The organism is Solibacillus sp. FSL R7-0682, from assembly GCF_038005985.1.
Taxonomy (GTDB): Bacteria; Bacillota; Bacilli; order Bacillales_A; family Planococcaceae; genus Solibacillus.
The window spans coordinates 2,563,875-2,621,545 of sequence record NZ_JBBOUI010000001.1 but is presented as its reverse complement, the minus strand read 5'-3'; the positions used below and the strand labels follow the sequence as shown (position 1 = coordinate 2,621,545).

60 protein-coding genes and 1 pseudogene (2 of these 61 cut by a window edge) are annotated in these 57,671 nt (G+C 35.3%); 40 read left to right on the top strand and 21 right to left on the bottom strand.

Annotated features, from left to right (window positions below; translation table 11 throughout):
• The 3 genes and pseudogenes from MKZ17_RS13360 to MKZ17_RS13350 all read left to right on the top strand — a co-directional run.
• Positions 1 to 5: pseudogene (locus MKZ17_RS13360) on the top strand (transposase) (its annotated part extends 172 nt beyond the left edge of the window); the annotation flags it as partial.
• Positions 6 to 324: 319 nt separating this feature from the next.
• The gene (locus MKZ17_RS13355) at positions 325 to 723 is read left to right on the top strand and encodes a MarR family winged helix-turn-helix transcriptional regulator (protein ID WP_340724225.1); all 399 of its coding nucleotides are present in this window, start codon (positions 325 to 327) and stop codon (positions 721 to 723) included.
• A gap of 4 nt (positions 724 to 727) precedes the next feature.
• Positions 728 to 1,909, top strand: a complete 1,182-nt coding sequence (locus MKZ17_RS13350; protein WP_340724224.1) for an MFS transporter — start codon at positions 728 to 730, stop codon at positions 1,907 to 1,909.
• Between the two features lie 224 nt (positions 1,910 to 2,133).
• On the opposite strand, the gene MKZ17_RS13345 is transcribed toward MKZ17_RS13350, so the two are convergent.
• On the bottom strand, positions 2,134 to 2,520 hold the full coding sequence (locus MKZ17_RS13345) for a ribonuclease HI family protein (protein WP_340724223.1): 387 nt from the start codon (positions 2,518 to 2,520) through the stop codon (positions 2,134 to 2,136).
• Between the two features lie 109 nt (positions 2,521 to 2,629).
• Between MKZ17_RS13345 and MKZ17_RS13340 the strand changes: the two genes are divergently transcribed.
• Positions 2,630 to 2,821: a zinc-finger domain-containing protein gene (locus MKZ17_RS13340; RefSeq protein ID WP_340724222.1), complete on the top strand. Its 192-nt coding sequence runs from the start codon at positions 2,630 to 2,632 to the stop codon at positions 2,819 to 2,821.
• A 160-nt stretch (positions 2,822 to 2,981) separates the two neighbouring features.
• On the opposite strand, the gene MKZ17_RS13335 is transcribed toward MKZ17_RS13340, so the two are convergent.
• Together MKZ17_RS13335 and MKZ17_RS13330 are read right to left on the bottom strand one after the other, a co-directional pair.
• Positions 2,982 to 3,965, bottom strand: coding sequence for an SEC-C metal-binding domain-containing protein (locus MKZ17_RS13335; protein WP_340724221.1), 984 nt, complete (start codon positions 3,963 to 3,965; stop codon positions 2,982 to 2,984).
• Between the two features lie 225 nt (positions 3,966 to 4,190).
• Positions 4,191 to 5,090, bottom strand: a complete 900-nt coding sequence (locus MKZ17_RS13330) for a DMT family transporter (RefSeq protein ID WP_340724220.1) — start codon at positions 5,088 to 5,090, stop codon at positions 4,191 to 4,193.
• 151 nt (positions 5,091 to 5,241) lie between these two features.
• Here MKZ17_RS13330 and MKZ17_RS13325 point away from each other — a divergent pair, with 151 nt between their 5' ends.
• The 5 genes from MKZ17_RS13325 (at position 5,242) to MKZ17_RS13305 (ending at position 8,433) form a co-directional block, all read left to right on the top strand.
• On the top strand, positions 5,242 to 6,105 hold the full coding sequence (locus MKZ17_RS13325) for a LysR family transcriptional regulator (protein WP_340725558.1): 864 nt from the start codon (positions 5,242 to 5,244) through the stop codon (positions 6,103 to 6,105).
• A gap of 20 nt (positions 6,106 to 6,125) precedes the next feature.
• Positions 6,126 to 6,788: a phosphopantothenoylcysteine decarboxylase domain-containing protein gene (locus MKZ17_RS13320; protein ID WP_340724219.1), complete on the top strand. Its 663-nt coding sequence runs from the start codon at positions 6,126 to 6,128 to the stop codon at positions 6,786 to 6,788.
• Positions 6,789 to 6,870: 82 nt separating this feature from the next.
• The gene (locus MKZ17_RS13315; protein WP_340724218.1) at positions 6,871 to 7,353 is read left to right on the top strand and encodes a YbaK/EbsC family protein; all 483 of its coding nucleotides are present in this window, start codon (positions 6,871 to 6,873) and stop codon (positions 7,351 to 7,353) included.
• Position 7,354: 1 nt separating this feature from the next.
• Positions 7,355 to 8,158, top strand: a complete 804-nt coding sequence (locus tag MKZ17_RS13310; protein WP_340724217.1) for a VOC family protein — start codon at positions 7,355 to 7,357, stop codon at positions 8,156 to 8,158.
• Positions 8,159 to 8,199: 41 nt separating this feature from the next.
• A complete protein-coding gene (locus MKZ17_RS13305) occupies positions 8,200 to 8,433 on the top strand; it encodes a hypothetical protein (protein ID WP_340724216.1) in 234 nt (77 codons plus the stop codon).
• 46 nt (positions 8,434 to 8,479) lie between these two features.
• Here MKZ17_RS13305 and MKZ17_RS13300 read toward each other — a convergent pair whose 3' ends face one another.
• Complete coding sequence (locus tag MKZ17_RS13300; protein ID WP_340724215.1) at positions 8,480 to 8,680, bottom strand: cold-shock protein; 201 nt, start codon at positions 8,678 to 8,680, stop codon at positions 8,480 to 8,482.
• Between the two features lie 191 nt (positions 8,681 to 8,871).
• Here MKZ17_RS13300 and MKZ17_RS13295 point away from each other — a divergent pair, with 191 nt between their 5' ends.
• Complete coding sequence (locus MKZ17_RS13295) at positions 8,872 to 10,551, top strand: formate--tetrahydrofolate ligase (RefSeq protein ID WP_340724214.1); 1,680 nt, start codon at positions 8,872 to 8,874, stop codon at positions 10,549 to 10,551.
• Positions 10,552 to 10,644: 93 nt separating this feature from the next.
• Here MKZ17_RS13295 and MKZ17_RS13290 read toward each other — a convergent pair whose 3' ends face one another.
• Positions 10,645 to 10,797, bottom strand: coding sequence for a hypothetical protein (locus MKZ17_RS13290; protein WP_340724213.1), 153 nt, complete (start codon positions 10,795 to 10,797; stop codon positions 10,645 to 10,647).
• 347 nt (positions 10,798 to 11,144) lie between these two features.
• On the opposite strand from MKZ17_RS13290, the gene MKZ17_RS13285 reads away from it, so the two are divergent.
• The 6 genes from MKZ17_RS13285 to rbsB are packed head-to-tail and all read left to right on the top strand — an operon-like array spanning position 11,145 to position 16,768.
• On the top strand, positions 11,145 to 12,119 hold the full coding sequence (locus tag MKZ17_RS13285; RefSeq protein WP_340724212.1) for a LacI family DNA-binding transcriptional regulator: 975 nt from the start codon (positions 11,145 to 11,147) through the stop codon (positions 12,117 to 12,119).
• Between the two features lie 5 nt (positions 12,120 to 12,124).
• On the top strand, positions 12,125 to 13,000 hold the full coding sequence (gene rbsK, locus MKZ17_RS13280) for a ribokinase (RefSeq protein WP_340724211.1): 876 nt from the start codon (positions 12,125 to 12,127) through the stop codon (positions 12,998 to 13,000).
• Between the two features lie 4 nt (positions 13,001 to 13,004).
• Positions 13,005 to 13,391: a D-ribose pyranase gene (gene rbsD, locus MKZ17_RS13275; RefSeq protein ID WP_340724210.1), complete on the top strand. Its 387-nt coding sequence runs from the start codon at positions 13,005 to 13,007 to the stop codon at positions 13,389 to 13,391.
• A gap of 19 nt (positions 13,392 to 13,410) precedes the next feature.
• Complete coding sequence (locus MKZ17_RS13270) at positions 13,411 to 14,892, top strand: sugar ABC transporter ATP-binding protein (RefSeq protein ID WP_340724209.1); 1,482 nt, start codon at positions 13,411 to 13,413, stop codon at positions 14,890 to 14,892.
• Positions 14,893 to 14,894: 2 nt separating this feature from the next.
• The gene (gene rbsC, locus MKZ17_RS13265) at positions 14,895 to 15,830 is read left to right on the top strand and encodes a ribose ABC transporter permease (RefSeq protein ID WP_340724208.1); all 936 of its coding nucleotides are present in this window, start codon (positions 14,895 to 14,897) and stop codon (positions 15,828 to 15,830) included.
• A gap of 11 nt (positions 15,831 to 15,841) precedes the next feature.
• Positions 15,842 to 16,768: a ribose ABC transporter substrate-binding protein RbsB gene (gene rbsB, locus MKZ17_RS13260; RefSeq protein WP_340724207.1), complete on the top strand. Its 927-nt coding sequence runs from the start codon at positions 15,842 to 15,844 to the stop codon at positions 16,766 to 16,768.
• Positions 16,769 to 16,896: 128 nt separating this feature from the next.
• Here the strand turns inward: rbsB and MKZ17_RS13255 are convergent, their stop codons facing one another.
• Positions 16,897 to 17,433, bottom strand: a complete 537-nt coding sequence (locus MKZ17_RS13255; RefSeq protein WP_340724206.1) for a GNAT family N-acetyltransferase — start codon at positions 17,431 to 17,433, stop codon at positions 16,897 to 16,899.
• Between the two features lie 137 nt (positions 17,434 to 17,570).
• Between MKZ17_RS13255 and MKZ17_RS13250 the strand changes: the two genes are divergently transcribed.
• The 8 genes from MKZ17_RS13250 (at position 17,571) to tnpC (ending at position 26,091) form a co-directional block, all read left to right on the top strand.
• A complete protein-coding gene (locus tag MKZ17_RS13250) occupies positions 17,571 to 18,536 on the top strand; it encodes an SMP-30/gluconolactonase/LRE family protein (protein ID WP_340724205.1) in 966 nt (321 codons plus the stop codon).
• Positions 18,537 to 18,762: 226 nt separating this feature from the next.
• A complete protein-coding gene (locus MKZ17_RS13245) occupies positions 18,763 to 19,395 on the top strand; it encodes an HD domain-containing protein (protein ID WP_340724204.1) in 633 nt (210 codons plus the stop codon).
• Positions 19,392 to 21,278, top strand: a complete 1,887-nt coding sequence (locus tag MKZ17_RS13240; protein ID WP_340724203.1) for an ABC-F family ATP-binding cassette domain-containing protein — start codon at positions 19,392 to 19,394, stop codon at positions 21,276 to 21,278. Before MKZ17_RS13245 ends, MKZ17_RS13240 begins: the two co-directional genes overlap by 4 nt.
• A 12-nt stretch (positions 21,279 to 21,290) precedes the next feature.
• A complete protein-coding gene (locus MKZ17_RS13235; protein WP_340724202.1) occupies positions 21,291 to 22,412 on the top strand; it encodes a virulence factor in 1,122 nt (373 codons plus the stop codon).
• A gap of 197 nt (positions 22,413 to 22,609) precedes the next feature.
• Positions 22,610 to 23,746 (top strand): hypothetical protein, encoded by a 1,137-nt coding sequence (locus MKZ17_RS13230; protein ID WP_340724201.1) that lies wholly within the window; start codon positions 22,610 to 22,612, stop codon positions 23,744 to 23,746.
• A 187-nt stretch (positions 23,747 to 23,933) separates the two neighbouring features.
• Entirely contained in the window at positions 23,934 to 24,128 is a 195-nt protein-coding gene (locus MKZ17_RS13225) for a hypothetical protein (RefSeq protein WP_340722996.1), read from the top strand.
• Positions 24,125 to 24,478 carry an IS66 family insertion sequence element accessory protein TnpB gene (gene tnpB / locus MKZ17_RS13220; protein ID WP_340722997.1) on the top strand — a complete coding sequence of 118 codons (354 nt, stop codon included), beginning with the start codon at positions 24,125 to 24,127 and terminating at the stop codon, positions 24,476 to 24,478. The genes MKZ17_RS13225 and tnpB overlap by 4 nt, the downstream gene beginning before the upstream one ends.
• Before the next feature lie 65 nt (positions 24,479 to 24,543).
• Positions 24,544 to 26,091 (top strand): IS66 family transposase, encoded by a 1,548-nt coding sequence (tnpC, locus tag MKZ17_RS13215; RefSeq protein WP_445326942.1) that lies wholly within the window; start codon positions 24,544 to 24,546, stop codon positions 26,089 to 26,091.
• 82 nt (positions 26,092 to 26,173) lie between these two features.
• Here the strand turns inward: tnpC and MKZ17_RS13210 are convergent, their stop codons facing one another.
• From MKZ17_RS13210 to proB, 3 genes are read right to left on the bottom strand one after another with little or no spacing between them, the layout of a single operon-like run.
• Positions 26,174 to 27,046, bottom strand: a complete 873-nt coding sequence (locus MKZ17_RS13210) for a DMT family transporter (RefSeq protein WP_340724200.1) — start codon at positions 27,044 to 27,046, stop codon at positions 26,174 to 26,176.
• A gap of 36 nt (positions 27,047 to 27,082) precedes the next feature.
• Positions 27,083 to 28,336: a glutamate-5-semialdehyde dehydrogenase gene (locus tag MKZ17_RS13205; protein ID WP_340725557.1), complete on the bottom strand. Its 1,254-nt coding sequence runs from the start codon at positions 28,334 to 28,336 to the stop codon at positions 27,083 to 27,085.
• A gap of 18 nt (positions 28,337 to 28,354) precedes the next feature.
• On the bottom strand, positions 28,355 to 29,437 hold the full coding sequence (gene proB, locus MKZ17_RS13200) for a glutamate 5-kinase (protein WP_340724199.1): 1,083 nt from the start codon (positions 29,435 to 29,437) through the stop codon (positions 28,355 to 28,357).
• 527 nt (positions 29,438 to 29,964) lie between these two features.
• Between proB and MKZ17_RS13195 the strand changes: the two genes are divergently transcribed.
• Positions 29,965 to 30,450, top strand: coding sequence for a sigma-70 family RNA polymerase sigma factor (locus tag MKZ17_RS13195; RefSeq protein WP_340724198.1), 486 nt, complete (start codon positions 29,965 to 29,967; stop codon positions 30,448 to 30,450).
• A gap of 61 nt (positions 30,451 to 30,511) precedes the next feature.
• On the opposite strand, the gene MKZ17_RS13190 is transcribed toward MKZ17_RS13195, so the two are convergent.
• The gene (locus MKZ17_RS13190; protein ID WP_340724197.1) at positions 30,512 to 30,907 is read right to left on the bottom strand and encodes a glucosamine 6-phosphate synthetase; all 396 of its coding nucleotides are present in this window, start codon (positions 30,905 to 30,907) and stop codon (positions 30,512 to 30,514) included.
• Between the two features lie 180 nt (positions 30,908 to 31,087).
• Here MKZ17_RS13190 and MKZ17_RS13185 point away from each other — a divergent pair, with 180 nt between their 5' ends.
• Positions 31,088 to 31,801 (top strand): ZIP family metal transporter, encoded by a 714-nt coding sequence (locus MKZ17_RS13185; RefSeq protein WP_340724196.1) that lies wholly within the window; start codon positions 31,088 to 31,090, stop codon positions 31,799 to 31,801.
• Positions 31,802 to 31,908: 107 nt separating this feature from the next.
• On the opposite strand, the gene MKZ17_RS13180 is transcribed toward MKZ17_RS13185, so the two are convergent.
• A complete protein-coding gene (locus MKZ17_RS13180) occupies positions 31,909 to 34,086 on the bottom strand; it encodes a DNA topoisomerase III (RefSeq protein WP_340724195.1) in 2,178 nt (725 codons plus the stop codon).
• A 157-nt stretch (positions 34,087 to 34,243) separates the two neighbouring features.
• On the opposite strand from MKZ17_RS13180, the gene MKZ17_RS13175 reads away from it, so the two are divergent.
• Complete coding sequence (locus tag MKZ17_RS13175; protein WP_340724194.1) at positions 34,244 to 35,104, top strand: GNAT family N-acetyltransferase; 861 nt, start codon at positions 34,244 to 34,246, stop codon at positions 35,102 to 35,104.
• Positions 35,105 to 35,300: 196 nt separating this feature from the next.
• Here the strand turns inward: MKZ17_RS13175 and MKZ17_RS13170 are convergent, their stop codons facing one another.
• Positions 35,301 to 35,591 carry a hypothetical protein gene (locus MKZ17_RS13170; RefSeq protein ID WP_340724193.1) on the bottom strand — a complete coding sequence of 97 codons (291 nt, stop codon included), beginning with the start codon at positions 35,589 to 35,591 and terminating at the stop codon, positions 35,301 to 35,303.
• 22 nt (positions 35,592 to 35,613) lie between these two features.
• Positions 35,614 to 36,831: a helix-turn-helix domain-containing protein gene (locus MKZ17_RS13165; RefSeq protein WP_340724192.1), complete on the bottom strand. Its 1,218-nt coding sequence runs from the start codon at positions 36,829 to 36,831 to the stop codon at positions 35,614 to 35,616.
• A gap of 135 nt (positions 36,832 to 36,966) precedes the next feature.
• Here MKZ17_RS13165 and MKZ17_RS13160 point away from each other — a divergent pair, with 135 nt between their 5' ends.
• From MKZ17_RS13160 to MKZ17_RS13135, 6 genes are all read left to right on the top strand, one after another.
• Positions 36,967 to 38,265, top strand: coding sequence for a S8 family peptidase (locus MKZ17_RS13160; protein ID WP_340724191.1), 1,299 nt, complete (start codon positions 36,967 to 36,969; stop codon positions 38,263 to 38,265).
• Between the two features lie 495 nt (positions 38,266 to 38,760).
• The gene (locus MKZ17_RS13155) at positions 38,761 to 40,122 is read left to right on the top strand and encodes an aspartate kinase (protein WP_340724190.1); all 1,362 of its coding nucleotides are present in this window, start codon (positions 38,761 to 38,763) and stop codon (positions 40,120 to 40,122) included.
• Positions 40,123 to 40,403: 281 nt separating this feature from the next.
• Positions 40,404 to 42,182: a glycerophosphodiester phosphodiesterase gene (locus MKZ17_RS13150; RefSeq protein ID WP_340724189.1), complete on the top strand. Its 1,779-nt coding sequence runs from the start codon at positions 40,404 to 40,406 to the stop codon at positions 42,180 to 42,182.
• Positions 42,183 to 42,192: 10 nt separating this feature from the next.
• Positions 42,193 to 42,723 carry a tubby C-terminal domain-like protein gene (locus MKZ17_RS13145; protein ID WP_340724188.1) on the top strand — a complete coding sequence of 177 codons (531 nt, stop codon included), beginning with the start codon at positions 42,193 to 42,195 and terminating at the stop codon, positions 42,721 to 42,723.
• 10 nt (positions 42,724 to 42,733) lie between these two features.
• Positions 42,734 to 42,979 (top strand): thymidylate synthase, encoded by a 246-nt coding sequence (locus MKZ17_RS13140; protein ID WP_340724187.1) that lies wholly within the window; start codon positions 42,734 to 42,736, stop codon positions 42,977 to 42,979.
• A 73-nt stretch (positions 42,980 to 43,052) separates the two neighbouring features.
• Positions 43,053 to 43,319 (top strand): hypothetical protein, encoded by a 267-nt coding sequence (locus tag MKZ17_RS13135; protein WP_340724186.1) that lies wholly within the window; start codon positions 43,053 to 43,055, stop codon positions 43,317 to 43,319.
• A gap of 214 nt (positions 43,320 to 43,533) precedes the next feature.
• Here the strand turns inward: MKZ17_RS13135 and MKZ17_RS13130 are convergent, their stop codons facing one another.
• Positions 43,534 to 43,728, bottom strand: a complete 195-nt coding sequence (locus tag MKZ17_RS13130) for a hypothetical protein (RefSeq protein WP_340724185.1) — start codon at positions 43,726 to 43,728, stop codon at positions 43,534 to 43,536.
• 291 nt (positions 43,729 to 44,019) lie between these two features.
• Between MKZ17_RS13130 and MKZ17_RS13125 the strand changes: the two genes are divergently transcribed.
• On the top strand, positions 44,020 to 44,436 hold the full coding sequence (locus MKZ17_RS13125; protein WP_340724184.1) for a homoserine dehydrogenase: 417 nt from the start codon (positions 44,020 to 44,022) through the stop codon (positions 44,434 to 44,436).
• A gap of 86 nt (positions 44,437 to 44,522) precedes the next feature.
• On the opposite strand, the gene MKZ17_RS13120 is transcribed toward MKZ17_RS13125, so the two are convergent.
• Positions 44,523 to 45,899 (bottom strand): MATE family efflux transporter, encoded by a 1,377-nt coding sequence (locus MKZ17_RS13120; protein WP_340724183.1) that lies wholly within the window; start codon positions 45,897 to 45,899, stop codon positions 44,523 to 44,525.
• Positions 45,900 to 46,165: 266 nt separating this feature from the next.
• On the opposite strand from MKZ17_RS13120, the gene MKZ17_RS13115 reads away from it, so the two are divergent.
• Positions 46,166 to 47,134 (top strand): LysM peptidoglycan-binding domain-containing protein, encoded by a 969-nt coding sequence (locus MKZ17_RS13115; RefSeq protein ID WP_340724182.1) that lies wholly within the window; start codon positions 46,166 to 46,168, stop codon positions 47,132 to 47,134.
• Positions 47,135 to 47,408: 274 nt separating this feature from the next.
• Here the strand turns inward: MKZ17_RS13115 and MKZ17_RS13110 are convergent, their stop codons facing one another.
• Positions 47,409 to 47,675, bottom strand: a complete 267-nt coding sequence (locus MKZ17_RS13110) for a hypothetical protein (protein ID WP_340724181.1) — start codon at positions 47,673 to 47,675, stop codon at positions 47,409 to 47,411.
• A gap of 103 nt (positions 47,676 to 47,778) precedes the next feature.
• Between MKZ17_RS13110 and MKZ17_RS13105 the strand changes: the two genes are divergently transcribed.
• Both MKZ17_RS13105 and MKZ17_RS13100 read left to right on the top strand, forming a co-directional pair.
• A complete protein-coding gene (locus MKZ17_RS13105; protein ID WP_340724180.1) occupies positions 47,779 to 48,111 on the top strand; it encodes a redox protein in 333 nt (110 codons plus the stop codon).
• 65 nt (positions 48,112 to 48,176) lie between these two features.
• Entirely contained in the window at positions 48,177 to 48,386 is a 210-nt protein-coding gene (locus MKZ17_RS13100; protein WP_340724179.1) for a hypothetical protein, read from the top strand.
• 122 nt (positions 48,387 to 48,508) lie between these two features.
• On the opposite strand, the gene MKZ17_RS13095 is transcribed toward MKZ17_RS13100, so the two are convergent.
• From MKZ17_RS13095 to MKZ17_RS13085, 3 genes are all read right to left on the bottom strand, one after another.
• Positions 48,509 to 49,933 (bottom strand): phospholipase D-like domain-containing protein, encoded by a 1,425-nt coding sequence (locus MKZ17_RS13095; RefSeq protein WP_340724178.1) that lies wholly within the window; start codon positions 49,931 to 49,933, stop codon positions 48,509 to 48,511.
• Between the two features lie 30 nt (positions 49,934 to 49,963).
• Positions 49,964 to 50,752, bottom strand: a complete 789-nt coding sequence (locus MKZ17_RS13090) for an alpha/beta fold hydrolase (protein ID WP_340724177.1) — start codon at positions 50,750 to 50,752, stop codon at positions 49,964 to 49,966.
• A 153-nt stretch (positions 50,753 to 50,905) separates the two neighbouring features.
• Complete coding sequence (locus MKZ17_RS13085; protein ID WP_340724176.1) at positions 50,906 to 52,204, bottom strand: MFS transporter; 1,299 nt, start codon at positions 52,202 to 52,204, stop codon at positions 50,906 to 50,908.
• 196 nt (positions 52,205 to 52,400) lie between these two features.
• Between MKZ17_RS13085 and MKZ17_RS13080 the strand changes: the two genes are divergently transcribed.
• Both MKZ17_RS13080 and MKZ17_RS13075 read left to right on the top strand, forming a co-directional pair.
• Complete coding sequence (locus tag MKZ17_RS13080; protein WP_340724175.1) at positions 52,401 to 53,648, top strand: helix-turn-helix domain-containing protein; 1,248 nt, start codon at positions 52,401 to 52,403, stop codon at positions 53,646 to 53,648.
• Between the two features lie 68 nt (positions 53,649 to 53,716).
• Positions 53,717 to 54,889, top strand: a complete 1,173-nt coding sequence (locus tag MKZ17_RS13075) for an MDR family MFS transporter (RefSeq protein WP_340724174.1) — start codon at positions 53,717 to 53,719, stop codon at positions 54,887 to 54,889.
• 58 nt (positions 54,890 to 54,947) lie between these two features.
• On the opposite strand, the gene MKZ17_RS13070 is transcribed toward MKZ17_RS13075, so the two are convergent.
• Together MKZ17_RS13070 and exaC are read right to left on the bottom strand one after the other, a co-directional pair.
• Entirely contained in the window at positions 54,948 to 55,280 is a 333-nt protein-coding gene (locus MKZ17_RS13070) for a DUF779 domain-containing protein (protein ID WP_340724173.1), read from the bottom strand.
• Positions 55,281 to 55,360: 80 nt separating this feature from the next.
• The gene (gene exaC / locus MKZ17_RS13065) at positions 55,361 to 56,881 is read right to left on the bottom strand and encodes an acetaldehyde dehydrogenase ExaC (protein WP_340724172.1); all 1,521 of its coding nucleotides are present in this window, start codon (positions 56,879 to 56,881) and stop codon (positions 55,361 to 55,363) included.
• A 440-nt stretch (positions 56,882 to 57,321) separates the two neighbouring features.
• Between exaC and MKZ17_RS13060 the strand changes: the two genes are divergently transcribed.
• Positions 57,322 to 57,671, top strand: the 5' portion of a protein-coding gene (locus MKZ17_RS13060) for a LytTR family DNA-binding domain-containing protein (RefSeq protein WP_340724171.1). Its footprint extends 94 nt past the window's final position; the window shows 350 of its 444 coding nt (coding positions 1–350); it begins with the start codon at positions 57,322 to 57,324; its stop codon lies beyond the right edge, outside the window.

Below are 57,671 nucleotides of genomic sequence, written 5' to 3'. Positions count from 1 at the left end.
GTTAACAGAGAGTTGATTGGAATGGAGGGCGGCAGACTCCTGCGGGAACAGCACGTGCGGAAAATCCACTACCAACGGGACGCATCCCGTTGGTAGTTAGTTGGAGCCGTGCCCGCGGAAAGCGTCCGCCCGTAATGGAAATCAAGTGCTTTTTTAGAAAAAAAGGTAGTTCTGATTGATGAATCATTATGACATTACCCCAACATTTTACATAAACCTTTTTATAAGATTTTGTCCATTGTGTCTCTTTACAGATGAAACAAAACGACGTATGATAAATAAGTAATTTATTTAACTAGGTAAATAAATGATAGGAGCGATTTTATGAATCCATTATTTCATATGTTTTTTCAGCAAAATCGATATTTAGTCAATGAATTAAATCATGTATTAAAAGAGCATGGATTATTTAACTCACAATGGACTATTCTATTTTTACTTCATCAAAATGGACCGATGTCTTTAACATCTATTTGGAAATATTTAAAGGTTGAAGCACCGACAGTTACGCGTACAGTTACGCGATTAGAAACTTTAGGGTGGATTAAACGCATGCAAGGAAATGACAAACGAGAAAAAATTATTGCGTTAACCCCATTCGCTATTGAAAAGTTCCCTGAGATTGAAGCATCTATATTATCGTTTGAGCATGAAATGACAAAAAATTTAAATGAAGACGAACAAAAGCTCCTCGTTCATTTATTGGGTAAAATGAAAGGTTGAGGACATGGAGCAAGATAATCGAATTTTTACAAAGCGTTTTATAAGTTTATTTTTAACGAACATGGCTGTGTTTTTTGTTTTTTATGGTTTAGTAACGACTTTGCCGCTATATGCAATTGGTGTCTTAGGGCGATCGGATGATGAATCGGGATTACTCGTAACGGTATTTTTATTATCCGCTATTTTTATGCGCCCGTTTAGTGGGAAGCTACTCGATTTATTCGGAAAGAAACGTTTATTAGTTATTAGTTTGTTTTTTTATTTAGTTTGTACAGTGCTCTATTTATTCTTTAAACCGTTTGCTTTATTATTAGCATTACGCTTTTTCCAAGGGATTTGGTTTAGTATTGCAACGACTGCAGCAGGATCATTAGCTGCAGACATTGTACCTGAAAATCGGAAAGGTACTGGATTAGGTTATTTTACAATGTCGACAAATTTAGCTGTCGTACTTGGCCCATTTATTGGATTACTCGTTATTCAATATGCAAACTTTAATGTATTATTTATTATTTTAGCCATCATTGTATCAGTAGGGGCTCTCTTAGCTTTATTTCTTCAAACGGGGGATTTAGCACAGCCTATAAATGAAAAGAAAAGTTTAAAGTTTACTTTTGATGACTTATTTGAACGAAAGGCATTGCCTTTAGCGATATTGGCAAGCTTAATTGCCTTTGCCTATGCGAGTGTTTTATCATTTTTATCACTCTATGCAGAACAACAAGATTTACTGAGCGTAGCAAGTTATTTTTATGCGGTATTTGCCGCATCAATGATAAGCATTCGACCTTTTACAGGGAAAATTTATGACACATTTGGCGCGAAATTTATTATTATTCCGTCATTTGTTTTATTTGCAGTAGGCTTATCAATGTTAGCAAATGCAGAAGGGACGTTACTGTTTTTATTATCGGCTATATTCATAGGCGCAGGTTACGGAACGTTAACGACAAGCTTTCAATCCTTGTGCATTCAAGCTACATCACCAAAGAGAAGTGGCTATGCTACGGCAACATATTTCACGTTATTTGATATCGGTATTGCATTAGGTTCGTATATTTTAGGGATGGTGGCAGTTAGTATGAGCTATCAATCTGTTTATTATCTTTCAGCTGTATTAATTATTTTTGTTCTGATCGTTTATTTAATACTATTAGTCCGAAAAAATCCGAATGTAAATAATTAAAAATTGGCTGGGACAAAACAAAAACATCATTTTTCTCGAGTGAGAAAAATGATGTTTTTTATAATTGGTTTTCGTTGCGGGGACGCTTTCCGGGGGCGTCACGCTATTCCCCCAGGAGTCTCCCCTCAACACTACAACCAATTTATTAAGTATCCAATTTTTAATACTGTACTTTATCGTAAATAGAGAAATTTCCACTTCTGTCCTAGCATCTTATATATTCTTTAGTTTTTCTTAATCGCTTCACGTGCAAGTGCATCCGCTGCTTTATTATCTTTATCAGCAATCCATTTGATGAAATATAAATCAAATTCATCTATGAGGGCAAGTGCTTGCTCTAAATAAGGCTTGAATTCCTCATTTTTGACGTAGCGCTTTTCAATTGAGCTGACTACGATTTTTGAATCGGAACGCATTGATACAAAGCTTGTCCCAGTTTTTTTAGCTTCCTCTAAACCACGAACAAGTGCGATGAATTCAGCTTGGTGATTGTTACATACGCCGATTGGTTCACTAATTTTAATTTGGTGTCCTTCACCTTTTAAAAATACACCGATACCGCTAGGTCCAGGGTTACCGGCACTTGCACCATCTATATACACTTCTAACATAAAGTAGCTCCTTTACAACAACTTACGAATAGTATAGCAAAAGGTCAATAGTTGGAGAAATGAAAAAAACATAGTACAATAATGGAACGCAAGAAAGGGGACACAAATGATGAATAAAGTAGACGTGATGAAAGATATTGATCAATTAACGGATACGTACTGCACTGACTGTCTTGTCATTCGTGACCTACGGAAAACACGAGGAAAACAGGGTGCACATCGTTTTTGCATAGAATCATGTACTGTTGGAGAGCAGTTGCAGTTTTTAGGCAATGAAATGTTGAAAGTAACTGAAAAATAGCCCATATTCCTATAAGTTAGGATAAAATAATGAATTCCTACTTGCCTATTAAAAATTCAATAATCGGTAAGTATTTTTATTTCAAAAATAATTAAAGTTAGGGTGGAAACAAAAATATACAAAAAGCTGTTTTCCAATGTCTCGGAAAACAGCTTTTTTATTATTGCTTCTCTTGATAGAAGGCAATTAACTCTTGATGGTATTTGTTTAATGAAGATGCAGAAATGCCGAAGCTTTCAGCAATTTCTTTTACTGTGAACTTTTGTCCGAGTAAATCATTGTCTTGACCGAAACGAACAGCACCTGCTGCGATTGCTCCTGCTTTACGTGCAGAAGGTTGTTTTTCGATTAAATAATCTTCAACAATTGCGACGAAGGATTCATTGTTAATATTTTTCTCTTGCATGAATGCTTTTAATTGCTCGACAACGTCTTGCTCAAATGGTGTAAACTCTTCACCCTCGTAGCCATTTTCAACTAAGCCTTCCCATAATAACAGGTGGTTCTCTTTAGTAAATTGATCAACAGATTGACCACTTGCTTTATAAGCTGCTGTAAACTCTTCAAATGAAATCGCATGCTCTTTATGGAAGAAGATTAAAGTAGATGCTGCTAATACATGATTTTCTTTTTTCGTTCCATCTGGCAATAAGAAAGCAAATACACGCATACCTACTGGAATAGGCTTCGGACTTTCTTTTTGGATGTGATAAATTTGCTGATCTAATGCAGATACAGCAGTAAAGTAATCATTATTAACGGCTTCAACAGTTCCGATGAAGAATGTTGGGTTAGCCCAAGATTGTAAAAGTTCAATCATAGAAGGACGAAGCGTTTTCTTTTCCATTTTTGCTAAGAAATTTGTCCAAATTTCAGGGCGTTTGTGGAAGAAGAACTCATCTAACGCAACAGCTTCTACTAATTCCTTTTGTAGTTTTGATTCTAGTTTCGGTGCCCAAGCTTGTACTAATTCAATAAATTCACGAATATCTTTTCTCTCCGGATAAGTACTATAGAAGGTTTGTAGTACGTTTTCAATCTCATCATGGAATACCGTTAACGTTGTTGCTTGATTTTTACCTTCACAACATTTCTTATATTTCTTTCCGCTACCACATGGGCATTGGTCATTACGTCCAACCATTGTTACACTTCCTTTAATGCGTCTTGATAAATACTTGTCGCACAAGTATTGCTACTACTAATAATAACGTCAGATTGTTATTATGGAAACTAATTATCTATTGTGAACTATCAGAAAAATAGTCGCTTTTTAAATTATATTAAAAACTACTGAAAAATAGAATCAAAATCTTAAAATAATAGAAATAAATAAGACATAGCATATTTTTATGCTATGTCCAATCATTTAAGCTCTATATTCTGATGCAGCAGTGGAAGGTATTTTCTTAGCATTAACAAATTGCTCATATTGAGCAACTAAATTACCAACTAAAATAAAGCTACCACCTATTAATAGTTGTAATGTTATAAACTCGTTAAGGAAAATAACCGCAAAAAGTGCTGCAAAAATTGGTTCAAGTGAAAAAATTAAGCCAGTATGGGTTGGTGATGTGTACTGTTGTACTACAGCTTGTGCAACGAAACAAAAAGCCGTACAAATTATCCCTAATCCTAAAATTGCAATCCATCCGATTGAAGTTGTAGGAATCTGTGGTGTTTCAAAAGTTAAAGTAAATATTGCACCTAGCACACCGGCAACCCCAAGTTGGTATACCCCATAAGAAATAGACTCAACATTTTTTGTGAATTTACTATTTAAAATAAGGTAAATCGAATAGCAAATAGCTGCAATTGCAACTAAAATATCTCCAATTTGGAATGCTAATGATTCTTTCATTGTTAATACGATGATCCCAATCATCGTTGATACGATGGCAAAACTTACTGCACGTGATGGCAGTCGCTTTTCAAGAAAACTTGTAAAGATAGGCACTAACACAACGGTTAAGCTTAAAATAAAGCCGGCATTTCCAGCAGAAGTTGTTTTTAAGCCGAAAAGCGATAAGGCGAAAACTATGAATAACAATGTTCCTTGAATTGCGGCATAACCAATTGTTTTTTTATTAACGCGTAACATCTTTGGGAAAAAGATTAGTCCTGCAATAATAAATGCTATTAAGCATCGAAGTGCAACAACATTATAGGCCTCTAAAATTTCTAATCCCATTACCATGAATGTATAAGAAAGACCCCAAAACATTGTTACAACGACCATTAATAAATTTGCTTTTCCTTGTAAACTCAAAGATGTCACCACATTCCTAAAAAAATTGTTTGCACTGTTATAAAACAGTATAAACTGGACATTGTGATTAGTAAAACGAATGTTTATAATGGTTAATATGAAAAATATTCATGTCTATCTTTGGAAAAAGAGGTAAATTACATTGAGTTTAGTGAAGTATGAAATTTTGAATAAAGTTGCAGAGGTTCAAAGTTTTACAAAGGCAGCAGAATTCCTTGGATTAACACAATCAGCTGTAAGTCATGCAATCTCAAGCATGGAAAAAGAATTTGGATTTAATTTAATCCATCGAAATCGAACAGGGGTAACATTAACGGAAGATGGAAGTACAATGCTTCTTCAAATGCGGAAAGTTTTATCTGCCGAGGAACATTTACGTCAAGAGGCTGCCAATATTTTAGGGGTGGCGAAAGGTACTGTGCGTATTGGGTTAATCTCCACAATTTCGACCCATTGGATGCCTGATATTATTCATTTAATGGATTCGGAATATCCTGGTATTCACATTGAGTTACGTGAAGGGGATTATTATGAAATTGAACAGTGGCTTTTAAACGGTGAGGTCGACTGTGGATTTTTAAATCGTACAAGCTCGAAGCAATTTGATTTTATGCCATTAAAACGTGATCCATTATTATGTATTGTGTCTTCAGAAAGTCCAATATATGATAAAGATGAAGTTGATTTATATGAGATAGAACATATTCCATTTATAATGCCTTCATATAAAGGAACAAACGATGTAATGACGACTTTCGAAACACATGGGCTAAAGCCAAATGTACGGTTCCATTTATATGACGAGAAAGGAATCGTCTCAATGGTAGCACACGGCATTGGTATTAGTATATTGCCTCAGTTAGCAATTGCAGGATTGCCGAACAACATGAAAGCGTTACCATTAAAACAAGAAAGTTTCCGAACGATTGGACTTTCTACAAAACAAAAATTATCACCCGCAGCGAATAAATTTGTAGAAGTATTAAAGCAATGGCTCGCATCAGTGAACGAATAAGGAATCAAAGGGGTAATCTTATGCTACAAGGAAAAACGGTTTTAATTACAAGTGGAGGCACATTTGAAAAGTGGGATAATGTGCGCGGTCATACGAATTTATCAAAAGGCACGATGGGCTGTTATTTAGCTGAAGAGGCAATGGAGCGAGGAGCAAAGGTTATTTATATGCACGGTTATTTCGCTCAACTACCAAAGCAGCATGAAAATATCCGCTTCGTACGATTTGAAGGGATTGAAGATTTAGGGAAGCAATTAAAACAAATTGTCCAATCAGAAGAAGTCGATTATTGCATCATGGCAGTTGCAGGCTCGGATTGGCTAGTTGATAAAGTTTTCGATCAATCGGGAAATGAGTTGACAGAAAAAGGGAAGATGCCATCGGACGAGCCACCAATTATTCACTTTAAAAAAGCACCAAAGATTTTAGCACAAATTAAAAATTGGGCACCAAATATGAAGTTAATCGGCTTTAAATTAGAAGCAACAGAAGATGAAGAGTTTTTAATTAAGCGTGCGAAGTTACGAATGGAATCAGCAAAGGCAGATTGGATGGTGGCAAATAGCTCAAAATCATTGTACGGAGCGATGGAACCTCATTATATTCTTCATCATTCAGGGGAAATTTTAAAAGTAGAAGGAAAGAAAACTGCAGCAAAAACGTTAATTAGTTTATTCCTTTAATAGAATAAATACACTCACCTATAATAAATAATAGAAAAATGATATAATTCGAATATTCAATTAATTTAAAGGTGGTTTATTTATGTCATTTCAATCAGTGAAGCAGTATTTTGATCAACACGGAAAAGGGCAGGACATATTACAATTTGACAGTAGTAGCGCAACCGTTGCAGAGGCAGCTGCTGTTTTAAATGTTATTCCAGCGCGAATTGCAAAAACATTATCGTTTCAAGGGGATGCTGAGCAACCCATTTTAGTTGTAGCAGCTGGAGATGCAAAAATTGATAACGCTAAATTTAAAAAGCAATTTAAAGTGAAAGCAAAAATGTTAAATCCAGTGTCTGTTGTAGAGCAAACAGGCCATCCTGTAGGTGGGGTTTGTCCATTTGCACTTACAAATAATTTACCTGTGTATTTAGATATTTCTTTACAGCGATTCGATACTATTTTTCCGGCCTGTGGAAGTGCAAATTCAGCGATTCAATTATCGTGCCAAGAGCTGGAAAACTATTCAAATGCCATCGCTTGGGTCGATGTATGTAAAGCTTGGAATGAGGATGTGTAGCATGTATCAACTAGATCATATTGTACATTTTGTAGAACGACCAGAAGACGCTATGCAATATTTTCAGAACGCTGGCTTCCATGTAGTGGTAGGGGGCAAGCATGATGCGTGGGGAACTTATAACGCGCTAACGTATTTTGATCTATCTTACATAGAATTCATTGGGATTTATAATGAAGAAATCTTTCAAAAAGCAGCAAAACAAAAGTATACACTGCATGAAAGCTATGAAAAGAGAAACCGTAGAAATGGCTTGATACGCATGGCAATATCTACGACTAGTATTGATAAAGATGCGCAAAGCTTTCAAGAGGCGGGTTTTGATGTTTTTGGTCCGGAAACATTTTCACGAACACGACTGGATGGCTCTGTTGTAAGTTGGAAACTACTTCATATTGGTTTTCCAAATGCGAATATTGAGTTTCCTTTTTTTATTCAGTGGGACCAGGATGAGCAATTGAGGCGTAATGAATATAAAAGTAGGGGCATTATTGCAGATCATCCCTTAGGGAAATTACAGCTGCAAACTGTAAACATAATTGTGCCTAATTTTTATTTCATCGAGCAATTTGCTAAACTTTGTGATGCACCTGTCGAAATGAAAGAAGATAACGAAATGAATTCTGAGATTGCCACCGTTTCACTTCAAAATGCGAGTATGATTTTTGCTCGCCCTTTAGGAGAGGGACCGATTTGGGATGAAATACTAGAAACAGGCTATGGCATTCAAAAAGTGATTTTTACAGGTGCTAATGTACAACAAGAAATCATGTATGACGGAGCCTTGTTTGAAGTAAAGGTCTAGAATTTTTATGGCATCATAATTAGAGAATGAAGGAGTAAGGTATGACATTAACAAAGCAACAAGCGATCCAAGCGCTAAATAATAATCAATTTATCGGTTTTACAACTTTAACAGGTAATGTCCTTATTAAAAAAGCAAATCGCACAGATTATAACATTTATGTATATGAAGAAGGCGTTGAGGACCCTGCCCACTATATTGGTTCTATTACAAATGTAATTGCAACATTAAGTGATAAAAATAGTCGTAAAGATTTTATGATTGTAGAACAATAAAAAAATTGCCGCTCGAGAAATGAATACTTGAACCCGAGCGGCACATTTATTTTTTGTAAACATTCGCTGCTTGTGGTCCACGAATGCCGTCAACAATCTCAAATTGTACGGTTTGTCCTTCATCAAGTGAACGAAATCCTTCTTCTTGTATGCCAGTAAAGTGTACAAAAACATCTTCACCATTTTCACATTCTATAAATCCATACCCTTTTTCATTATCAAACCATTTTACAGTGCCTTGGTGCATTTGCTTTCTCCTCCGATACTGTCAAATTCAATTGATGAATAGCTAAAAAATACAGAATATTACGAATAAAATATATAATACTTTAACGCTAGATGTCAATAATTTGTCGATTTACGTATCCCTTTTTATTAATGAATTCAAATAAAAGCGATTATAATAAAGACGACTATATGAGAAAGCAGGATTAAATGATGACAACTACAACAAAAAAAACATTAACTGATATTGAAATTGCAAACAATGCAACGATGAAGCCAATTGTAGAAATTGCAGAAAAAGCTGGGATTCCATTAGAAGCAGTTGAACAATACGGTCGATATAAGGCTAAAATCGATGTAAATAAAGTAACAGGCGTTGCCAATGCGAAAGTAGTTCTTGTAACAGCGATTAATCCAACACCAGCCGGAGAAGGGAAGTCTACGGTTACTGTAGGATTAGCAGATGCCATGAACCAGTTAAAGCAACGTGTGATGGTAGCGTTACGAGAGCCTTCATTAGGTCCGGTAATGGGTGTAAAAGGTGGCGCAACAGGTGGCGGTTATGCACAGGTTTTACCAATGGAACAAATAAACTTACATTTTAATGGCGATTTCCATGCTATAACAACTGCTAATAATGCATTATCTGCTTTAATTGACAATCATATTCATCAAGGGAATACATTAAATATTGATCCGCGTCGTATTACTTGGAAGCGGGTAGTTGATTTAAATGACCGTGCACTTCGTCATGTAACAGTTGGTTTAGGAGGCCCATTACAAGGAGTGCCAAGAGAAGATGGCTTTGATATTACAGTAGCATCCGAAATTATGGCCATCTTCTGTTTAGCGACAAGCATCCAAGATTTGAAAGAGCGATTAGCCCGTATTGTAATTGGTTATACGTATGATCGAAAGCCTGTGACAGTAAGAGATCTACAAGCAGAAGGTGCACTCACGCTCCTTTTAAAAGAGGCGTTAAATCCAAACTTAGTTCAAACAATTGAAGGTACGCCTGCGCTTATCCACGGAGGTCCCTTTGCCAATATAGCCCATGGCTGTAACTCAATTATTGCAACTCAAACAGCTCGTCAATTAGCAGATATCGTTATTACAGAGGCGGGATTCGGATCAGATTTAGGGGCGGAGAAGTTTTTAAACATTAAAGCACGAGAAGCTGGTTTTAAGCCAAGTGCGGTAGTCGTTGTCGCAACGATTCGTGCACTTAAAATGCACGGTGGTGTTGCGAAAGCTGATTTAGTAAAAGAAAATGTGGAAGCATTAAACGTTGGTATTACCAATTTAGCGCAACATGTGGCAAATGTAAAAAACTTTGGATTAGAGCCAGTGGTAGCATTAAATCGATTTATAACAGATACTGAAGCTGAGCTCGAGTTCGTATTAGATTGGGCAAAAGAGAATAATGTTCGCATCGCTCGTACGAATGTATGGGAAGAAGGTGGAAAAGGTGGTATTGAGCTGGCGCAAGAAGTATTAGAAGTCATTGAGCAGCCAAACAATTTCCACCATTTATATGAATTAAATGAAACAGTAGAACAAAAATTAACGAAAATTGTTCAACAAGTATATGGTGGAGACGGAGTCCAATTAACGGAAGTTGCCAAAAAGCAATTAGCAACAATTGAGAATAATGGATGGGAAAACTTACCGATTTGTATGGCGAAAACGCAGTATTCATTATCAGACCAACCACGCTTACTTGGGCGTCCTACACATTTTACAATCACCATTAGAGAAATTATTCCTAAGCTTGGAGCAGGCTTCTTAGTTTGCTTAACTGGAGATATTATGACTATGCCTGGCTTACCGAAACAACCTGCAGCGTTGCGTATGGACGTAGCCGAAGATGGAAGCGCAATAGGGCTATTTTAAACAACATATAAAAAGAAAACGTATTCGATTTTATCCAATCGAATACGTTTCTTTATTATGCGTCAAACTAAATCAAGTATTAATTAAATCTTTTTAGAACATGATTTGGAGTAAATTGTTAATTACGATTACTGCAACACTTGTCCCATATACAACTGAACCAAGTACAATTGGTGAAATTACCAATAGTCCCCTTTTCTCACTATCCTTCATAACGTGAGTTGCTGCATACACTAATTTTTCCATAATTATCACTCCTTATTTTTTCTTTATTTTGTACTGCTAATGCTATTATATGACGTGAATTTGTAAATATCAACTGATAAGTTCACAAAATGGACAAAAACATGGAAATCATATACTAGTAAATTTTTAAAAGGGTCTTTAAAATTTGTTCTCTATCATTTCATTAACAGATACAAATGTGACATACTAATTAATCAAAATAAGTTGTACTATTTGTCAAAAAAGTGTTGACTTATATTAAATATGTGACTTATATTATGTGTAATCGGTTACACAATATTGATCGATATTTTTTTGTGTACATATGTAATCGGTTACACATGGCGTTAGAAAGTGAGGGATAGTTTGTGGCTACGATTAAGGATGTTGCTAAGTTGGCGGAAGTTTCTGTTGCAACAGTTTCCCGCTATTTAAATAACAGTGGTTATGTAGGTGCAAAAGCAAAACAGTCAATAGAGGGTGCCATTGAGGAACTAAATTATAAACCAAATCAAATTGCCCGATCTTTATCTACAAAGCAAATGCATACGATTGGGTTAATAGTTCCAGACATTACAAACCCATTTTTCCCAGAACTTGCCCGTGCAATCGAGGATACAGCATTAAAAGAAGGCTATACAGTTATTTTGTGTAACTCAGACGAACAGGCAAAAAAAGAGCTGCACTATATCGAAATGTTGCAGCAAAAATATATTGCAGGTTTTATTATTGCAACGAATCAATTACCAAAAGAAAAATATGTTCAACTAAATGCACCTATCGTGTTATTAGACCGCGTTCTTGATAGTGATATTCCTTCGGTTACATCACAAAATCAATATGGTGCCGAACTTGCGATGAATTATTTGATTACAAAACAAGCGAAAGAAATTGCATTTTTTAGTGGACCAAAAAATTTAGAGCCTGTTCAACAACGTTTAAAAGGTTTCAAACAGGCAATTGAGGATAAAAATATAACAACACATATTTTTGAGAGCCCATTTGATTTTGTGGAAGCTGAAAAAATTGCTTATGTAGCATTAAAAAAGTATCGAACAATTGATGCCGTATTTGCGAGCAGTGACATGATTGCGATCGGAATTTTGAAAGCAGCACATAAATTAGGAATCCGTATTCCAGAAGAATTACAAGTAGTTGGCTTTGATGGCATTGCAATTGGTGAGATTGTGACACCAGGGCTAACAACTGTCGCACAAAATATTTATGCACTAGGTGAAACAGCAACTAAAATGCTTATTCAGCAAATTAAAGGTGATGTGCTAGCGCAAGAACATGTCGTAATCGAGCCAAAATTAATTGTGCGTGAAACGACTAAGGAGTAGATAAAATGATTACGGTAGTAGGTAGTATTAACATGGATATCGTGTGTCAAACAGTAGTGTTTCCCAAACAAGGAGAAACAGTACTGGGAGAGCGTTTTGAAACGATTCCAGGTGGAAAGGGCGCCAATCAGGCAGTGGCGGCTTCTCGTTTAGGAAGTACCGTAACGATGATAGGTGCAGTTGGTCAGGATAGTTTCGGTCCCGAATTAATTCAAACACTACAAAAAGAGAAAATAAATACAAAAGCAGTTAGTAAAGTAGAGACAAATACAGGTATTGCCAACATCATTTTATTCGAAAATGACAACCGTATTATTGTCGTACCAGGGGCAAACTTTGATGTGACACCTAACATGGTTGAAGCACACCGAGCTGTTATAGAAAAATCGGAACTTGTCATGATGCAATTGGAAATTCCGGTAGATACGGTGGAGTACACAATAAACCTTTGTGACAAGCTTGGAGTACCAGTTTTACTAAATCCAGCACCAGCTCGTAATTTTAAACGAGAATGGATGGAAAAAATCGCCTACATTACACCGAACGAAACAGAGTGTGAGCTTATTTTCAATGAAAAGGTTGAAAAATCATTAGAAAAATACCCGAATAAACTTATCGTAACGCTTGGAGATGAAGGAGCGATGTACCATAACGGCAAACACATCGTAAAAGTTGCTGGTTTTAAAACAACTGCTGTTGATACAACTGGTGCTGGTGATACGTTTAATGGGGCATTTGCTCATCAAATTTGCACAGGTGCTTCGATTGAAGAAGCTGTACAATTTGCAAATATCGCGGGTTCGTTATCGGTTGAGCAATTTGGTGCTCAAGGTGGAATGCCAACAATACAAGCAGTTGAGGCAAGATTAAAAGGAGAATAGCAACATGAAGAAGCAAGGAATTTTAAATCGTGAGCTTGCTGGAATATTTGCCAAGCTTGGTCATACGGACCAAATAGTGATTGCCGATTGTGGGCTCCCTATTCCTGCTGGTGTGACTTGCATTGATTTAGCATTTAAATTGGGAGAACCTTCGTTCATGGCCGTTTTAGATGTTGTTTTAGATGATGTAGTCGTTGAAAAGGCATTTATTGCCGAGGAAATTACAGCAAGCAATTCAACTGTTGAGCAAGCAATTAAAGAGAGGTTAGCAGTGGAATTTATGACCCATGAGGCATTCAAAAAACAAACAAAGCAGGCAAAAGTGATTATTCGTACGGGTGAAACAACACCTTATGCCAATATCATTTTACAAAGCGGCGTTATTTTTTAAGCGAAGGTAGGTGAAAAACATGATTGAAATGTCTAGTATTTCAAAGGCTTTTAGTGGCAACGTCGTTTTAAAGGACGTGCAGTTTGAATTAAAGCCAGGGGAAATCCATGCACTAATGGGGGAAAATGGGGCCGGAAAATCAACGATGATGAAGATTTTAACAGGTATTTATGAGCGGGATGCTGGGGTTATTAAAGTAGACGGTAAAGAAGTGCACTTTAAATCACCTAAAGAAGCAGAAGCTCTGGGAATAGCAGTTATTCATCAAGAACTAAACATTTTGCCGGACTTATCGGTAACAGAAAACTTATTTTTAGGGAAAGAAAAAACATATCCTGTATTCGGCATTTTAAAGAAAAAAGAAATGCATAACGAGGCAAAGCAGCTTCTTGCAAAGCTTGGGCTGAACATGGATCCTTCTACACGCGCTGGAGATTTATCGGTTGGTAAGCAGCAAATTATTGAAATTGCAAAGGCGATTGCTTCAGATGCGAAGTACATCATTATGGATGAGCCGACTGCCGCTTTGACTGATCGCGAAATCGAAACGTTATTTGTAACGATCAATGAGCTAAAGGCGAAAGGGATTTCATTTGTGTACATCTCACACCGCATGGAAGAAATTTTCGCCATTTGTGATCGCATTACGATTTTACGTGATGGAACGTATGTAGGTGTACGTGATATTAAAAGCACATCATTTGATGAAATCGTGGCAATGATGGTTGGGCGGGAGCTTGGCGAACGTTTTCCAGACCGTAATGTTGTAATTGGTGATGTGAAATTATCAGTGAAGAACTTATGTTCTACTGGTTCATTTAGCGATGTATCCTTTGATTTACATAAAGGGGAAATTTTAGCTGTAGCAGGCTTAATGGGCGCTGGGCGTACGGAAGTGGCGCAAGCATTATTTGGTTACCGTAAAATTTCCAGTGGTGAAATATACATCGATAATAAGCCAGTGAAAATTACTTCACCAATTGAAGCGATGAAGCAAAAAATCGGCTTTGTTACAGAAGACCGTAAAACGCAAGGCCTTGTCTTAGATTTCTCGATTAAAGAAAACATCATGCTGGCGAATTTAGAAAAGGGTTCAAAATCTGGTGTAATCTTACCAAAGCTTGAAAATCAAATGGTTACAAAATATATCGAGCAATTACGTATTCGCACATCGAGTGCAGATTTAGCAGCAAAATCACTAAGCGGTGGTAACCAGCAGAAGGTGGTTATTGCAAAATGGTTAGGGACAAATCCTGAAATTTTAATATTAGATGAGCCAACGCGCGGTGTAGATATCGGTGCGAAAAAGGAAATTTATCAAATTATGAACAACCTGGCAGAAGCAGGTGTATCAATTTTAATGATTTCTTCTGAACTTCCTGAAGTTATCGGCATGGCGGACCGAGTGCTTGTTATGCAAGAAGGTAAAGTGACGGGCATGGTTCAAAAAGACAACATGACGCAAGAAAACATAATGCATTATGCCACAGGAGGGGAATAAGAATGGCAAAGAATAAAGAATTAATTTCGAAGCTTGGACCATTTATCGGTTTAATTTTATTAATAGTTGTGTTAACGATTTTAAATCCAAGTTTCTTAACAGTAGATAACTTATTAAACGTATTACGCCAAGTATCGATTAGTGCGTTGATCGCATTCGGTATGACGTTTGTTATTTTAACAGGCGGTATTGACTTATCAGTTGGCTCAACTCTTGCATTAACTGGTGCAGTTGCAGCCACATTATTAGCATCGGGTACTGATCCAATTTTAGCGATGCTTGCAGCGCTTTTATTAGGTTTAATTTTAGGTGCGGTTAACGGGATTATTATTACGAAAGGTAAAGTGGCTCCGTTCATTGCTACATTAGCTACAATGACGATTTATCGTGGTTTAACGTTAGTGTACACAGAAGGACGTCCAGTTTCTGGATTAGGTGATTCACAAGCATTCCAAATGTTTGGTAAAGGCTATTTCTTCGGTATTCCAGTACCAGTACTTACAATGGTTTTAGCGTTTGTTATATTATATTTTATCTTACACAAAACAACATTTGGTCGTCGTGTATATGCAGTTGGTGGCAATGAGGAAGCATCAAAGCTTTCAGGAATTAACCCAGATCGCATAAAAATCATGGTTTATTCAATCACAGGTTTACTTGCAGCCGTTTCGGCATTAATCATTACATCTCGTTTAAATTCTGCTCAACCAACAGCAGGGGAATCGTATGAGTTAGATGCCATTGCTGCTGTTGTACTAGGTGGTACAAGCTTAACAGGTGGTAAAGGTTGGATTTTCGGTACATTGGTTGGAGCGTTAATTATTGGCGTACTAAACAATGGAATGACATTAATAGGGGTTTCATCATTCTTCCAACAAGTTGTGAAGGGTGTTGTAATATTATTAGCGGTTTTACTAGACCGCAAAAAAACAGCATAGGAGTGTTCAACATGAAAAAGTGGAGCTTACTTTTAATGGCCGCAATGATGACAATCGTCCTTGCAGCATGCTCAATGGATTCTGGTTCTTCATCAAACAAAAATGAAGTAAACGATGGTGCTTCAAAACAAACAAAAAAAATTGGGTTATCAATATCAACACTAAACAACCCATTCTTCGTAACATTAAGTGATGCGGCTGAAGCACAAGCACAATCAAATGGTGCTACTCTTACAGTGGCAGATGCACAAGACGATGCATCGAAGCAAGCATCAGACGTAGAAAACTTAATCCAAAAAGGTGTTGACTTAATTATTATCAACCCTGTAGATTCAGCTTCTGTAGCAACTGCTGTTGAAGCAGCAAACAATGCAAACATTCCAGTTATTACAGTTGACCGATCAGCTGAAGGCGGGGAAGTTGTGGCACACATTGCATCTGACAACGTAGCAGGTGGCGAATTAGCAGGTGATTATTTAATGACGTTAATCGACGAAGGTGCTCAAATAGCAATGCTTGAAGGGGTTGCAGGTTCTTCAGCAGCACGTGACCGCGGTGAAGGCTTCTTAAATATCGTTGAAGGTAAAGTAAATTTAGTTGCAAGTCAAACAGCGAACTTCAACCGTACTGAAGGTTTAACAGTAATGGAAAATATTCTACAAGCAAACCCAGATGTAAAAGCAGTTTTTGCACAAAATGACGAAATGGCTTTAGGTGCGTTAGAAGCAATTTCTGCTGCGAATAAAGACATCGTAGTAATTGGCTTCGACGCAACTGAAGATGCAGTAGCAAAAGTACAAGCTGGTGAATTAGCTGCAACAGTTGCACAACAACCAGCGTTAATCGGTGAAAAAGCAATCGAAACAGCGGTTAAAGTATTAAATGGTGAATCAGTGGAAGCAAATATTCCAGTTGATTTAGAATTAGTAACTAAATAATAAAATAAAAAACAAGTTCGACGAAGGTCGAGCTTGTTTTTTTGTTGATGAAAAGTAAAAATATTAAAATCGTCGTCGAATTTACAACGAGTTAAGGTGATAAAGTTTGTTCGATTTGGCTGGATATTCTAATAAACATACGCCAATTCAATTCGCACTTCCTTATTTTCCATATCTTCATTCGTATATGAAATTGTATTAACTCCAACCAATTCAAAACCGTTTTTCAAATAAAATTGAATGGCTGGATAATTAGAAGTTTGCGTTTCTAAAGTGATGGATCTAACGCCTAATGCACTTCCTCTTTTCTTAGCAACTACCATCAACTTTTCCCCGATTCCATTTCTTTTAAAAGACTCAGTAACATATAAGTCATGAATTAATAATGTATTATTCCATGCCATTTGTTGAATGACTAATACTGCGATTTCTTGTCCATTCCACTCTCCTATATAATATTCGGAGCCATTCTTGTAATCTTCGAAAATTTCCTCTTCTAAAAGTTTTTCAAATGGATTTGCTAATTTTTCTTCTTCCAAAGAGATTTGCCAACTTGTTTCTGTTTTTTTTATACTGACATCATAGTATTTGTTAGATGTATATTTATAACTTACTATTTTCCCTTGAGGATAATCTTTTTGAAAGATTTGACGGATAGTTAACATAAATTGGTCTCCTTAATTTATCTTTTCATATTAATGCAATAATCTTTTTAATTGTCTGGATTTACTTTCGAATAAAGGATTTCGGCAAGTTTTCTTGAATAAAGTAAAAATCATTACTGTATTTAGGAAGTGAAATTATGTTATTAACAATACAGCCCTTTACTGAAATTACGACTTCTTTAGGTGAAAGCCCTGTATGGGATCACCAAACTTCCACATTATATTGGGTCGATATTTTAGAAAAGAAAGTATATATTTGCAATGCACTGAGCTCAAATGAAATAAAAACACTCCATTTTTCAAAACAAATTAGCTCATTGGCACTAGCTACAGGCAAAAATGCGATCATTACCTTAGAAGATGGGTTTTATTTACTGGATTTAAAAACAGGAACTACGGTCCTTATTCAACATGTTGAGAAGGAATTACTAGAAAACCGTTTTAATGATGGAAAATGTGATGCTAGCGGTCGTTTTTTTGCAGGGACAATGAATAAGTTTTATAAACATCATCAAGCCGGGCTATATTGTTTACATAGAAATTTTCAAGTAGAACAAAAAATGTTTAATATGAATTTAGCAAATGGTATCGCCTGGTCGACTAATAATAAATTAATGTACGTTGTTGATTCATTGGAAAAAGTTATTTATCAATTTAACTATAATATGAATGAATCAAGAATGTATAATAAAAAAATTTGTATCGATTTTCAAAATGAAGCCGGTTATCCAGATGGAATAACCATTGATGAGCAAGATATGCTATGGGTTGCACATTGGGAAGGAGCTAAAATTTCTCGATGGAATCCTAAAACATCAAAGAAAATAGATGAAATTATTTTACCTGCTCTAAAAATTACATCGTGTACATTCGGTGGAAAGCATTTAAATGAGCTATTTATAACAACTGCATCTGAAGGTATGTCCAATGAGCAATTAAAAAAATACCCAATGTCGGGTAGAATGTTTCGAATAAAGCTACCGATAAGTGGAAGAGAATCGTATCGCTATTCGATACCCGAGCAATGCTTAGAAGCCAAAAATCAAACAGAAAACTTAATAAAAGAAGAACAACCTATAAAGGCCGATTCCTATAAAAGATAGAAACCGGCTTTTGTTTTGTATTAATGGTAAAAGAATTTCCTTTTTCCCGAAGTATATCCAGCAAACTGCATGGTTTGTTGATAACCAAATGCTCGCTTCTGAGTTTACATAAATGTATTTTAAATTAAGGTGAAGGAAAGCAAGATAAAGCATGAACAACAGGTGAATCGCTAATTTCATGTTAAAATAAGGTGGGTAAAGTATTTTGATGGGAACGGTGATAAAAATGAATGATCAAATTGCCAAATGTGAAGAACTCGTAATGGGTATTTATAACGAAATGGATGCGAGTCATGATTTTCAACATATTGAACGTGTGTATCAAAATGCGTTGGCTATTATAAAAACGGAACCAACTGCCAATGAAAAAATCGTACTACTGGCGGTATTGCTCCATGATGTGAGTGATTCAAAGTACGCGGCGGATAAGTCAAATGAAAAACGTATTTTAGAAGAACTAGATTTAACAGAAGAAGAAATTCGTCATATTGAAACCGTTATCGCAGAAGTGTCCTTTAATGGCGGCAACGAGCTCCCAGCAACAACTGTAGAATCGAAAATTGTGCGGGACGCGGATCGTTTGGATGCAATTGGCGCGGTTGGTATTGCTCGTACTTTTGCTTATGGTGGAGCGAAGGGACGCAAACTATATGATGATAATGAAGAGGCGCGCATGGATATGTCGGTGGAGGAATATCGTTCGAAATCGACAGCAAGTGTAACGCACTTTTATGAAAAACTGCTTTTATTAAAGGACTTAATGGTGACAGATAAAGGACGCGAGATGGCACAACAACGCCATGGGTTTATGGTACAATTTTTAGAGCAGCTTAAAAAAGAAAGAGACGGGATTTTATGAGTCATTTAATCGTATCAAATTTAACAAAAACAGTTGGCGATAAAACGCTATTTGAAAATATCGAATTTACAATTTACGAAGGAGAGCGTGCAGGGCTAATAGGTATAAACGGTACTGGTAAATCAACATTATTGTCGATTATAGCAGGTAAGCAGGATGCGGATACCGTTGAGTTCGATCATCCGAATAAATACCGTATCGCCTATTTAGAGCAGGATCCTCAATTTGAGTCGAATGTAACAGTACTACAAGCGGTGTTTAGTGGAGATTCACCAATATTACAGTTAAACCGTCAGTATGAGGAAACGGTGGCCTCATTATCGTTGGATCCCCAATCCGAAAAGCTACAAAATGAGCTATTTCGCTTACAGCAGAAAATGGATTCGGACAACGCATGGGATGTCAACGCCTTAGCAAAACAAGCGTTAACAAAGCTTGGTATTGATATGTTTGATCATTATGTAACAGACTTATCTGGTGGACAGCAAAAACGTGTGGCTTTAGCTAAGGTATTAATCGAACCAGCTGATCTATATTTATTAGACGAGCCAACGAACCATTTAGATGTCACATCAACGGAATGGCTACAGGAAATGGTATCTCGCTTAAAGGGAGCAGTGATCTTTATTACCCACGATCGCTATTTCTTAGATGAAACAGCGACACATATTTATGAATTAGCGGATAAAACATTGTATCGCCATACAGGTACATACGGGGATTACTTAGAGGCACGTGCTATTCGGGAAGAAATGAATGCTGCATCTCAAGCGAAATTACAAAATCGTTATCGCTCAGAATTAAAATGGATTCGTCGCGGTGCAAAGGCCCGAACGACAAAGCAAAAAGCCCGTATTCAACGATTTGAAGCGTTGGATGAAGCAATAGAGCGTTCTGGTGAACAAGGCGATTTAGAGCTAGGACTTGCTACGACTCGATTAGGTAAAAAAGTATTAGAATCAGATGGCATTTCGAAGGCTTACGGAGAGCGTACAATTATTAAAGATTTTAGCTTTCTTTTACAGCAAGGTGATCGAATTGGGATTATTGGCGCGAATGGTTATGGAAAATCTACGTTACTAAATATGTTAGCTGGTGAAATTGAGCCAGATCAAGGTGAGGTTGTAGTAGGTGCAACCGTTAAACGCCTGCATTTTAAACAAGCTTTACCACCTATGAATGAAAATGCGCGAATGATTGATTATATTCGTGAAGCGTCAAATGATATAACAGATGCGGATGGGGTACGTTATTCGGCTTCTCAAATGTTGGAGCGATTTTTATTCCCATTACACGCACATGGTACGCCAATTAGTAAATTATCAGGTGGAGAACGAAAGCGACTTCATTTATTACGCTTATTAATGGAACAGCCAAATGTTTTATTATTAGACGAGCCCACAAATGATTTAGATATTGAGACATTAGGGGTATTAGAAGATTTTATTGAAAATTTCCCTGGTGTTGTCATCACAATTTCCCATGATCGATTCTTCCTTGACCGTATTGCGAAAAAGCTATGGATTTTAGACGGAAAAGGTGGAGTGAATGAAAGCCTAGATATTTACACGGATTATTTAGCAAAAAAAGCAGCTGAACAACAGCAAGAAGCAAAAGAAGTCAAAGTAGAAAAACCAAAACAGGAAAAGACAAAAAACGAAAAGAAAAAACTATCATTTAAAGAACAAAAAGAGTGGGAAACAATCGCGGACGATATTGCCGCAATGGAAGAAAAGATTATGTTAGCTGAAGAAGAAATTTCGACGGCGGGCTCAGACTTCACAAAGCTACAGCAATTAACAGCAGATTTAGAAACATTTAATAGTGAATACGAACAACTAATTGAGCGTTGGAGTTATTTAGATGAAATCGTCAATGGATAAGGAGGAACTGTGATGAAAATATTATTAATTGAACCAACACCAAGTCCAAATTCAATGAAAATTGTTATTGATCAAGACTTGCCATTTGGCAAAAGTTTTAACTATACAAAGGACAATATTCATGAGGCATCTGAGCCGTTACAGGCCATTTTCGCTGTAGAAGGTGTAAAAGGAATATATCATGTATCTAACTTTTTAGCAGTTGAGCGTAATGCAAAATATGCATGGGAACAAATATTAGCAGATATCCGAAAAGCTTTAGGCGGTGAAGCTATCGAAAGTGAACAGCAACAACTGAATGAACATTACGGTGAAGTGAATGTACATGTGCAAATGTATAAAGCTATTCCTCTACAAATTAAAGCTTTCGATGGGGAAGGGGAAGTACGTTTAAGTGCAGGAGATCGTTTTACAATGGCATTTAAGCAGTTACAATTTAAAGTTGGCGAAGATAATTATATTCTAGAACGTAAATGGGTAGATTTTGGCGTACGTTATGGAGATAAAGATCAAGTCGCACAAGAGGTATTGAAAGAAGTAGACGCGCTTTATCCACAACAACGAGTGGAGCAAATTTTAGAAGCAGATAATACGGAAGTAGTCACTGCAGCTCAGGAACGAAAGCCAGTGTCGTTGGAGGAATATGTTCAAGTAGAAGATTGGCAACAGCGTTTCCAATTACTTGATCAGCTTCCAGACCCAGAAGTAGAAGATATTCCATTACTTGAAAAAGCGTTAGAGGACGAGCAAATGTCGATTCGTCGTTTAGCAACAGTATATTTAGGTATGATTGAAGATGAGGCAGTTGTACCAGCCTTAACAAAAGCATTGAATGATAAAAGTGCAGCGGTTCGTCGTACGGCGGGAGATTGCATGAGTGATCTAGGATTAGAAGCATTCGAACCAGCAATGATCCAAGCCTTGTCTGATAAAAATAAATTAGTTCGTTGGCGCGCGGCCATGTATTTATACGAGGTTGGTACTGAGATAGCAATTGAAGCGTTGAAAGTAGCAAGTGAGGACAAAGAGTTTGAAGTAAAACTACAGGCAAAAATGGCTTTAGCTCGTATTGAGGGCGGAGAAGAAGCAAAAGGTTCCGTATGGAAGCAAATGACGGAGAGTCGTAATAAATAATAAAGAAGGACTATAACAAATTCTAAATTGTTATAGTCCTTTTAGTATGTTTTTACTTAATTTTAATAAGCTTATTTGATTTTTCTTCTGAAATTAGTTCAATCGAATTTTGTCGAAAAATATTGTCATATTTTGCATAGTTTTTTTAGGGAAATTAGTATATATTATAAGTCAAAATGGGGGTGTAATTAACATAAATGGAAATATTGTATAGAGATCGATTGTTTGATTGGCCACTAAGTAATAGTTCTCACATAATTAAGTTCTATCAATTATTAGAAAAAATTAATTTAGATAATACAATAAGCGATCAGAAAGAAAATTTTTGCCTATTTGTCTTTGATTTATGGTCATTAATAGAGATTGGAGATGAATATGAAGCGCATATTCGAACAGAGCCAGTGAAAGGAAAAGCGGGGCGAATTGCTTTCGTAAAGTACTTTTATAATGAATATAAAAAAAATAAAGAGTACTTTCAATTTTTAAGTACAAAGAGTTTTTTAGTAATTACATTTGTTGTTAAGAAAATAATAGAGATTTTTTCGGATAAACTTAAAAAGTTTATGAATATCAGTGAATATAGTGAGCAAATATCTATAAATGAATGCTATCAATCATATGAAATTAATGATTGTAATGAACAAAATCAATTGAATAGCGCTATATTACAAGCAAAAGAGCAAGCGGATGCCGCAGAAAAGCTATTTGGAAATGACATTTGGGAATCGCTTGATTTAGATTACTTAGTCAATTTATTTTATTGTATTGAACAAAATCAGTTTGCTGAAGTTTTTCATTGGCTTGAGAGTTTTCAAACCAAAAAGGTTCCGCTATGTAATGAAATTGAAAATTCTACATTTGTATTTTGTGTTCAACAAGATGAATCAATGGAAAGGTACATAAATTTTCAAACAGCAATAGTGTTAAAAGTTTCGGAGATTTTGAAAAAATGTCAAAATGATATTATATATATCCCATTTGCGCAACATATTAATCAAGAAACGATAATGCTAGGTAGTAATCTGACAGTTGAAAATTACTTAGATTTTTTTAGCAACTATAAAAAACAAGAAGGTCCCATTAACTATAAAATGGTTTTAAACTTTGCTTTTACAATGCTTAAACTAGAATTATCAACAAATGTATCGGCTAATATTGTATTAATATGTAACGAAAAGCTATTTGAAAATTTTCCAAATGAGGAAGATTGGAAAGTTGCTGTAGAGCAATTTAAGTTGGAGATGAAAATAGAAATTATTGTATTATATTTAGGGGAATTATTAAATGTAAAGCAAATTTGGTTTGCAGATGATGTAGTCGTACTAGCTGACTAAAAAACTAAATACTATTAAACATAAATAAAAAATAGTGAGAACGATGGGAGTACTCACTATTTTTGTGCATACTTATTTACGAGGGACTTTCTAGCTTTTTACTGTAAGCCCGTAATCAAATAACGCATATAAAGCGCTAGGCACCTCCGGTACGATAGACGTATCAATCAAAGGAGGTGCCATTCTTATGCCCGCAAACAAATTGACCATTGTTCCCGTCAAACTTGATCCTCTTCCAACTGAAGCTTCTTCGTTTCATTCTTCTCAATACAATGCTGCACCAGGTTGTGTGATTAAAACCGCTGTAGCTGAAATAGCTTTCTTCAATGGCGTAGATGAACGCATCATCCAAACTATTATGAAGGAGCTGAAAAATCGATGAAGCGTGATTTTACGAGCGTACAAAACATCTATATTATTTGCGGGAAGACCGATATGCGCAAAGGCATCGATGGTCTCGCAACGCTGGTTCAAGATTCTTTCGAATTAGATCCGTATAGCGATTCTATTTTTCTCTTTTCAGGATGGAGTAAGGACCGCTATAAATGTTTGTATTTTGATGGAGATGGCTTTGCCATGCTTTACAAACGATTGGATAATGGTAAGCTTCAATGGCCAAAAGATGAAAATGAGGTGCGAAGCCTTTCACAACAGGAACTGCGCTGGTTATTAGAAGGATTATCTTTACAACAGCCGAAGGCCATTGCGAAATCTGCAAAAGGTGTCTTTTAACTACATCATCAATAATGGTATAATTACCCATATATAAAATTGGACGGAATGTGGTGAACGATTTGATGCCTGTTAATCAAAAGCAAGAAGAACAAAACGAACGTATTATTCGATTACTTGAGCAACAACTAGCTCAGTCAAATCGACAAATAGAAGCCTTAACAGAGCAAGTTCGCCAATTAACAAAAGCGTTATATGGCTCTAAATCGGAGAAAGCCAAGTATCAAGCTCCTGATGGACAAGTCTCTTTATTTGAAGACGATCCGTCTTTTAATGAACCTGAGCAGACAGAAGAACAAAGCACCGATACGGTTAGTTATACGGTTACTCGTAAAAAGACAAATAAAAAACGAAATGATTCGTTTCGTGAGGATATTGAAATTGAAGAAATTCATCATCACCCAGCCAACTTAGCTTGTGAGTGTTGTCAGGGGGAAATGGTAGAATTCAGTTCTACGTTGATACGTGAAGAGGCGAAATTCATTCCAGCTTCCCTGAAGCGCGTGCAGCATTTTGAACATGTGTATGAGTGTAAATTGTGTAAAAACGATGCCCTACGAAAAGCTCAAATTAAACGTGGTAAAGCACCACAAGGTGCTATCCAAAGAAGCATTGCTGGCCCAACTGTTTTGGCCAAGCTTATCTACGATAAGTTTATTCAGTACTTGCCTCTTTACCGTCAGGTAAATGAATGGGAACGCCATGGCCTACATACAAACGATAAAAATCTTTCCAATTGGGTAATACGTGTGGCAGAAGATTGGCTTCAACCACTTTATGATTTGATGAAGCAGCTATTAACGGCAAAGTCTGTACTGCATATCGACGAAACCTATGCACAAATAATCAAGCGTTCTGATGGAAAGCCAGCTCAATCAAACGCTTTTAATTGGGTATGTCGCAGTGTACAAAGTGAAGGCCCCATTATCGTTTTATTTAAGAGTGCTCTTTCTCGAGGGCGAGCTATATTAGAAGATTTAATTAAGGGATTCAAAGGCACTGTCATCTGTGATGGGTATTCAGCTTATGGTCAATTACCGCACGTTCAATTCGCCAACTGTTGGGCGCATGTACGCCGTTATTGGCTAAAAGCCGATAGTAAGAATGGCCGAATAGGCGTGCAATATTGCGATCGGTTGTTTCATATCGAGCGTCAAATCAAACATCTTTCAGCGGAAGAGCGCGTGAAAGCTCGTCAACAAGAAGCAAAACCGATTGTCGATGAATTTTTCGATTGGATTGATCGTTCGCCTTTCTTCGGCAAAAATGCTATTGCGAAAGCAGCTGAATATACATTAAGCCGTTCATCTGAGTTAAAAGTTTTCCTTGAAAATGGGGACGTTGCTATTGATAATAATCCCGCTGAAAATGCGATTCGTCCAAATGTCATTGGTCGCAAAAACTGGCTTTTCTCTGTGAGTGAAGCAGGTGCGAAAGCGAATGCCATTTGTTTAAGTTTGGCCGAAACAGCCAAAGCAAACGGAATTGATTTTTATCAGTATCTGGTAAAGCTGATGACGGAATTACCTAATGTACCGTTTCATCAGCAACCAGAGATTTTACATAATTACATGCCTTGGTCGGAAAATATTCAAGCCACATGTGCAAAATAGCCAGCTATCTGAAAAAAATTTCAGATAGCTGGCCGATCGTCGTGCGTACCGTGAAGGTGCGCTATTTTTTTATATTTCGGGCTTACTTTTTACTAGTTGTATTTGGATTGAATACCGTGTATAAAATACTTCCGAAAATCATTAAAATTCCGAGAGTTTGTAATAGACTAGGGCGAAACGATAAGAGAACTGCGTCTAGTAAAATTGCTACAACAGGATCTACAAAAACAAGAACAGAAACGATAACTGTAGATAAATTGCGGATACTATCAAAAAACAAGTAATAGACAAATCCGGTATGTATAAACCCTGTCCCTAAAATATATAGCCAGTTTGTTTGGCTAAGACCTTGAAATGCTGAAAAGTCACATAAAGGGAAAAGCATAATGATCCCTACGATTGTTTGTACAAACGTTAAAGCATAAGAAGATAATCCTTTAATTGTTTTACTCGTAAACATTGTTAATGCATAACAAATAGCAGATAATAATGCCCAAACAAAACCGGAGTTCATAAATTGTGAAATGGAAGTAAAGCTTTCTATTCCAACAATTAATATACTTCCAAAAAAACATACGATTGTTGCTAAAATTGAACGGATCCCCATTTTTTCTGCTAAAAAAACGGAGCCCAGTAGTAATACAAAGATCGGCGCTAAATTATATATGGAGATTGCTATGGAAATTGACATTACTTCAAATGCTTTAAATAAAAATACCCAATTTAAGACGATAAAAACGCCACAAACAATTGTTTTTAACAGTTCAGATTTTTGCCATACTTCTGTTTTATGCCCACCGGTTAAAAACCAAAGACTCCCTAAAAAAATTGTCGCACAAATGCATCGAATAAATACAAGCTCGACAGCAGGTAGCCCTGTTTGAGTAGTGAAAAATCCAATCGAGCCAAATATCGCCATCGAAATCGTTAATTTCAACATGGCATTTATATTCATAAGTCGACGCCTACCTTCGTAATAAGATTATTTGTATTACTTTCGAATTTGCCCATTACCTGTAATGTAGTATTTTGTTGAAGTTAAAGCTGGTAAGCCCATTGGTCCACGCGCATGTAATTTCTGCGTAGAAATCCCAATTTCCGCACCATATCCAAATTCAAATCCGTCCGTAAATCGTGTGGAAGCGTTATGATAAACTGCTGCAGCATCAACGGAATTTAAAAATACTTCCGCGTTTTGATCATCATTCGTAATAATTGCTTCAGAATGATTCGTTCCAAACTGATTAATATGGTGGACTGCCTCATAAACATTATCAACAATTTTAACACTTAATGTTAATGCTAAAAATTCTGTTGCATAATGTTCGTCTGTAGCAGGAAGTGCCTCTTTAAGTACACGACAAACATGCTCATCCCCGTAAATTTTAATTCCTAAATCAGAAGCTAAATAGTTTAAAAAATCTTTTCCATGTAGTTCAAAAAATTGGATATGCATTAATAGACTTTCCGCAGTATTACAAACAGATAGTCGCTGTGTCTTTGCATTTTTTATGATTGTTCTTGCCATTTCAACATCAGCCAAATTATCTACATAAATATGACAGTTCCCAGCCCCTGTTTCTAGCACAGGAACAGTTGACTCACGTACAACTAAATCGATTAAGTTTTTGCCACCTCTTGGAATTAGTACATCTAAGTAATCAGTTAATGTAAATAGGGATTTTGCTGTTTCACGACTCGTATCCTCAATTAACAATACAGCATCCTGTGGGTAATTTGCTGCCTTTAATGCATTGTGAATAGAGGCGACAAGTGCAATATTTGAATGCTTTGCAGATGAACTTCCACGTAATAGTACGGCATTACCTGTTTTTAATGAAAGGGTAGCAGCATCGACCGTTACATTTGGGCGTGCTTCATAAATCATCCCAATAACGCCAAGGGGTACACGTTTCTTAACGATTTTTAACCCATTATCTTTTGTGATTTCTTCTAGTACTTCACCGACTGGATCGGGTAAATCAATCAATTGAATAATCGCATCACTCATTGCTTGGATACGTGCTTCATTTAATAAAATGCGATCAAGTGTTGCTTCATCTAAGCCGTTATCTCTTCCTGATTTTAAATCTATTTCATTTGCAGAAATGATTGACTCCTTATCAATTAAAAGATGGCTTGCTATACTTTTAAGTGCTTCATTTTTTTGAGCAGTCGTCTTAATATTTGTTTCATAGCTTGCAATTTTCGCTCGTTTCCCTTTTTTAATTACCTCATTTTCCATAATCATCAAGTAACCTCCTTAATTTTTTACCCATTGATTGCGGTGGATAACTTCCATCGGCAAATGGGAGAGCTCAACTGTTCGTTTCCCCATCGCTTGTTCTAGCTCGCTAGAAGAGTACAATACTTCACCACGTCCAATACAAATATGACGGTCGTATACTTCCACCACTTCACCTTTTTCAAAAGTGCCTTCATAGGCATACACACCAGCTGGTAATAAACTTTTGCCACCGAATTGGAGGGCTTGAACGGCCCCTTCATCTATAAAAATTTTCCCAGATGCTTTCGTCAAAGCTACCCATTGCTTGTAATTAGGAATTGATTTTTCATTGCGAGTAAAGTATGTTCCATCTCCGTTTTGTGCTAAAATTTCAATCAATTTATGAGAACCTGCCCCTGTACCGATGAATACATCAACCCCAGCATTTGTCGCATATTTCGCTGCGGTTAACTTTGATTGCATCCCACCTGTACCGACCTTTGAGCCAGATCCTGAAGCAAAGGTAAGCATTTCATCTGTAATTGTATCGATCTTTGCAATACGCTGTGCGTCAGGATTTGTCAATGGATTGGCCGTATATAAGCCGTTGACGTCCGTTAAAATAATCAATTGATCAGCATGCAATAAGCCGCTTACTAAGGCGGATAGCATATCATTATCCCCAAAAGTTAATTCAGCAATAGAAACTGTGTCATTTTCATTAATAATCGGAACGATCGAACGTTCAAGTAACTCAGATAATGTTTCATAAGCGTTTTTGTATCGCTTTTTATCGCTAAAATCTGATCGGGTTAATAAAATCTGCGCAGGTGTTACCTTAAAAGCGGCAAATTCATCCCAATACGCCTGAATTAAAACGCTTTGTCCTACCGCAGCAGCAGCCTGCTTTCCTTTAATTGTTACAGGTCTTGAGGAATAACCTAATTTTCTAAATCCAGCTGCGACAGCACCTGAAGAAACTAAAATAACTTCATGACCAGCCTGCTTTAATGTTGCCAACGCTGAGACATGATCTTGAAATTTGAATTTGTCGAGCTCACCCTTACTATTTGTTAACGAGCTACTGCCAATTTTTACAACAACGCGTTTTCGTTCCACTTACTTTGCCTCCCTTAAATATGAAAAAAAGCATTTTTCATCCCTTATTACTAGGACGAAAAGTGCTTTTCCGTGGTACCACCTAAATTGAATGCTTTTATACATTCCACTTCATCTCATAACGCTGAGTCGGCGCCTATTTTTAATAGGAGCATGTTGAAGTAGGTTCGGTAGGTTTTACTGTGCGATTCTTTCAGCCGATGGAATTCGCTCTCTTTTTCAGTTAATTGCTACGTACTATTCTTCAATGGGCATTTACATTTTCTAATAGCATGAAGGATAGATGTACTTTTGTCAATATCTGAATGTAAAATGTTTTTCCACTATTCAAATAAGGGACAAAATATAAAATCTACAATTTCAATAGAAAATGAAGAGAAAAATACTTTTTCATAGGAATATTCTTTGAAAAATTACTATTTGCGTTTATTTTAATGCATTTTGGTCTTTGTGAAAAACTGTAGATTGCAATAAGTTGTCATTACCTAGGAATATTTAGTTGTGCACAGCTTGAAGGAATGGCAATAATGCAATCAATTGATGAAATGATACAACAACATGAATTTTTAATTTCTCGTGCTATTTATAAGTTGAATATATATCAGAATAAAGAAGACTATATGCAAATTGGTCGTATTTCTTTATGGAAAGCGGTACTAGATTTCGATGAAAGTAAGGGGGAGTTCAGCATGTTTGCTTATGTAAGAATTCGTTATGCTCTTTTGCGAGCATTAACGAATGCAAATAAAATCGAACAAGTGGAAGTAGCATTAGAAAGTAACAAACTGGTACTCATACTAGAAAAGCAATCTGCCGAAGAAATCTATCTACCACCTATTGATTGGCCGCAGCTTTTAAATGATGAAGAATATAGCCTTATACAAATGATTTATGTTGATGGGAAAACATTGAGGGAGGTAGCCCTACATTTAGGCTATTCCTATGAAATGGTGAAAAAAAGAAAACAACGTTTATTAAAAAGAATGAAGGATATTGTAGCGCAAATAGAATAGGGGGCTCCCGTTTTTCTAGGGGAAGCTATAAGTAAGCTATCCCCTAGAAATCGAAATTGCTTCATTGTTGGAGCAAGGCTAAAAATTCATCCCGTTGCTGCTCTGTTTGTTGTTCGCCATTTATTAACATAGCCCCAACTCGGTGAGAACTTTGATCCTTCTCAACGATGAACTGTAAATTTACTGGTTGTAAAGTATTATTTACGTTACACTCCCCTTTAAACTCAACAACATGTTCGAACATTTTTGTTTGGAAATATTCCCAACCTAATTTTTCACAAGAATTAGCAAAAGCGGCTTCGTTCATTATATTAGTATTTCCTATTAACGGTGCAGCTTTTATGTATGAAATGTATTCATTATCAGTGATTGCATCTTTTGGACCAAAGAAATAAATAAAAAATCCAATTATTGCAATTGGTATAATCCAAAAAATCGTACGCTTTCTTTTCTCCATCTGTAAAATCCCCCTTTTATGTAAAATTAGTATAACATTTCGAAGTGTTTGAATTCTATAAGGTGCCGATTATTATCTCGTAAATGTATTAATTTACTAATATGTTGATTGGCAACCTTGCATAAATTTGTTTGAATAACCATACCACTAATTATAACCATAGAAAGGTGTTAATGTGGAATGTGGCTATTAGGATTTTTATGTACTTCTTCCGGGATATTAATTGGTGGAGCAATTGCTTGGGCTTTTAGAGGAATCCAGAAAAAAGTTGACGTTGTTTACGGGCTTTGTGCAGGTATAATTTTAGGGTTAATATGCTTTGAAATTATCCCAGAAGCGATTGAAATAAGTGGTTGGCTGAGTACCGTAGTTGGCTTTTCTATAGGGATGTTAATATTCGAAGTATTACATAGGGTATTTCATCAAAAGCAAGTGTTCAAGACTACAACAAAGAAAGAATCATATATTCTTACAGGAGTAATATTAATGTTTAGCTTCTCGATACACAATATACCTATGGGAATAATTTTAGGAGCAAACGAAGAAGCCGATTTTACAATGACTTTATTGCAAACGTTACTTTTCCATAGTATCCCTGAAGGAATTATATTGTTTACCCCTTTAATTTTGGCGGGCATAAATCTATTAAAGGGTTTATTAATTTCTTTTATTGTCTCGATCCCAGTCTCTTTAGGCGTCTTTATGGGGGGATTTTTAGGGTATAATCACCAGACATTAAACACAATCTTAATTAGTATTACTATTGGAATTATTTTTATGGTTACAGTATCAGAAATTTTATATCCAGCATTAATTCAATCCTCCATATTTAAAGTCTTATTATGTATGGTAATAGGGATAGGAATTATAGGGCTATACGTAAAAGCTTTTTAATTTCATCTTTATGCTAAAAGAGGGGTCAGCCTGATTTATCATTTTTAAAACTACAAATACGAATGAATCGCTTCTTCAAGTGCTTCATTCGTATTTTTGTTAGTTATCTATTCTTTATTAAATTTAAAAATAACTTTCTGTGTATTTTTATCCCATACGATATGTGCATCAAAATACTTTTCACCTTTTTTGAAACCTTTGATCAGTGAGGTTTCACCAGTAGTCAATAACTTTTTTACGTTAGCCTGTGTAATTGTTTTTCTTAAAATTTTCTTAGAAACTGTGAATTTACAATTAGCATTTTTATAATTAGAGCAACCGTAAAAAGTTCCGTGATCTAGTATTGAACCTTCGCAAAGGATGCATTTCCCAATAATCATCTTTTCCTTTTTGTATTTTTTATTATACGGATTATTTGCTGTGATTTTTTCTACCGCAGCTTGATTAAATGCCCATTCCTTTTCACGTTCATTGGCATCTAAAATTAATTTGTCTGCAAGCTTTTTAACTTGTTCCATAAATGCTTTTGGTGAGGCATTGCCTTCACCGATTTCAGATAGTCGTTGCTCCCATTTACCTGTCATTGAAGGAGATGTTAGGATGCTTTCACCTAGTGCCTCGATCAGTAACATGCCTTTAGTTGTTGCAAAGACTTGGTTTTTCTTAACTTCAATATAGTTTCGATCTTTAAGCGTACCAATAATTCCAGCACGTGTCGCTTCAGTACCTAAGCCTTCAGTATTAGATAAAACCTTTTCTAATTCAACATCTTCTAGGTGTTTACCAGCTGTTTTCATTACTGTAATTAAATTACCTTCAGAATATCTATTCGGTGGCTGTGTTTCACTATTTTTTACATTTGTTTTCGAAACGATCCCTAGCTCATTTTCTTGAAGGTGGGGAAGCAAAGCTTCTTCTTCTGAAGAGGAAATGTCTTTGGAATGATAAATTACTTTACGCCAACCTTCCTCAATTTGTACTTTTCCCTTAGAGATGAATTCTGCACGTTTTTCTACAAGTGTATGAATGGTTGTGTAAGAAAAAACGGCATTGTTATAATGAGCTGCAATGACTTGGCGAACGATTAAATCATAAATTTTTTCTTCTTCTGAACTAAGTTTGGAAATGTTAGGTAATTTTTCTGTAATAATAATCGCATGGTGATCGGTAACTTTTTTTTCATTTACGAATCGTTTATTATTCAGAATCGAATTTGTTGGTGGTGGAAGAAGGTTTTTATACTTATCCACATTTCGCAAATTGTTTAATATATTTGGTAGTGTCTTTGCTTCTTCGTTCGTCAAAAATTGTGAATCAGACCTTGGGTATGAAACTAGGCCCTTCAAATAAAGCTTTTGCAAAATATCGAGCGTATGTTGTGGAGACAATTTATATGCCTTATTTGCTGTTGCTTGTAGTGCAGAAAGGTTGAACAACAAAGGAGGAGCATATTGCTTTGTTTCTTTTTTAATACGTGTAATTTCCACATTTTTATTAAGGCAGAAATTTGCGATCGCAATCGCTTGTTTCTCCTCTTGAACTCTTGAAATATTATTTTTATGCCATTTTGCTCTCAGTATTTTGCCATCAAAATTAAATTCAGCTTCAACTTCCCAAAATGGTTCAGGCTTAAAATTTGCTATTTCATGCTCGCGTTTAACAATTAACGCAAGTGTAGGTGTTTGTACGCGACCAATTGAAAAAACATCTTTTACACCGTTTTTTTTAAGTAGAATTGTATATAGTCGGGATGTATTGATCCCAATTAACCAATCCGCACAGGAACGGCTTAATGCTTCGAAATAAATATCTCTCGTTTTCTCTTCTGGTAGTAAATTTGCAAAACCATTTTTAACAGCGTTTTCTGTTAATGATGATATCCATAATCGCTTCATTGGTTTATTAACAGCACATACTTTTAATATCGTACGAATTATTAATTCACCTTCACGCCCTGCATCCCCACCAATGATGATTTCTCGAATATCAGGTCTTTTTACTAATCCTTTAATAACATTGAATTGTTTGTATTTTGATTTTGCAACTTTATATTCGAAACGATCGGGAATAATCGGTAATGCTTCTAATGTCCATTTTTTCCATGCAGGATTATATTCCTCAGGTGCTTTTAATTCGCATAAATGCCCTACTGCCCAAGTGATAAGTGCGCCATTTGGAAAGTATGTGTTTGGCTTAACTTCAAAATAACCAGGTTTTTTGGTGAAAGAAAAGGGAGCAGCTAATTTTGCTGCTTGGTCTGGTTTTTCTGCAATTACTATTTTCATCTATTCTTCTCCTATTAATAATAATTACAACTACTTGTTTAATAATTATAAAGTAATTGTCAGTATAAAGGGTATAAATAAAGTCTATAAATGACGATGGTTAATGTATAATTTTGTAAAAAATTACTTTATAGTGAATTGGAAGGGGCGGAATTTAGTGAAATTTACAAACCGTACTTTGAGAATTATAAAAAACGCAGAATTTGAAGCTAAAAAAACAACAAATATTGTTTATCCAATTCATTTATTTTTAAGTATGACGCAAGAAAAAACAGGTGTTTGCGCAGAAGTAAATATGTATAATCCGTACTTATCGGAAATATTAAATGAGCGATTTATGGCCCTTTATACAACAAATCATGAAATAGGTATGGTTTATGAACCGTTTACGATCAACATTTCTACATCAACACTACAAGTACTAGAAATCGCTAATAGTCGAATGAAACGATTCAACCAAATTTTTATAAATGAAGGTCATTTAGCGGATGCGATTTTTAGAAGTGATGACTTATTAACCCGTTTACTATTTGAAGGGCTAGAAGTTGAAAATATTATTGGGATTTTATGTAATCCGAGGGATATGCTTGTGTCTTTGAAAAATTATTCAGTATCAATTGACCTCACTGACGGCATAAATTTTCGCAAAGCTGAGCAAGGTGATCAAACAACATTAAAAAAATTTGTAGAAAGTGAATTCGGAAAAGGGTGGTTAAATTCCATAGAAAACGGGTTTTTACTAGAGGAAATTCCGATTTATATAGCGGTTGATAATGAGCAAATTTTAGGTTTTGCTTGTTATGATTTAGTAAGGGGGAGAAAAGGGATATTCGGTCCAATGGGGACATCTTTTTCAAATCGTGTGCAGGGGATAGGTACTACTCTTCTTCACCTTTGTTTAAAAGAAATGAAGGAACTTGGACATGAATATGCCATTATTGGAGAGGCTGGTCCACTAGAATTTTATGAAAAAGCATGTGGTGCCGTCGTGATTCCAAAGACCATAAATATTAATTAAATATGCTTAAATCTAGAGCAAGTTGGGAAATGAAAATATTTTCTCAATTTTTCTAGAGGACAAAAAAGCTGTCCTGCATCTCAGGACAGCGCATATTGAAATTAAATGCTCGGTTAAATGATGAGTTAATGTCAGCCTTACAACTTACTTGTACGAGCATTAAAATAGATAGTATAGCACGGGTTCTTCGAAGTTTTTAAAGAATTGGTGGGTGAATTGGGAAGTTCATTCCACTATATGCTACTTGTTCTTCTGTCTGTGTAAGAATCGGTGGGTGAATTGGGAAGTTCATTTCACTATAAGCTACTTGTTCTTCTGTATGTGTAAGAATCGGTGGGTGAATCGGGAAGTTCATTTCACTATAAGCTACTTGTTCACCTGCATCAGTAAGAATCGGTGGATGAATTGGGAAAGACATAATTATAACTGCAACACTCACCGTTAAGATAGATAAACCGGCAAAAACAAAGTTATTCTTCATGTTCATATACATGCACTCCTTTAATATATTAATAATAAAATTGTACAGCTTTTTCAAATTTACCTTCTTGTCGATAATACTCACTTAGTAAATTTGAGAACTGTTGGTACATTTCTCTTAAATCTTCATTATTAGCTGTAAATGGGATTAGCCTTCCTTCTAAAAAGTCCATCGCTTTCGTTTTTTCTTCGTTTAGTAAAAATAAATAAAATATTGCAAATTGATTAAAATTTAATTCTCGCTTTTTTTTCGATTCCTCCTTTAATAGAGTAAAAGTTTTTGTACTTTCCTCAAATTGCTCTAATCGAAATTGCGTAATCCCTAAGTTATATAAACAAAGTAGATAATTGTCACTGTTTTTTGGGATTAATAACGAGCTTTTTTCGAAGTAAATTAATGCATTTTCATATTCTCCCTTCATTTGATACAGATCCCCTAAATTATTATAAATTATAGGTAATAAATGCTGTTGCTGTAATAGTGCAATATTCCTTAATAAATGTTCATAGATTTCAATTGCTTCATGAAATACTTTTCCACGAGAGTAATTGAGTGCTAAAGACATTAATGTATAAAGGATCCTTTTAAAATTGAATTGGTCCTTATAAAATTGAAGAGCTCTTCTACCATAGATAATAGCTTGGCTTGATTCTTCCAATCGCCCTTTTATTAGGGCTAAATGATAGTTAACCTCCCCTTCTAGAGAACCTAATTCTGAATGAATTTGAAGTAAATTTGTAAGCTCTTTATCTGCTTCCTCGTATTTACCTCTTAATATTAAAACTAAAGCATAAAAGTAAGAATGTAAATATTTCTCATGTTGGGAAAAATTTTGGCGGTGGGCATTTAGCCACCTTAATTGTTTTTCTACTAATATAGAATCCCTAAGGAAAATATAATAACGCAGTTTATAAAGCTCATATAAATACACCGATTCTGTAAAACCTATTATTTCTTCGTATTCTTTTAGTTTCTCCATTGTTTCTTTAGCCTTTTCGTTCTCTAAAAAATTTATATGTTTTTGGAAATCATTTAATAACTGAACTATACTTTTTTCACTATTTTCTACATTGTGTAGACTAATGTTTAAACGCTCTAATAATAGACGAATTGTCTCGCTATTTGCTTCTTTATTGTTATTTTCAATTTTACTTAAATGAGGAATCGAACAAATCCCCATTGCTAGTGTATTTTGCGTCATTCCTAGTTTTGTACGATAATACTTGATTAGTGAGCCTATTTTCACTGTAATAACCTCCTATATTGAATGACTTTATTTGATATCTAGCATACTTAATTTTTTCCCAATAATCAAAATATTTGAAATATGGTAGTTTTAAGTTGTAGTGCTACACAAAAAATTGAAAAGGGGTTAAGAAGAATGAAAAAAATGAAAAGTGCATTATTTAGTCTTTTGATTGCAGGATCAGTAATAACTCCAGTGCATGCTACAACAATGGAAAGTGCAGAAAGTGGTTTTGACAAAAAGTTAGGTCTGGAAACATTCCGAGTTTATGTTGAAGCAAATGACAAATCAACAAAGTCCTCGGTAAAAGGTCAACATTCTGTCCGTTGGGAATTAACGGAGAATGGATTTTCAACAGAAATGAATGAAAAGCAATTCCAAGCTTTACAAAACAATAAAAACCTAACAGTGACAAAGGTTCCTATCGTTACATTAGATACGATTGGCCTGGATGACAATAGTATGGTTGAAGAAAGCACTCCAGATTTCGAAGCTACTGCAAGGGCTACCCAACAAATCCCTTGGGGAATTAAAGCGATTTACAACAATAATTCTTTAACAACTACGTCTGGAGGTAGCGGTATTAATATTGCCGTACTTGATACAGGTGTAAACATTTCTCATCCAGACCTTGTCAATAACGTAGAGCAATGTAAGGATTTTACAGGTGCTACATCACCAATTAATAATAGTTGTACAGACAAAAACGGGCATGGTACACATGTAGCGGGTACAGCATTAGCTGATGGTGGTAGTGATCAAGGAGGCGTTTACGGAGTTGCTCCTGATGCGGATCTATGGGCTTACAAAGTGTTATTAGATAGTGGATCTGGATATTCTGATGATATTGCAGCAGCTATTCGACATGCGGCAGATCAAGCAACAGCTACTGGTTCAAAAACAATTATTAGTATGTCACTAGGTTCTTCCGCAAATAACAGCTTAATTTCAAGCGCTGTTAATTATGCTTATAGCAAAGGTGTTCTAGTAGTTGCTGCAGCGGGTAATTCAGGTTATTCACAAGGATCAATTGGTTATCCAGCGGCATTAGTGAACTCAGTCGCTGTTGCATCTTTAGAAAATGTACAAGAAAACGGTACGTATCGTATAGCTAACTACTCTTCACGTGGTTATGCATCTACAGCTGGAGATTATGTTATCCAGCAAGGCGATATCGAAATTTCTGCTCCTGGTTCAGCAGTTTACTCAACTTGGTATAATGGTGGCTATAATACGATTAGTGGTACTTCAATGGCTACTCCACACGTTTCAGGCTTAGCAGCAAAAATTTGGGCTGAAAATCCGTCTTGGTCTCATACTCAACTACGTTCTAACTTACAAACGAGAGCAAAAGCAGTAGACATTAAAGGTGGATATGGTGCTGCAACAGGCGATGATTACGCTTCAGGATTTGGATTTGCTCGCGTACAATAATGATAAAAAAGTCAAGAGGATTTCTAGCTTGCTAGTGGCCTCTTGACTTTATTTTTTTGTACTGGTTAATTTGTAGTGTCCGAGGAGGTTTGCTAGGATAACAAAATAAGTAAATTATATTTACTAGTTTAGTAAAATCGGCTAAAATAATTTACCGCCAATAGTTAATGGCGGTATTTTTTTGTTCTTTTTTAATGTTGGATATTCAAAGGAATATAGGTTTGAATTATTTATTTTAAGGAAAAGCATTACTTAATAAAGAATGGGTTAATTTATAAAGGGAAATTAAAATGACCATCGTTAAAAAATACACGATTCTTTTAAAATCACATATAATATATTGACAAATCCTTAAAATATTCGTATTTTGACTAAATAGATTATTGATTTCACATAATAGTCTTGACTGAAATACCAATAATTTGTACACTGTGTAAAGCCAAATGTTTTTCCTGTAAGTACAAATATCAATTTTGAAAGTAAGGATATGATGAGATGATAGTATGTAAGTTCGGCGGCACATCGGTCGCAAGTGCAGAACAAATCAAAAAAGTAGCAAACATTGTGAAGTCTAATCCTGAAAGAAAGATTGTCGCTGTATCTGCGCCAGGTAAGCGTTCAAGCGATGATATTAAGGTGACGGATTTATTAATAGAGTTAGCACACACCGCATTAGAGGGTGGGGATGTTGAATTAAAAATTCAAGTAGTAGTAGATCGCTATCGTAATATTACGGATGGGCTAGGTTTAGACCATACGATTACAAATATGATCGCACAAGATTTACGTGAACGTGTAACAGATAACGGTTTAAGTAAAGAACTGTTTATTGATAATATTAAAGCAAGTGGTGAGGATAATAATGCAAAGCTAATCGCTGAGTATTTCAACGCTGCTGGTCTTCCAGCTAAATATGTAAGTCCAAAAGATAAATTAATTCTTACTGACTTACCTGAGCGTACTTTAGCCTTACCAGAAGCATATGAAAATTTAAGTAAATTAAAGCATGAACAGGAAATTATTATTTTCCCAGGCTTTTTCGGCTATACAAAAGACGGAATTTTACGTACATTTGATCGTGGGGGGTCGGATATCACAGGTTCGATTTTAGCTTCCGCTGTTGGCGCGACACTATATGAAAACTTTACAGATGTTGACTGTGTATTCGCAGCTAATCCAAAAGTTGTCAATGATCCAGTTGATATTAAAGAACTAACGTATCGTGAAATGAGAGAATTATCTTATGCGGGCTTCTCAGTTTTTCATGATGAAGCGTTAATGCCTGTTTATAAGCAAGGGATTCCTGTTAATATCAAAAATACGAATAACCCTTCTGCACCCGGAACACGAATTTTACCGACACGACCACAAACGAATCGACCTGTCACAGGTATTTCGGCTGATGGTGGTTTTTCAATGCTTTACGTGTCAAAATATTTAATGAATCGTGAAGTTGGTTTTGGCAGAAAGCTATTGCAAATAATTGAAGAGGAAAATATATCGTATGAGCATACGCCCTCTGGTTTAGATGATATTTCTGTTATTATGCGTTCGAATCAGTTAACACCTGAAAAAGAAGAACGTATTGTTGCACGTGTGAAGCATGAATTACATGCAGATGATGTGCATTTTAGCCATAATTTCTCAATGATTGTAATTGTGGGCGAAGGTATGCGCCATAATACGGGATTAGCTGCTCGTGCTGCAGCAGCAATATCTTCAACAGGAGCCAATATTGAGATGATTAATCAAGGTTCTTCTGAAGTAAGTTTAGTATTTGGTGTCCGCTCAGAGTTTGAAGATCAAATTTTAAAAGGTTTATATCAAGAGTTTTTTGCAGCAATGCCAATTGCTTGAAAAGAGGATGAAAAGCCGAATCCGTAATGGGTTCGGCTTTTTGAAGTTGGACTTGAAAAGATAACCAGCAAGGTAAAACGGTTAGGGTTACTCACTTTATCCTTGTTGATTGTATTTAAAACTATTTTGTATGAAAGCTTACAAAATAGTTTTTTAGTGTTTTAAATACTAAATTTATAAACATTCGCCTACGATTTTATTAATAGATTGCATGTATTGTACAATAACGGGGAATATTAAAATAGATTTGATATTTTTGTTTTTTACTGGGGGAGGAGCATTTGGAAAGATTAAGAAGAGTAGTAAACCTTATTTTTCGAAATTTATATTATTATCGTGTTGATTATATTCGTACGTTCGTTGTGTTACGTATTGTTCAAGCTTTTATCGTGATACCATTTATAAGCTTAATTATTACACTAATTATGGATGTGACTGGTGTTCATGCGATTACAGAAAATAACATAATGCAATTAGTTACACATCCTTTTGCATTAGCGGGCATTGGATTAATTTTGTTAATTGGTGTTTTATTTATATACTATGAAATGGGCTTTTTAATGCTCTTAGCATATCATCAACAATGTGCAATTCCATATACATGGAAGCGTCTATTAAAAAGGTTAAATCAAAAGGTAGTACATTTTATAAGCTTACAAACGTTGTTATTAGTCATTTATTTGTTATTGTTAATACCGCTTATTTCATCGATATTACCAATTTCGCTCATTCAAAACTTTACAATTCCACGATTTATTATAGATGAGTTACTCAATTCACGTAATGGAACAATTTTATATGTAACTGTTATAGTAGTTCTTGGGTTTATTAGTTTACGTTTTATATTCACATGGCCATTTTTTACAATTTATCAAGGGATTTCGATTTTTCAAGCATTGAAAATGAGCTGGAAGTTCTCTCAAAGGAAATTAGTTGAGCTTATTGGAATAATCGCTGTCATTGTTCTCATTCATTTAAGTCTCCTAATAACCGTATTAACGATAACTTTCATTCCGTTACTGATTATTGAGGCAATTGTACCGAGTTGGGGGTTAGTTGTAGCTGGATTTACCTTGACATTTGCTGAAGGAGTAATAGTATTATTTTTCTCTATACTACAAATTATTTCTTCTCAATTACTTGTTATGGTAGCATTTAGTTCTACCCACTTTAAGCCACTTATTTTGCAAGAGGAGTCATTTCGTCAAACAATTAGACAATGGACAATACTCATTTCCATTTATGCCTTCTTTTTAATTAGCGGTATTAATTTATTGAATTTAGAAAAGACGCTATATGAGCCTGAGTCGATAGTTATTGCACATCGAGGTTTTATGGAACGTGGTGTGGAAAATACAATTAGCTCGATTAAGGAATCTGCAAAAGCTGGTGCGGAAGTGGTTGAGATTGATATCCAGCAAACGAAGGATGGACAATTTGTCGTTTTTCACGATGAGACGTTATCTCGACTCGCGAGAAAGCCTAATCGTGTCCATCAAATGACGTTAAAAGAGTTAACAGAAACCACTGTGTCAGCCGACGGGCATACCGATAAAATTCCGTCGCTTGAAGAAGTGCTACAAACGAGCCGATTGTTGAATATACAATTATTAATTGAAATAAAACCTCATGGCTATGAAACAAAAGATATGCTAGAGCGACTCGTTGCGCAACTAGATGCTCATGATGCACTTGACATACATTATGTGCAATCATTGGATATTAAACTAATGGAGGAACTTGAAGCATTAGAGCCACGAATCAAAACGGGATTTGTGTATGCTGTTGCCTATGGGTCTATTCCCTTAATGGATGCCGATTTTGTTGCCATAGAACAATCTTTTGCAACAAGTGCTATACAAGAGCAAGTCAATGCTGCAGGGAAAGAGTTATTTGTTTGGACAGTTAATAATGAACGAGGGCTTCAACACTTTTATGAATGGAATATAGACGGTATAATAACCAATCATCCAGACATTGCGGTATCTATTCGAAAGCAATTTGATGAACAAAATAATTTTGTGAAAAGAGTATTGAATAAAATTACGATAATTTATTAAGGGGAAGTACATGAAAAAATTTACGTACCAGGCTTTAGGGAATATTAAATCAACAACACCCCAGCCAATCTATAACGAACAAGGTATCCAAATTCAATCCGTACAACGCATTTATGATAATGGTTTGAAAAAACTATTGGACGGTTATTTTGATTACCGATATTTTTTAAAGTACGAAGTAATCGATCTTGCAGGAAAGCCATTATTCCAAGCAAAAAAGGTTTTTCGACGTGGTAAAGTTTGGTTTGAGGGAAAGGACCTTGTAAGAGATGAAAACTATTTAATTAACTATGAAAACTGGCGCATTGGGGTACCGGAGTTATTCATTTCTAATGGCGACTTTAAAATGAAGGTCGATAAAGAAATGGAATCTTGGTCAACATTTATTGTAGATGATGTCGTTGTTGCAAAATGGCTTGCTGTCTATGACGAGCAAAAAGATTTATTTGATATAACGTTTGAACTGTCTGACCAATCGCCAATTCAAGATATCGCATTTTATATAGCCATTGCCCAGGCTGCATTATTCATTGGAGTATAGGAGAGAGATTATGAATGTAGTATTTGTATTAACCGAAACCGCTGAGGAAGTACTTCAAATGGTGTCTCAAGACGTTGCAGGTCTTTTGGCAGCAGTGAAAGGGGAAAGTGTTTCATTTCCGTTTGGTACATTTCAATATGATAGCCATACATTAGATCATTATTTAATAGATGGTGTTTACCAACAGGAATTGGTCATTTATTTAAAGCCAGAGCAAAGTAAGAACGAAACCGTTTTACCGCTAATGCCTGATTGAAGTTTCATTTTATAAAGGAAATTGTCTTCACCTGTCGAATGTATCAATTAGTACATTTTGGCAGGTGATTTTTTTGAAGCAGTTAAATTTATTTGAAATGACTTCAGAGCATACGAATGCAAAGTTTCAGTTAATGGATAAAGTGAAAATCCACCTAGTAGATGAAAAAATCGATAGCGAAACACATAATTATCGCAAATATTATGAACCGCATATATTAAATAAGGTCGGTGAAATAATAGGAATTTCAATAAGTGAAAGTAGTGTAGTGACATATGAGGTCGAAATTTATAGTTCGAAGTATTATTTACTAGAGTACGAATTAACATGGATTGGATAGCCAGTTTCTATTAGTTGAAATTTGTAATCTTATAAAATATCAGTGTTAGGAAGGGGAATATTTGAAAAATTATAAAAATGGTGTAATTATTTTTTTCTTTTTATTATTAACAGGTTGTACTAGTAATGATGTCGCATGTCTGAATAGCAAACTGTAAATAAAGAATAACAATAGCCCAGTGTGCGTAAATATATTACGTATCACTAGGCTTTTTTTATTTTTTATGCTTTCGTTCCATCTTCATACCAATAATCCGAATAACTACGCCAATTAAAATAAATATCCAGCCAATTCCTACAAATACGTAGTTTAATGTTTGTGTAGTGTTGGGTATGACATTAAATAACCCTAAACAAACAACAATAATTCCAGAGAAGGAAACGAGTAAACCTGCAGTTACGATGCTCAATGTTTTCACCTCTTGCAAAATTCTACCACGACCGAATGTTGAAAACAATGTCTAAACAAAATGTATACTAAAATAGAATGTAAGATAAATCTCATTATCTATTCAATTGTACTAGATTCTTCATAAAAATACGAATGAACGTTCTTGTTTTTGCAATCAATGGTAGTTTAATGTGCTATTTTTATGATAAAATAAATAAAAGCGCTGAATCCGAAAAAAGTGGCGATAAATTTCGGAAAACGTTGTAATATAGATAAAGTAATTAATTTTTGATGGAAGTTGGGAAAAAAGATGCAAAAAAATAAATATCGTATTCATAGCAATACATTATTTGAAATTGCGCAAAGTCGTGCATTCACAGAAAAGGATAATATCGAAGAACGATTTGATGAAGAGGGTAAAATTAAATTAGTTAGCGATCGCGCTGGAGCAGACTTATCATTATATTTAACAAAAACTGAAGATGGTCTTGCCTATTTAGTGAAATGGGATGACTCAGAAGAAGTATATAAAGGTTGGAACATGGCATGGGAAGAGTTTATTTGGTGCCTTGGTGTAGTTAATAAACCAATTGAAGAGGCTGCGAAAAAAGCAGCGGCAGAAGAAGCGCAACGTAAGGCTGAAGAAGCAGCCGCAAAAGAAGTGGAGCTTGAGGCAACAGAAGAGACTTCACAAGAAGTACAAGCGATTGAAGATACAGAAAAATAAGTTTAAAAAAACCGATTCCATAAATTTATATGGAGTCGGTTTTTTTAATTTTTCTTTTTAAATATAGATGGACGCTAAAAATGTTATTATGCTTTGCTCGGGCCAACAATTGCGTAGCGTTCCCATTTACGACTGCGCCAACGGAATATTACTAATATTGCACGAATCCATTCATCACAAGCAATCGCTAACCATACACCGACTAATCCCATATCAAATATGAAAACAAAAATATAGCCGAGCGATAGACCAATGATGATCATCGAAATAAGACCAATACGTACAGGGTAAGTAGCATCACCGGCAGCACGTAATGAGTTAATAATCGTTATATTTATCGTACGTCCAGTTTCTAGGAAGATACTTAATAATAATACACTAGCCCCGATTTTAATAATTTCATTATTATCAGTAAATAACCCCATTAAAGGCTCTCTAAATGCTATAACAAATACGACCATAACGAGTGTGAAAATAAGCGCAGACTTTACACTAAACCAAACACTCTTATAAGCTCGGTCTGTTTCACCAGCCCCCACATAGCGACCAATTAAAATAGCCGTTCCCATGCCAATCGCCATTGCAAATAAATACGTAAACATTGAAATATTCACCGCGTATTGCCGAGCAGATAATGCTTCAGCGCCAATATAAGTTACGTAGTAAAGTAGGACGATTTGACTAGTTTGGTAAAGTACCTGTTCCAATGCTGAAGGAATACCTATTTTTAAAATCTTTGTAATGTATTCTTTTGAAAAATGGTAATAATCCGTAAGTTTAATCCGTATTTCAAGCGCTTGATATAACAACCAGAAAAATACGACAGCAGCTAAAATTCTACTAATAACAGATGAAATAGCAGCCCCCTCGACACCAAGCTCAGGTGCTCCAAATTTACCGAATATTAAAATGTAGTTTAACAGTACGTGGATAACGTTCATCCCTAGGGAAACATACATCGTCTGCTTCGTCCATCCTTGTACACGAATTACAGACGAGAGTGACGTAATAAGCGCCTGTACAAATATAAATCCACCAACAATTGCCAAATAGCTTTGAGCAGCTTCAAGTACAGCCCCTTGTAAATTCATTAATTGCATTAATTTATTTGAAAAAAGAATAAATAATCCACTAATAATGATACCCACAATTAAATTTAATGTAACAGATAATGCCGCAATTTTAGATGCTTCAGCTATTAAGCGAGAACCTAAGTATTGCGAAACGACAATGGATGCACCTGTCCCAATAACACCTAATAAAAGAATAGCAATCTGGATGTATTGATTGGCTGTTCCAACCCCTGCAACTGCATCATCTGACACGGCACTTAACATGAATGTATCTGCTAATCCCATAAGCATAAATAAGAAAAGCTCTAAAAATAATGGCCACGTTAGTTTAAATAAGCTTAATTCCTTCGTATTTTTTTCCAATGTATCCACTCTTTCATGTAAATTCATAAAACATTACGTATCGTACCATACATAGGCAATGTAAGATAGTCCGAAATTCGAATTATTTTTACACATTCTATCAATAAATTGGGAATATATTGCATATTTTGTCGAAATATTACAGAAAATCTATAATATTGAGGTTGTTTGTCACATAAATGTAATGTTTAAACATGAATTTGTCACACTACTGAAATATTTCAATGGAAAGCTATTAAAAGTTGAATGAGCAAAATATTCACGACATTATAAATGGAGGGAACTATTCAAGTATGTTCAAAAAAATATTAGCGTTTTTCACGATATTTACAGTAAGCACTTTTATTTTTGTAGCGACGTCTGATGCGGCAACACATACAATTAAAGAAAGCGAGCATATAAGCACAATTGCCGAAAAGTATGATACGACGGTAAAGGCAATAATGAAGTTAAACAACATGAAAGAGCCTGAACTTCAAGCTGGACAAGTCATTGAGATTCCTAAGGTTGTGAAAAATACATCAGGTGAAGCAAGTCAAACTATTACGTATACAATTAAAGAAGGGGAACACATCAGCACGATCGCTGCAAAGTACGACACAACGGTGAAGGCAATAATGAAATTAAACAATATGAAAAAGCCTGATTTTCAAGCTGGACAAGTTATTGACATTCCTAAAGTCGTGAAAAAATCGTCAGGGCAAGACAAACCAGTAATTACTTATGCCATTAAAGAAGGTGAGCATATAAGTGCAATTGCACATAAATATGATACAACGGTAAAAGCAATAATGAAGCTTAACGATATGAGAAAGCCTGATATTGAAGAGGGACAAGTTATTGAAATCCCAAAAGTAGTAAAAAAAGTTCCAACAGAAGTGAAACAAGAGCCAACGCCGACACCAACTCCAGATCCAAAACCGGCCCCAGAACCATCAAAAGTATCACCTACAGATCCATCGAATGTGAAAAAAACACTGACTGTAACAGCGACAGCTTATACTGCGTATTGTAAAGGATGTTCGGGCATTACAAAAACAGGAATTAATTTACGGAAAAACCCGGATTTAAAAGTTATTGCGGTTGATCCAAAAGTTATTCCTCTAGGTTCAAAGGTTTGGGTAGAAGGGTACGGTGTTGCCATTGCAGGGGATATTGGTGGAGCAATAAAGGGGAATAAAATCGATATTTTCGTAAAAAATAAAACAGATGCCTATGAATGGGGAAGAAAAAAAGTAACGATTAAAGTATTAAAATCTTAAAAATCGATAGCCTATTGAGCAATACTCAATAGGCTATTTGTATAAACAAATTTGCTATAATAAACTAACAAGGATACATAATGAAAGGATTCAAACTAAATGTTTTTTTACGAGACGACATGTCGCTATTGCAGCAAATCATTCAAATTAATGGAAGGGACAAAAAAATATCAGCAATATAAAATCAACCGAAACGCCCGTATTTCTTGCGATGACTGTGAGCGTCGCATTGAAGGGGATTCAATTAAATATTTATTTAACCGGGAATAACATATTATAATTGAATAAATTGTCTAATTTCGCCTAATTCATTTATTAAATAATCAATTTGTTGATTCATTTGTAAAACATCTTCCTCTTGAATAGCTGTTCCGAGAGCAGCCGCACCTGCTTGATTGGCTTTCTGTTCTAAAATTTGCACTGTTATACCGGCTGCAATCGTTTCTAACAGATCCCCTAGCGTTGATACAGCAGCAGCTGCATAGACAAATCGGGCCGCAACCAATTCCAAATTAGCTGTAGATTTCGAATTTTTACTCATAACGTATCTCCTAACGAAAAGGGGTTTTCATCTAGTATATGTTTTGTCGCCTATTCGTTTCCTTCCAATGCTATAATAAAAGCGATTAAGGGAGTTGTTATAGATGGAAGCAAAAAAAGTTACAGTAACATGTAAAAACTGTGGAGAAGACGTGCTTATTGATTTTAATACAGTAAACTTTTCAACAGAAATACAAGTAATGAACGGAAAAAAACAACAAAAAAGAACATATATCGAACATTGTCCTCATTGTCATGCAATTAACACTATTACGAGTGAAAACAAAGAAGACTGGGGCAATAGAAAAGGGCCAAATATTAAATTCTTTTTATTCTCGGGTTTCTTTTCATGTTTGACTGTTATCATTTTAGGTATTTTAGCCATCTATTTTGCATTTAAAGGTTTCGGCTTTATCATGGATTGGTTGTTTAATTAATAATAAAATTACATCATCCTGCTAATAGCATGCTATAATGGATTGTTCGTGGAGGTGTAATCGGTATGAGTAAAAAATGGACAATCCATTCTATTCGAGAATATGTAGAAAAAAATTCAGATAGTACGTTACTATCAACGGAATTTAAAGGTTTTTCTCAAAAATTAGATTTTAAATGCGCTTGCGGAAATGAATTCCAAAAACCATGGAAAAAGTTTAAAGAAAACAAACAACAGAAATGTGATGTTTGCCAACCACCAAAGGCCTCACGCTAATTTTGTTAAAAGTAATTACGAAAAAACGTAATTGCTTTTTTTATCTCCCTGGATTTACAGTAATAAAATGTAAACGTGGTTTTGCTCTTCAATCAGTAGAGCAAAAGCACGTTTTTAATCATTTAAAAAGTCGATAATCCTGTAAACTCCTGTAAACGGTAAAAGGCTTTTTTCCACAATGTTTGGTCTTCATACTTTTCAAATTCGACGGTGAATTGGCCATCATCATTATTCCACATGCGATCGAAATAATCGTTAATTTCTTTCGTTAATACATGAGTTTTTGGCATGTTAATGACTAAATTACTTTCTAAATTGTAATCAGCTAAGTTACGTCGTGTGAAATTTGCAGAGCCGCCAATTAAAGTGGTTTCATCTTCATCGGTAACAATTACAAACTTACTATGGAACTGTTCACCATTTGTATCATAAAAGCGGACTTCGATGTTTTTGTTCGGTACTAGTTCGGCAGCCACTTGGCGATTAGGAATCCCATTTTTCTCAATTCCAAAAGCATCTTTGTTCGGGTCTAATATCATTTGAACGTTTGCACCACGCTTAGCCGCTTCTTTTATTCCTTTCACAATTTGACGATCAGAAATATAAAATACACCGATTTTAATTGTCGATTGCTCATCGGCTTCTGCTAAAGCCCCTAACAATGCCTTTTTAATTTTACCTTCTGTAACTAATTGGATTTCTAGTTCACCATTTGTTTCATTAGACGATTTAAAAGTTACATCCGGTAATGTATAGCCAGTCATGTTCGCTACAGCTTGCTCTGATAGATAAATGTCTTTTAAAATGTCACCTTGAACAACAAAGCCAATATTGGAATGATAACTACTGCCATCATGGGTTAAATTAGCAGAAGTAAGCATTGCCCGCGATTCATTTAAAATAATTTTACGATGGTTCGCCTTAAAATTAATTAAATCTAAATAGGAACCAATTGAGCCTTTTCGTCCATCAGGATTAAATGCGTTCGGTAAAAAGCCTTCTTGTGATGGTTGCCACCATTGTAAGTACGGTCGCCAAATACTTGAATAGATTGGATTTGAATCTCGAAGTGGTTTTACATTCGTAATCAAAACGTTAATATTATTGTCTTCTAATGTTTCAAAGTACGGATTATTAGTTGAACCGTAGAGTGTATTCACTGCATCTGTTAATACAGTAATCGACATAGTAGGATTGTCTTTACGTTTTTCAACTAAAGCATTCGTAATTTTTTGAGCGGAATTAGGATATTCTCCTTTATCTCGGTCATAATCATCGTTATATAAAAACATATCGACAACTAAAAAGTTTTCCGCCTCATTAATAATTTCAAGTGCAGTTCCCAATAACTGTTGCTCTAAAACACGTTCTTCATTCTTTTGATAAGTCAAATCATATAGAAATTCTAATTCGTCTGTTTTATATGTTGGTCCCTCAAATGAAATATGAGATGGTAGCTTTTTATTGTGCTGTATTATCCCAATAAAGAGCGGGATCATAACGAAAATGGCAACGATGATGAGCAGCCATTTCTTATACCATTTCAAATAAATCGCCTCTTTTCCCTTTTGACAGTTTTATAATTTTATTAATGTTTCAGATTGATAGGGTAATTGATTTTTCGTTAGCCAATTTTCAATCATACTATTAAAATATTCAGGTATCGCAATTGGGGCACCATGACCAATTTTCGGAATCATGATGCCTTGGCAATTTAGATTTGAAGCAACGAGCAATTTTGCAGATTCCTTTATGAGCTTTTTTTCCTTTTCGCCATATGTAACTAATATTTTGGTACTCACATTAGAAAATCCATGTGGGATGCTAAAGGACATATTTTCCGATAAAACGCGAATTAAAGTATTTTGCGTTATATTACGACTTTCTTCATAATATTTTTCGAAATATTGGTCGTTTATGTACAATGTCTTTGCCTGAATTTTAGCAAACCATCTTTTTTGAATAAATGGATAAGAAAAACGAATCATAGGATTTAGCAATTTTTCAGCATTTGAAACGGGTTTAACTAATGCACTATTAATAATGGCGAAATTAATTAAATTTGGTTGCAAATGTAACATTTGTATTAAAACTTGGGCACCTAGGGAAAACCCAATTACAACTATGCTTTTGTTATGAACTAGATGATCTATAGTTTGGAGTATGCTTTTAGCAGCTCCGTCAATAGTGAATTTTATGCCACTTTGACTTTTTCCATGTTCCGGTAAGTCGATCGTTATACAATGATAATGTTTAAAATGGGTTACTTGCTTATCCCACATCCAACTACTCACGCCACCACCATGTAAAAATAGGAGGCAAGTGGGAGAATCTAAATTTCCTGATTGTTCAACATATAAGCTCAAAGGGTTACTCCTCTCTAAAATGGTACCTTCACATACACTTACGTTCATAAGTTGAATATAGTTTCATTAATATAAGGGAAGTTCGATCAATTTATTTCTAAATAAAAACCCAAACCCTCATTTCAATAAAAATGAGGGCATTTAACAAATGTTTTATTTTTCCAAAACAGGTTCCAGTGTCTTTTCTTCTAATTCAGGATGTGCCATCTTTAGTACTGAAGGACGTAGCAATGTGAATACAATGCCAATTAAAATGCAACCACTCACGATTAAAATCCACTGTGCCGGTAGTACATCGTATAAAACGCCGAATAATAGTGTTCCAACTGGCATCATGCTCATCGCCATCATTTCAACAATGCCAAACACACGTCCACGATATTCTTCATCAATGGATACTTGTAGCATAACCCCGATTGGTGTGTTTGTAATAACGCCGAAGCCGCCAAACAAAACCATTACGATAAAGTAATAAATGAAATTTACTGTACTTGAAAAATCGAAAAATAATGGGAACGCTAAACTTATTACTAAAAATGATGTCATTAATGTTGATCGCTTAACAACAACTAATGGATATTTTACGTTTGAGCGGGAAGCAAAATAAATGGAAGTAATTAATATGCCGATTGCTCCACCAGCTTCAGTAATTCCAATTAACCTTGGATCTAACTTTAAAATCGTTAGTAAAATAAAGCCAAATCCAATATTTACACTTGTGAAAAATAAGTTTAACCAGAGCGCTGTCCAAAGAATCGAACGAATTACGCGCTTATCCTTTACATAAGTAAAACCAGCCTTTAAGCTCTCAAGCATTGATTCTTTTTCAGTAGAATTAGTAGCAGGAGTACTCGTTTCCTTTTGATATAACTTGAAATTCATCGTAGACTCTAATGTTAATGTGACTATCGCCGCAATGATAAATGTAAGTAAGAATATTTCCATTGATACAAAACCAAACAGCATACCACCTACAATTGGTCCACCTATTCCAGAAATCGACATCGACAATTGATTAAAGCTCATGGCCTTTTGTAATCGTTCTTCATTAACTAAATTGGCAATCGATGATGTGAAGGCAACGCTAGAGAATGTACTAAAAATACTATTGAAGATTGTCACACAATATATAGCAATTAACGAAAGTTCAAATGTGTACGTATAGATAAGTAAAATACTTACTGACAGTATAACACCTGCCTGGCCCCCTAGTACGAGCCATTTGCGCGGAAAACGATCACTCAGTAAACCCGCGAATGGAGAAATAATTATACGTGGTAAATAGCTTAATAAAATATTTGTTGCAAAACTTAATGAAGAGCCTGTTAATGAAAGAATGTACATACTAATACCAAATGCATAAACATGTGAACCTAGTGAACCAATGATCTTACTGACTAAAAAAGTGTAAAGATGGTAGGTCGCTTTTTTGTGTTTTAATTGATCGTTCATTATGTTGAACCCCTTTTGTTTAATTTTATTAAACTCATTGTATGCGATTGAAAAATGGAAATCAATACAAAAGTTTAATTAAATTTAAAATTAAATTGTTTTTTCTTTGTTCTATATTGTTTTTAGTTTAATTTAATTTAAAAATATATCTTTCAGGACAGGCTTTTGTTACACTGATTATGTGAGGTGCATTGGAATGAATATTGGTGAAAAAATAAAAGAATTACGTAAAGAACGTAAAATGACGCTTGCTCAAGTAGCAGGAGAACGCATTTCTAAAGGAATGCTGAGCTTAATTGAAAACGGAAAAGCACAGCCTTCAATGGAAAGCCTACAGCACATTGCAAAGCAGCTACAAATTGATGTGTCGGAATTAATGCAGACGAAGGATAACGCGGAAATTAGAAAGCTATATTTAAAAATAGAACCATTAGTGGGACAATTAAAAAAAGAATTTGATGAATTAATCTTTGATCAAAAATGTCAACAGATTATTGATTTAATTAAACCGTATATTGAGGAGGGGGAATTAAACGGTACGGTATTTGAAGAAATCCGCTTAACAGAAATTTACGATTTAATGCATTACTATTTAAAACGTAATCTTTCAATTGATCCTTTTGTGGAGATTGTTGAGCGCTATAAACAAATTCATGCGTATTCCCAAATAGTAAAAGGCTATAGTCGAATTGCTAGCGTGGAATTTATGGTACGTCATTATGAGGAAGCCATTGAGTGGTTATTAAAGGGCGAATCATACATTTCACATTATGAGGCATTTGTAGGAGAAATTGAACAACTTGATTTATACTATAATCTTATGGCCGTTTATGCAGCGTTAAATAATGATGAAAAATCCGAACATTATTTACAGCTTGCTTTAGAAATAGCCCATGAAAAAAAGATACTGTATCGAGTCCATGACTTTTACCGTTATCTATTCTTTATCAATGTTATGAAAGAGGATGGGGAAAAGGCTCTTGAATATTTGAAAAAAATAGAAGCTTTCTCTATTATTTTTGAAGATGCAATTGAAGTGGTTATTGTGGAACTTGCACAGCTTATATACTTAAATAATGTTGTAAAGGACTATAATAAGGTCATTCAAACAACAGTTAATTATCTTCATTTACCAACCGATGTCATTAAACAAATGAATCAATTTATTTTCGGAGAATTTGCATACGCACATTTCCAATTAAAACAATTCAATGAAGCGATGGGATATTTAAAAAACATAGAGGGGCCAAAGTTACATCACCATCCATTAGATGCAATTAGATTTTATCGTTCATTTGCAGTACGTGCACTCTGTTATTTAGAAAATGGTGAGATAGAAGATGCAAAACGAGATATTTTATATGCAATGGATGGCGTAAAGGATTTTAAGGACTCTATTGATAAAAGATTGATTATTAATGCATATGAGACAATCATGCACTAATAAAAATAAAAAAGTGGGTAAATCTAATTTTGTTAGAGGTTTGCCCGCTTTTAACGAAAGGGAACAAAATGAAGTCAATTGTAAGCTATTTTCATCCACTCGTGTGGATTATATTAAGCGGGACAATATTTGCTAGAACCGCAAGCTTTATGGCAATACCTTTTTTGGCATTATATTTACATAACGAATTACATGCATCGCCATTATTAATTGGCTTAACTTTAGGAATGGCCCCACTTTTCTCGACGTTTGGTGGTTTAGTAGGGGGCTATTTAACAGACTGCTTTGGTAGAAAAATTGTCATTATAACGACGATATTTGTTTGGAGCTTAACGTTTTTTGGGTTTGCATTTGCACCATCTGCAATCTTTTTTGTCGTGTTAAATGCCGTTAATGGAATTTGTCGCTCATTTTTTGAGCCGGGTACACAAGCATTAATGATAGATTTTACAGATGATGAAAAAAAACGTCGCTTATTTTCTGTACGCTATACAGCCATTAATATTGCAGCTGTTATTGGACCGTTATTAGGTGTTTGGATTTCGAGCTTATCCAACGCGTCTGTACCGTTCATGATTACTGGCTTCATGTATGTAACATATGGTGGTTTCTTATTGATTGTCCTCAATCGCTATGAAATGAAGCAACAAAAACTTGCAGTAGGACACCGAATTAGTGCTTTATTTCATGCAGTTCGTCGTGATCAAAAGTTGCTTTACTTTATCGCGGGTGGCATATTAATCTCATTAGGTTATTCGCAATTTGATTCGACATTACCGCAATTAATTGATATGAAGGTGGAAGATGGAGTCAAACTGTTTTCCTATGTAATTGTAGTCAATTCGATTACGGTATTAGCGTTACAATTGCCATTAACGATATTAGTTGAAAGATGGCCAATTTATACGTCATTAAAAATAGGAATCATTATTTTTTCGATAGGTTTATTGCTATTTGGTTTATCTGAAAATACTTGGATGTTCCTAGTGAGTATGGCGGTATTTTCAATCGGTGAAATTTTCTGTTTCCCAACAATGAATGCGGTTATTGAAGAAATCGCCCCAAATGATCAAAAGGGGATATATTTAGGAGCCTCACAATTAAAAAATATAGGAGGTTTTATAGGGCCGATTTTTGGTGGATGGCTACTTATTGTGACAGTAGATTGGATGTATACTATTATCGCACTGTTGCTGTTTAGTAGTATTTTTATTTATCGGAGAGCATTACAAATAAAGTAAATTATATAAAGGGCACAATCCATAACGGAATGTGTCCTTTTGTTGCTCTAGTAATACATTAGGCTTCTTTTAAAATATGTGAATGGATAATAAATGCATAGCCCTCAACACTTTCTAGTGAGAAGGAAGCGCCTTGCCCCTCAATAGCATCAACTTCAATTTGCATATGCTTCATATATTCGTATTGTGTTTTATCGATATAGTACGGAACACCGGAGATTTCGCCAACTAAAACATTTTGACTGCTAATGTAATGACCATCGGCTTTAAAACACATTGGGACTGTGCCATCACAACAACCACCTGATTGTTGGAGTAATAGGTTGCCATGCTTTTCTTTAAGCAATTCAATTACATGGATCGCCGATTTTGTAGCGATTAATTTTTCCATTTTCCATGACCTCCCTTATAAAAATAGGCGGAAACGTTACGCGAACGCTTCCGCCTATAAACTATCACATTAACGTAAGATTAGAAGAACCCTTGAGCTGATTTGTTGTAGCTTACTAACATACATTTTGTTTGTTGGTAGTGATCTAACATCATTAAGTGATTTTCACGACCGATACCTGATTTTTTATAACCACCGAATGCAGCGTGCGCTGGGTATTGGTGGTAAGTGTTTGTCCAAACTCGACCTGCTTGGATACCACGAACTGCGCGGTAAGCAGTATCCATGTTACGAGACCATACGCCTGCACCTAAACCGAATTCTGTATCGTTAGCAATTTCCATTGCCTCTTCAAATGTGCTGAATGTCGTTACTGATAAAACTGGACCAAAGATTTCTTCTTGGAAAATACGCATTTTATTGTCGCCCTTGAATACAGTTGGAGCTACATAGTAGCCACCTTCTTGATCTTGATCTAATTTGTTTTGGTAACCACCAATCAATAACTCAGCGCCTTCTTCTTTACCAATTTCAATGTAAGATAAGATTTTTTGTAATTGTTCGTTAGAAGCTTGTGCACCCATCATTACTTCTGTGTCTAATGGGTTACCGATTTTAATCGCTTTAACACGTTCTAGCACACGTTCCATAAATTTATCGTAAATTGATTCGTGAACTAGTGCACGAGAAGGACAAGTACAAATTTCGCCTGAGTTTAATGCGAACATTACTAAACCTTCTACCGCTTTGTCTAAAAACTCATCATCTTGATCCATTACGTCTGGGAAGAAGATGTTTGGTGATTTACCACCAAGCTCTAATGTTACAGGGATGATGTTTTCTGTAGCATATTGCATGATTAAGCGACCTACACCCGTAGAACCTGTGAATGCTACTTTGTTAATACGCGGGTTTGTTGCTAATGGTTGACCAACTTCAACACCAAAACCGTTTACGATATTGAAAACACCTTTTGGTAATAAATCTTGGATGATTTCGATTAACACTAAGATTGAAGCTGGAGTTTGCTCAGCAGGCTTCATAACGATTGTGTTACCAGCAGCTAATGCTGGAGCGATTTTCCAAGTAGCCATAAGTAATGGGAAGTTCCAAGGAATAATTTGACCTACAACCCCGATTGGCTCATGGAAATGGTAAGCAACTGTATCATGATCAATTTCAGAAATGCCACCTTGTTGCGCGCGGATAGCGCCAGCGAAGTAACGGAAGTGATCGATTGCTAACGGAATATCAGCATTTAATGTTTCACGTACTGCTTTACCGTTGTCCCAAGTTTCAGCAACTGCTATTTTCTCTAAATTAGCTTCCATACGGTCAGCGATTTTATTTAAAATGTTTGCACGGTAAGCAACTGAAGTTTGTGCCCAAGCATCTTTTGCAGCATGTGCAGCATCTAATGCTAACTCGATATCTTCAACAGTAGAGCGTGCTACCGATGTGAAAACTTTACCTGTAATAGGAGATTTTACGTCAAAGTATTGACCTTTAACTGGAGCTACCCATTCACCACCGATAAAGTTATTGTATTTTTCTTTAAAGTCGATTACTGCGCCTGCAGTATTAGGATTTGCATAAATCATATTTATTCCTTCTTTCGTTACCTAAGGGTAAAGTGTTTTTCAACTTTTCACCATTATTATGCATAAAGAATTGCATGAAATCAAACAGAAAGTTTTATTTGAATATTCTATTAATTATATTGGAAATACTAACGGATATTCTTTAAGTAAAAAATTTCTTAGAATTATGGGTATTTTCGGTTGGTTATACGCATGATTTATCCCATTGAGAATGATTATTGTTATATAACAATAATCAACTGTAAAATTTAGTAGATGTCAAATTGAATAAAAAAACATGATAATGAATATCAATTATTGTATTTTATTGATTTGTAAAAGGTCGTATTTCGCTTGTGAAATGCATTTTATTGGAAAATACATTTGATATAATTTACTTAATATCCACTTCAAATACGTTGTTATGCGACAGTTAAGTTATGTAAATTGGAGGTGCCTTAATGAAGGTAGAAGTGCTATTAGCGGAAGAATTTATTGATCCAGTGGCTGAAATTAAAACAAATAAAATGACTTCAACTATTGAAAAAGCGATTAAACTATTAAAAAATGAGGAATTTGAAGATCGAATCGCGATTCAACAAGCGAAGGAAATAGTTTTTGTAGATCGATCTGCCATTTATTTAATCCGTACAGAAGTAGGTAAGGTAATTGTTTATGATGCAGAGGGGAACTGGTATGAGACAAAGACTACATTGGGAGTGTTTGAGCAAACATTAGGTAACCAGTTTATTCGTATTTCTAAAAGTTCTCTAATCAATCTAAGTGCCGTACAATCTGTTAAAGCATCATT

Coding starts and splice junctions, on each gene's coding strand:
- MKZ17_RS13080 (WP_340724175.1), top strand. CDS start 52,401: ATGAATATTGGTGAAAAAATAAAAGAATTACGTAAAGAACGTAAAATG.
- tnpC (WP_445326942.1), top strand. CDS start 24,544: ATGCCTGTTAATCAAAAGCAAGAAGAACAAAACGAACGTATTATTCGA.
- MKZ17_RS13235 (WP_340724202.1), top strand. CDS start 21,291: ATGAAAATATTATTAATTGAACCAACACCAAGTCCAAATTCAATGAAA.
- MKZ17_RS13240 (WP_340724203.1), top strand. CDS start 19,392: ATGAGTCATTTAATCGTATCAAATTTAACAAAAACAGTTGGCGATAAA.
- MKZ17_RS13115 (WP_340724182.1), top strand. CDS start 46,166: ATGTTCAAAAAAATATTAGCGTTTTTCACGATATTTACAGTAAGCACT.
- rbsK (WP_340724211.1), top strand. CDS start 12,125: ATGATTACGGTAGTAGGTAGTATTAACATGGATATCGTGTGTCAAACA.
- MKZ17_RS13300 (WP_340724215.1), bottom strand. CDS start 8,680: ATGCACCAAGGCACTGTAAAATGGTTTGATAATGAAAAAGGGTATGGA.
- MKZ17_RS13170 (WP_340724193.1), bottom strand. CDS start 35,591: ATGAACATGAAGAATAACTTTGTTTTTGCCGGTTTATCTATCTTAACG.
- MKZ17_RS13335 (WP_340724221.1), bottom strand. CDS start 3,965: ATGGTTGGACGTAATGACCAATGCCCATGTGGTAGCGGAAAGAAATAT.
- MKZ17_RS13145 (WP_340724188.1), top strand. CDS start 42,193: ATGAAAAAATTTACGTACCAGGCTTTAGGGAATATTAAATCAACAACA.
- MKZ17_RS13210 (WP_340724200.1), bottom strand. CDS start 27,046: ATGAATATAAATGCCATGTTGAAATTAACGATTTCGATGGCGATATTT.
- MKZ17_RS13160 (WP_340724191.1), top strand. CDS start 36,967: ATGAAAAAAATGAAAAGTGCATTATTTAGTCTTTTGATTGCAGGATCA.
- MKZ17_RS13295 (WP_340724214.1), top strand. CDS start 8,872: ATGACAACTACAACAAAAAAAACATTAACTGATATTGAAATTGCAAAC.
- MKZ17_RS13205 (WP_340725557.1), bottom strand. CDS start 28,336: ATGGAAAATGAGGTAATTAAAAAAGGGAAACGAGCGAAAATTGCAAGC.
- rbsB (WP_340724207.1), top strand. CDS start 15,842: ATGAAAAAGTGGAGCTTACTTTTAATGGCCGCAATGATGACAATCGTC.
- MKZ17_RS13070 (WP_340724173.1), bottom strand. CDS start 55,280: ATGGAAAAATTAATCGCTACAAAATCGGCGATCCATGTAATTGAATTG.
- rbsD (WP_340724210.1), top strand. CDS start 13,005: ATGAAGAAGCAAGGAATTTTAAATCGTGAGCTTGCTGGAATATTTGCC.
- MKZ17_RS13195 (WP_340724198.1), top strand. CDS start 29,965: ATGCAATCAATTGATGAAATGATACAACAACATGAATTTTTAATTTCT.
- MKZ17_RS13140 (WP_340724187.1), top strand. CDS start 42,734: ATGAATGTAGTATTTGTATTAACCGAAACCGCTGAGGAAGTACTTCAA.
- MKZ17_RS13075 (WP_340724174.1), top strand. CDS start 53,717: ATGAAGTCAATTGTAAGCTATTTTCATCCACTCGTGTGGATTATATTA.
- MKZ17_RS13270 (WP_340724209.1), top strand. CDS start 13,411: ATGATTGAAATGTCTAGTATTTCAAAGGCTTTTAGTGGCAACGTCGTT.
- MKZ17_RS13085 (WP_340724176.1), bottom strand. CDS start 52,204: ATGAACGATCAATTAAAACACAAAAAAGCGACCTACCATCTTTACACT.
- MKZ17_RS13305 (WP_340724216.1), top strand. CDS start 8,200: ATGACATTAACAAAGCAACAAGCGATCCAAGCGCTAAATAATAATCAA.
- MKZ17_RS13120 (WP_340724183.1), bottom strand. CDS start 45,899: ATGAATTTACATGAAAGAGTGGATACATTGGAAAAAAATACGAAGGAA.
- MKZ17_RS13155 (WP_340724190.1), top strand. CDS start 38,761: ATGATAGTATGTAAGTTCGGCGGCACATCGGTCGCAAGTGCAGAACAA.
- MKZ17_RS13180 (WP_340724195.1), bottom strand. CDS start 34,086: ATGAAAATAGTAATTGCAGAAAAACCAGACCAAGCAGCAAAATTAGCT.
- MKZ17_RS13230 (WP_340724201.1), top strand. CDS start 22,610: ATGGAAATATTGTATAGAGATCGATTGTTTGATTGGCCACTAAGTAAT.
- MKZ17_RS13315 (WP_340724218.1), top strand. CDS start 6,871: ATGTCATTTCAATCAGTGAAGCAGTATTTTGATCAACACGGAAAAGGG.
- rbsC (WP_340724208.1), top strand. CDS start 14,895: ATGGCAAAGAATAAAGAATTAATTTCGAAGCTTGGACCATTTATCGGT.
- MKZ17_RS13105 (WP_340724180.1), top strand. CDS start 47,779: ATGGAAGCAAAAAAAGTTACAGTAACATGTAAAAACTGTGGAGAAGAC.
- MKZ17_RS13350 (WP_340724224.1), top strand. CDS start 728: ATGGAGCAAGATAATCGAATTTTTACAAAGCGTTTTATAAGTTTATTT.
- exaC (WP_340724172.1), bottom strand. CDS start 56,881: ATGATTTATGCAAATCCTAATACTGCAGGCGCAGTAATCGACTTTAAA.
- MKZ17_RS13290 (WP_340724213.1), bottom strand. CDS start 10,797: ATGGAAAAATTAGTGTATGCAGCAACTCACGTTATGAAGGATAGTGAG.
- MKZ17_RS13225 (WP_340722996.1), top strand. CDS start 23,934: ATGCCCGCAAACAAATTGACCATTGTTCCCGTCAAACTTGATCCTCTT.
- MKZ17_RS13125 (WP_340724184.1), top strand. CDS start 44,020: ATGCAAAAAAATAAATATCGTATTCATAGCAATACATTATTTGAAATT.
- MKZ17_RS13190 (WP_340724197.1), bottom strand. CDS start 30,907: ATGGAGAAAAGAAAGCGTACGATTTTTTGGATTATACCAATTGCAATA.
- MKZ17_RS13340 (WP_340724222.1), top strand. CDS start 2,630: ATGAATAAAGTAGACGTGATGAAAGATATTGATCAATTAACGGATACG.
- MKZ17_RS13185 (WP_340724196.1), top strand. CDS start 31,088: ATGTGGCTATTAGGATTTTTATGTACTTCTTCCGGGATATTAATTGGT.
- MKZ17_RS13345 (WP_340724223.1), bottom strand. CDS start 2,520: ATGTTAGAAGTGTATATAGATGGTGCAAGTGCCGGTAACCCTGGACCT.
- MKZ17_RS13250 (WP_340724205.1), top strand. CDS start 17,571: ATGTTATTAACAATACAGCCCTTTACTGAAATTACGACTTCTTTAGGT.
- MKZ17_RS13110 (WP_340724181.1), bottom strand. CDS start 47,675: ATGAGTAAAAATTCGAAATCTACAGCTAATTTGGAATTGGTTGCGGCC.
- MKZ17_RS13255 (WP_340724206.1), bottom strand. CDS start 17,433: ATGTTAACTATCCGTCAAATCTTTCAAAAAGATTATCCTCAAGGGAAA.
- tnpB (WP_340722997.1), top strand. CDS start 24,125: ATGAAGCGTGATTTTACGAGCGTACAAAACATCTATATTATTTGCGGG.
- MKZ17_RS13320 (WP_340724219.1), top strand. CDS start 6,126: ATGCTACAAGGAAAAACGGTTTTAATTACAAGTGGAGGCACATTTGAA.
- MKZ17_RS13310 (WP_340724217.1), top strand. CDS start 7,355: ATGTATCAACTAGATCATATTGTACATTTTGTAGAACGACCAGAAGAC.
- MKZ17_RS13245 (WP_340724204.1), top strand. CDS start 18,763: ATGAATGATCAAATTGCCAAATGTGAAGAACTCGTAATGGGTATTTAT.
- MKZ17_RS13355 (WP_340724225.1), top strand. CDS start 325: ATGAATCCATTATTTCATATGTTTTTTCAGCAAAATCGATATTTAGTC.
- MKZ17_RS13100 (WP_340724179.1), top strand. CDS start 48,177: ATGAGTAAAAAATGGACAATCCATTCTATTCGAGAATATGTAGAAAAA.